This is a genomic window from Rhodobacter maris, from assembly GCF_900217815.1.
Taxonomy (GTDB): domain Bacteria; phylum Pseudomonadota; class Alphaproteobacteria; order Rhodobacterales; family Rhodobacteraceae; genus Rhodobacter; species Rhodobacter maris.
Genome location: NZ_OBMT01000006.1, coordinates 55,959 through 111,472, shown reverse-complemented (window position 1 = coordinate 111,472; position 55,514 = coordinate 55,959). Strand labels below are relative to the sequence as shown.

Sequence of the window (55,514 nt, the reverse complement as noted above, 5' to 3'; positions counted from 1 at the left end):
CGGATCAAGCACGCGGATCGTGGCCAGTGCGGTGGTCTGCTGCGCGGCGACCAGCGCGCCGGTGGTAGCCTGGGTGAGGCCGATCACGCCGCCGATAGGGGCACGGATCGTGGTGCGATCGAGCTCGATCGTGGCGCTCATCAGTTGCGCCTCGGCGGCTTGCAGTGCGGCATCGGCGGCTTCACGCGTCGCCACCGCGGAATCGCGGTTCTGCGCCGAGCCTGCATTCGAGCCGAAGAGTTCGATGGCGCGTTTTTCCTCAAGCGCGGCGAGGTCGCGGTTCGCCTTCGCCTGCGCCACCGCGGCGCGCGCGGCCGCCACCGCGGCGCGATAGGGCTCATCCTCGATCTGGTAGAGCGGCGCATCCTTCGCGACATCGGCGCCCTCGTCGAAGAGCCGTTCGCTCAGGATCCCCGAAACCTGCGGGCGCACTTCCGCCTCGGTCGAGGCCTTGATCCGGCCCGGCAGCCGCGCCGTCAGCACGATATCGTGCGCATGGGCGCTCATCACGGTGACGGGCGCAGGCCCGCCGGGGCCCTGCTGGGCCTCGGCGGAAAGCGGAACGAGAGGAATGAGCGACAGGCACAGAAGCCCGAGCGGGAGAGAAAGACGCATGGGAAGGGTCCGGAACTGGAAAGGATCGGAAGGGATCTGGAGAGCGGGAGCGCTCAGTTCAGGCCGCCGGCGGCGGCGCTCAGGGTGATGAAATCGTCGGCGCGCTGCGCCTGGGCCGCGGCAAGGCTCTGCTGGGCGGAGAGCGCCGAACGCTCGGCATCGAGAACCTCCATGAAATCGCCCTCGCCAAGGCTGTAATTGGCGCGCGCGAGTTCCACGGTCTCGGCGCTGGTCTCGACGAGATGCGTCTGCGCGGCGATATTGCGGGCATCACGGTTGTAGGCGGCCAGCGCGCTCTCGACCTCGTCGATCGCGACCAGCACCGCCGCCTCCCAGGCCAGTTTCGCTTGCACCGCCCGGGCTTCGGCACCGCGGAGGTTTGCACGATTCGCGCCCCCGGTAAAGATCGGCAGATCAAGCGCGGGGCCGACCGTCCAGGCGGTGATCGAGCCGCCACGGCGGATATGGGCGGGCGTGACCGTGCCCGAAAGACTGATCGAGGGATAAAAGGCCGCCTGTGCCACGCCGATCTCGAACACCGACGCGGCATAGCTGCGCTCTGCCAGCGCCACATCGGGGCGCGCACGCAGCACATCCGCGGGCACACCGACCGAGGCCCTGTAGCGGGGCGCGGGCTGGGGCGCACCGCGCTCGAGCCGCGGGCGCAACTCCGACACCCGCTGCGCGGTGAGCGTGGCGAGGCTGATCAACGCCTGATCGAAGCCGGTCTCAAAGCCCGGAAGCTGCGCCTCGCCCTCGGCCACGAGCTGCTCGGCCTGCAAAAGCTCCAGCCGCCCCGCGGTGCCGCTTTGCACCTGCACGCGGGTCAGCTCCAGGCTCTTGCGCCGGCTCTCAAGCGAGCGCCGCGTGAGCGCGATCGAGGCCTGCTGATAGCGCAGCTCGACATAGGCGCGCGCGATCGCCTCCTGCATCACCAGCCGCGCCGCTGCAACGGAGAGATCGGCCGCCTCAAGCCGCGCCGCCGCCGCCGCACGGGCATTGCGGTTCGCGCCGAAAAGATCGAAAAGCCAGGAGACTGAAAGCCCCGCCTGGCTCGTGGTGGTTACCCCCGCCCGCCCGGTGGAATCGCCCCGGATCAGTCCGGCAGAACCCGAAAGCTGCGGTTGATCGGCGGCGCCCGTGCTCATCAGCGTCGCGCGCGCCTCCTCGACGGCAGCCACGGCCTGCAACACATCAAGATTGCGCGCCTCGCCTGCGGCGATCAGCGCATCGAGCTGCGGCTCCTGGAACGCGCGCCACCAGCCCTCGCCCGCCCGGGCCCGCCGTGCCGGTGCCGCGCCCTCGAAGCGGCCGGGCGCATCCGCCGCGGGGGCGCGATAGTCGACCGCCGCGCAACCCGCCAGCGCCAATGCCGCCCCGGAGAGGGCAGAGCCCGCCAAGAAGGCGCGCCGCGATAGCGGCCGCCCCGTCTGCCCGTCCTGCATATGTGATTCCCGTCATGGAGCCTGTTGCGTTGCACCGGGTTTACTTACATTCATGTATGGATGTAAAGAGGGATCCGCGCCGCCCTGTCGCAGCAAGACCCGCTGCGGCCATGCAGCACCATGGCACCGGAGCGGAGCGGGCACGCCGGGCTTGACCCGGACGTGCCGGAGGAGACACTGGACACGTAGCCCCGGCGGTTCTCGCGGGGGGCATGCGGAACATGCGGGGGCGAAAGCGGGTGAGACGCAGCAAGGCGGAAGCCGAACAGACACGCGAGAAAATTCTCGATGCGGCGGCAAGGCTCTTTTGTGTGCGCGGAATCGCGCAAACGACGCTGGAGCAGATCGCCCGCGAAGCTGGCGCTACACGTGGTGCGTTCTACTGGTATTTCAAAGACAAGACTGATGTTCTGAACGCGATCTACGAGCGCTACAAGCCGCCGCCGCTCGACCAGATCGAAGCCGCCGCGGCCGCCGGTCCGATCGAGGATCCGTTCGGCATCATGGCGGCAACCGGCCTCGAATTTCTGGCCATGGTCGAGAATGACCCGATCCAGCAGCGGTTGCATCTGATCCTGATCAGCGGCCAGCCGGGCGACGAGACCGCACCCTGGCGGGAGCGCCACAACGGCCATGTTTACGGCGTTCTCGTGCAACTGATGACCCAGGCACGCACGGCGGGGCAACTTGCCCCGGATCTGACGCCGGAACAGGCGGCGGTCTCGCAGATGGCGATGATCAACGGGCTGATCGGCGAATGGCACCGCTCGGGCCAGGCGTTCGGGCTCGCCGCGGCGGGGGAAAAGCTTCTGCCGCGCTTTCTGGTCGCGCTGCGCTGCAGGGCGAGTTGACCCCTCTCCCGCCGGACCGCGAAAACTCTCTTTTCCGCTTTTAATAATAATTTGAAGCTGCATAATATTATGGAAGAGAGCCCTCCCAAAAAGATCCCCACAGCAATACGCCCAATTAAATTCTGCCCGTATTTACAGACACAGTGCCTTGAGAATTATAATCACGACCGGGCGAAAAATCATGGAAAGACTGACATATGCTGCACGAATTTTCATGCCAAGTCCTTGAAATCCGGCTGATCCGCCATTGGGCGGCGCAGAAACGGTGATCCCGAGAAATTGAAGGGGCGGAAGAGAGGGCAAACCCGCGACAAAATCACGGTGACTATCCGCAACAAATACAACCCAGGGGCGATTTCAACGCGGAACAAACCCGGAACACATTTCCCGGCACACCGAAATCCGACCAAGATTTACCCTCCAGCGAAGGAACTCCGACCTATTTTGACGGACTTTTTCCAAGATTGCAGGGGCCATGCTCTCGCTGGGCAAAGGGCCCGCGGGCAGGGCCGCGCTCTCGCCCCCGGCGCATCTGCCCTCCCCTGAGTCCGGCGCGCCGTTTGCCTCGGCTCGATGCGTCATCGCACCGCCCGGCTCCGCTTTGCTAAAATTTTCGCGGCTCATTTTATACCCTCCACGACCGGGGCATAATATGAAAATTTGCGCCGAATATTTTATTGCCAGATCAATACAAGGCGCGTAACCTTATTTCCAGAGACTGGCGCCACCGACAATCGGACGCCTTATTTTCTGTTTCCTCTCATCGTGTTCCGGCCTCCGCCGGGTGCCCTTCCTGAAGGCAGAACGCCTCTTGTCTTGTGCTCAGGAGACCGGCCATGCCTCTTCCGATCTACACTGCCGAGCAGGCAACCTGGCAGCTCACCCAGGGCTACTGGGGCGGGCATCGTGCCGCCTGGGAGATCACCGGCACGCACAGCGTGCGCTATTCGGTCGCCGCCAGCCTCAGCGCGGAGGAGAAGGCTTTGATCGCCGCCGCGTTTCATGAATGGAGCGAGGTCACCGGCATCACCTTCGTTGAGACCGCGGGGACCGGCCAGATCCGGTTCCAGAACACCGGATCGGGCGCCTATACCTCGGTCATCTGGAGCGGAGAGGTGCTGGCAGCGGCCACAGTGACCATCGGTGCCGCATGGACGACGAAATACGGCAGTTCCATCGGCAGTTACGGCTATCAGACCTATCTGCATGAAATCGGCCATGCGCTCGGGCTCGGCCATACCGGCGATTACGATGGCTCCGCCAGCTTCGCCCAGGACGCGCTTTACGCCAACGACAGCTGGCAGACTTCGGTGATGTCCTATTTCACGCAGGCGCAGAACCCGAACACCAACGCCTCCTATGCCTATGTGCTCACCCCCATGAGCTTCGACATCGCCGCGGTGCGCAGCCTCTACGGCACGCATGCCAGCCACGCAGGCGACACCACCTACGGCCTGGGCTCCACCGCGGGCGGCGCGCTCGACTACCTTGGCGCGACAACGATCAACCGCTCCGTCTCCTTCACCCTAGTCGACAGCTCCGGCACCGATACAGTCGATTTTGCCAACCGCACAGATGCCGCGCGCATCGACCTGACCCCGGGCGCGATCTCCGACGTTTTTGGGCGCATCGGCAACATGATCATTTCCGCCGATACGCTGATCGAAAATCTTCGCACCGGCGCGGGCAACGACACGCTCACCGGGAATGACGCGGCCAATGCGATCGATGCGGGCGCCGGCAATGACCATGTGTCGGGGGGTGCGGGCGACGACCGGCTCACCGGTGGCGCGGGCAATGACACGCTGACCGGGGGCACCGGGGCCGACACTTTCCTCTTCAGCGCCGGCTTCGGCACCGACGAGATTACCGATTTCAGCAGTGACGATCGTATCGACCTGTCACAGATCTCCGCGCTGACGAGCTGGAGCGCCGTCACCGCGCTGATGGCACAATCGAGCCTCGGTGTGACACTCGCGACGGCAGAGGGCGCGCTCCTGATCACTGGCGCCACCCTCGTGGGGCTCGAGGCGTCCCAGTTCGTGCTGGTCAGCGGGCCGGGCGCCGCCAAGGACGCCCCCGCGGCCCTCACCACACCCGCCGTCGGCCCGGGCAGCAACGACAACCGGAAGATCACCGGTAGCTCCGGCGCCGACAGCATCACGGGCGGCAGCGGGGATGACACGATATCTGCCGGCGCGGGGGATGACAGCGTCATCGGCGGCACCGGCACCGACAAGATCCGGCTTGGCGACGGCAACGATCATTTTATCGACAGCCCCGCGAACGAGGTTGATGTGGTGTGGGGCGGCGCGGGAGACGATGTGCTGGAGAGCCTTGGCGGCCGTGACCGGCTGAATGGCGGTGACGGCAACGACAGCCTCGTCGCAAGCGACGACGGTTCAAATCTGAATGGCGGGCGGGGCGACGACACGATGACCGGCGGCGCGGGCACCGATCTGGTGTTCGATGCGGGCGGGCACGATCTCGTCGCACTCGGCGCCGGAAACGACCGCTACAGAGGCACGGGCGATGCCATCGGCACGGGCGACACGGTGACTGGCGGCGCGGGCAATGACACGATCCAGACCTCGGCGGGCGATGATCTCGTTTATGGCGACGAAGGGAGCGACAAGATCTCGACCGGCGCGGGCGATGACACCGCAAGCGGTGGCGCGGGCGATGATGACATCACTCTGGGCGATGGCAACGACTGGTTCACCGATACGCTCGATGCGGGCAACGACCGGGTGCGCGGCGGCGCAGGCGACGAGGTGCTCACCAGCCTCGGCGGGCATGACACGCTCGACGGCGGCGCTGGCAACGACCGGCTGACCGCGTCGCATGCTGGCTGCAACCTCTATGCCGGGGCGGGCGACGACACGATCACCGGCGGCGACAGCGGCGATTACACCACCGATGGCGGCGGCAACGATCTGGTTTCGCTCGGCGCGGGCGACGACCGTTACATTGTCAGCGGGGACACAGCCGCGAATGCCGATACGGTCCACGGCGGCTCGGGCAATGACCGTGTGCTTGCGGGCAACGGCAACGATCAGATCTGGGGCGATGCAGGGGATGATTTCATCGCCGCGCGCGCGGGCGCCGACACGATCATCGGCGGCACCGGCAATGACACGCTCTGGGGCGGCGGTGGCGCAGATACTTTCGTCTTCCTTGCGGGCGACGGGGCTGACTTGATCCGCGACTTCCACGCAGGCTCCGATGTGATCGACCTGAGCGGCATCGCCGGACTTGCGAGCTGGGCCGATCTGGGGGGGCATCTGTCGCAGCAGGGCACGAATGCCGTGCTGAGCTTCGAGGATCTGACGATCACGCTCTTCCATGTCATGGCTGGCACGCTCGACAGTCAGGATTTCCTGTTCTGAACGCGCAAAAGCAACGCCGCCCGGCAAAACGGGCGGCGCAGGCTTGGCTGATGGCGCCTCAGGCGGGCGTCCCCGCCCCGTCGAACACGCCCTCGAACAGCGCCGAAGAAAGATAGCGCTCGCCCGAGTCGGGCAGGATCACCACGATCCGCTTGCCCGCGTTCTCGGTCCGGGCGGCGAGCCGCAGCGCCACCGCCACCGCCGCGCCGCAGGAGATGCCCGAGAGGATCCCCTCCTCGCGGGCGAGCCGCAGCGCGACCTCCATCGCTTCCTCGTTCGTCACGGTCTCGATCGCATCGATCAGCGCGAGGTCGAGCACGCCGGGCACGAAGCCCGCGCCGATCCCCTGGATCTTGTGCGGCCCGGGCTTGAGCACTTCGCCCGCCCGCGCCTGGCTGAGCACCGGGCTTGCCGCGGGCTCGACCGCAACCGAAGTGATGCGGCCGGGCGCCTTGGCCTTCAAAAAGCGCGTGGTGCCGGTAATCGTGCCGCCGGTGCCGACGCCCGCCACGAAAATGTCCAGCTCACCCTCGGTATCCTCCCAGATCTCCGGCCCCGTGGTGCGTTCGTGGATCGCCGGGTTCGCGGGGTTCTGGAATTGTTGAAGCAGCAGATATTTCGGGTCCGACGCCGCAATTTCCTCGGCCTTGGCGATCGCTCCCGCCATCCCCTTCGCCCCCTCGGTGAGCACGAGTTTTGCGCCATAGGCCAGAAGCAGCTTGCGCCGTTCAAGGCTCATCGTCTCGGGCATGGTCAGCGTGATCGGAATGCCGCGCGCCGCTGCCACCGCCGCAAGCGCGATCCCCGTGTTCCCCGAGGTGGGCTCGACGATCTCGCGCCCGGGCGTGAGCAGCCCCTTTTCCTCGGCATCCCAGATCATCGCCGAACCGATCCGGCATTTGACAGAATAGGCCGGGTTGCGGCCCTCGATCTTGGCCAGAACCGTTGCGCCGAGCCCCGCGCCGAGGCGCGAGAGCTTCACGAGCGGCGTGCGGCCGATGGAGAGCGAATTGTCGTCATAAATGCGTGTCATGGCATGTCTCCGGTCTGATCGGGGCCGGGAATCCCGACCTTTGCCCTGTGAGAGCACGAAGAAAATCGCTTGAAAAGCCTTGAAAAACCGCCGTCCCGCCTTTGGGTGAACTTCGGGAAGCCGTTGCGCCTGCAAGCGGCGGGGCAGCACGTTTTCCTGCGCGATCGCCCGTCACGGCAGAGCAAGGATCACATGGCTCGATTTGACGAGCGCGGTGACCCGCTCTCCTGGCGCAAGCGCCAGCCCCTCGGCGCTCTCGCGGGTGATGCTCGCAGTGAGCGTTTTGCCGCCCCCCAGATCGAGCACCGCTTCCGCGCCCAGATCGCCGTCGATCCGCTCCATCACCACGCCCGTCAGACGGTTGCGGATCGAGAGTCGCGGCGCCTCGTCGCGGGTGAGCATGACGAAATTCGATTTCACCAGCGCCAGAACCTCGCTGCCGGGCACAAGCCCCAACTCGGCGGCCGAGCGCGCGGTGATCACCGAGGTGAGCTGCTGCCCCTCGCCCAGTTCAAGCCGCACCGAGGCGCTCACGGCATCGGCGTTGAGCTCGGTCACCCGGCACGCCCAGAGATTGCGCGCCGAGGTGCGCAGGCTCAGCCCGCGCAGAACCTCGGTGGCGGGCAGGTCGAGCCGCGCCTCGAGCGAGGCCATGAGCTTGGCGAGCCCCTCCTCGATCGCGCCATAGGCGGCAATCACCTTCTCACCCGCCTCGGTCAGCACCGCGCCGCCCCCCGCACGCCCGCCCGGCGCCGCGCTCACCAAAGGGCTCGCAAACAGGTTGTTCATCGCCTGCACCCCGTCCCAGGCCGCCTTGTAGCTCAGCCCGACCTCGCGCGCGGCGCCCGAGATTGAGCCCGTGCGCCCGATCGCCGCGAGCAGCGCCACCCGTTCCGCCCCCATCCGCGCGCCCGTGCGCTCAAGGATCAATGCACTCTTCAACCCGTCGCTCATCTGCCGACCTCCGTTTTGCCCACCCTGCGCCAGAGCGCGACCGGATGCCACCCCGGATGCCACCCCGGACGCCACGACGACTCGCCGCAAACGCGCCCGCGGGCTTCTCAAGCTGCCCGTTTTCCGGGCAGTTTACGCAAATCCGCCCGCGTTCCGCACAGTGTTACCCTTCCGTCACCGCCAAGTGGTCGCAGCCCGGAGGCCCTTTCCGGGGCAGCGGTTGCCGGGTCGCTCTCGCCACCGCTATGAGGTTCGTATATATAGCGACTGCACCCGGGTTTTCCCGAAAAACGAAAGGACTGCCGATGACCTCCCTCCGCCTGACCCTCGCGCTTGCCGCCTCGGCCGCGCTCGCCACCCCCGCCGCCGCGGAGGAAGTGATTGCCGCGGTCGCCGCGAACTTCACCAAGCCCGCGCAGGAAATCGCCGCGCTCTTCACCGAGAAAACCGGCGATACGGTGACGCTCAGTTTCGGTCCCTCGGGCCAGTTCTACACCCAGATCACGCAGGGCGCGCCCTTTGAGGTGTTCCTCTCCGCCGATGCCAAACGCCCGACGAAAGCGGTCGAGGACGGGTTCGGGGTCGCGGGCACGAACTTCACCTATGCGCGCGGCAAGCTCGTGCTCTGGAGCGCCGATCCGAAGGCCATCGACGGCACTGACGCCGCGTTGAAGGCCGACCCGGAGCATGTGGCGATTGCCGATCCGGCCTCGGCGCCTTATGGCGCGGCGGCGATGGAAGTGATCGAAAAGCTCGGGCTGACCGATGCCCTTGCGCCGAAAATCATTACCGGCAAAAGTATTGCCCAGGCCTATCAGTTCACCGCCACCGGCAATGCGCCGATCGGCTTTGTGGCCTATTCGCAAGTGATCGACGACAAGACGGGGTCGGAATGGATGGTGCCGCAGGATCTTTATGCGCCGATCGCGCAGAACGCCGTCCTGCTCAAGCCGGGCGCGGAAGATCCGGCGGCGAAGGCATTTCTCGACTTCCTGAAATCTCCGGAAGCTGTCGCGATCATCCAGAAATATGGCTATGAAACCGAGGAATAACGGATGAGTCTTGCGAGCCTCCACGATCCGGCGATGCTCGAGACGCTGGTGCTGACGCTCAAGCTTGCGAGCGTGACCACCGTGGTCCTGCTGCTGATCGGCACGCCTCTCGCGTGGTGGCTCGCGCAGCCCGGCGGGCTGTGGAAGGAAGCGGTCGGCGCGATCATCTCGTTGCCGATCGTGCTGCCGCCCACGGTGCTGGGCTTTTATCTGCTGATCGCGATGGGGCCGGAGTCGCCTCTCACCGCACTTCTGGGCCACAAGCTCTCCTTCACCTTCGCCGGGCTCGTTCTGGGCTCGGTGATCTATTCCCTGCCCTTCGTGGTGAACCCGATCCGCAACAGTTTCGCGGCGATGGGCGCGCGACCGATGGAAGTCGCCGCAACGCTGCGCGCCTCGCCCTTCGATGCCTTCCGCTCTGTCGCCCTGCCGCTTGCCGCACCGGGGCTCTCGACCGGGGCGATTCTGGGCTTCGCGCATACAGTCGGCGAATTCGGCGTCGTGCTGATGATCGGCGGCGCGATCCCGGGCAAGACCAAGGTGCTTTCGGTGACGATCTTCGACTATGTCGAGAACCTCGAATGGGGCAAGGCGCATGTGCTGGCGGGCGGCATGCTGGTGCTTTCCTTCTCGGTCATCCTCGCGATGATGCTGATTGAGCGGCGCTTCGGAGAAGCGCGCGGAGATGCGCGGCGATGATCTCGGCACGCTTTGCCGGGCGTCTCGGCAGTTTCGATCTTGATGTCGCGTTCGAGGCGCCCGGCCGCGGCGTGACCGCGCTTTTCGGCCCGTCGGGCTGCGGCAAGACCTCAGTGCTGCGCTGCATGGCAGGGCTGACGCGGCTCCCCGGCGGGCGGCTCGAGGTGAACGGGCAGATCTGGCAGGAGGGGCGCAAGATCACTCCGCCGCATCGCCGCGCCGTGGGCTATGTGTTTCAGGAAGCAAGCCTTTTTGCGCATCTGAGCGTGCGCGAGAACCTCCGCTACGGGATGAAACGGGCGCGTGGCCCGCTGCGCATCGGCGAGGCGGAAGTGGTGGGTCTGCTGGGCATCGAGGCGCTCTTTTCCCGCCCTACCGCGGCGCTTTCAGGCGGCGAGCGGCAGCGTGTGGCGATCGGCCGGGCGCTCCTGTCGCAACCCGAACTGCTGCTGATGGACGAGCCCCTCTCCGCGCTCGACCGGATCTCGCGCGAGGAGATCCTGCCCTATCTGGAGCGGCTCCATGCCACGCTCGAAATGCCGATCCTCTTTGTCAGCCACGACATTTCCGAGGTCGAGCGGCTCGCCGACCGCCTCGTGCTGATGGAAGCGGGAAAAGTCCGCGCCGAGGGCCCCCTCGCCCAGTTGCTCGCCGACCCGTCGCTGCCGCTCATCCACCGCCCGGACCTCGCCGCGGTGATCGAGGGCGAGGTGATCGCGGTCGATCCGGCCTATGGGCTGAGCGAGATCGCCGTGCCCGGCGGCGTGATCACTGTGCCCGGTGCGCTCGGGCCAGCGGGCACGCGGCGGCGGCTGCGCATCCCGGCCTCGGATGTCAGCCTTGGGCGGCGCGCGCCGCTCGACACCACGATCCTGAACGCGCTTCCCGCCACCATCCTTGATGCCGCCCCCGACCCGGACGGCCATCTGACCACGGTGCGGCTCGCGCTTGGCCCCGCGGGCAATGGCGCCTTGCTGCTCTCGCGGGTGTCGCGTAAGTCCTGGGACAGGCTCGGTTTCGCCCCGGGCGACCGGATCGTCGCGCGGCTCAAGGCCACCGCGCTTGCCGGTCGTGGTCGCCCCGCGGAAACCGCCCCGGAAAGGAAGATGACGGATGTTCCTGATTGACGACCAGGCGCTCATGGCGCTGATCCGCGAAGATGTGCCGATGGGCGATCTGACCACCCGCGCGCTCGGCATCGGGCTCGAGGCGGGCGAGATCACGATGCGGGCGCGCGCGCCGATGACCGTCGCCTGCTCCGAGGAAGCGGTGCGGGTGCTGCAGCTGCTGGGCGCCGAGGCCTGGCTGGCCTGCCCCTCGGGCAAGACCGTCCCCGAAGGCGAGATGCTGCTTTTCGGCCGCGGTCAGGCAGAGGCCCTGCTCGCAGGCTGGAAAGTGGCGCAGGTGCTGATCGAATGGGCCTCGGGGATCGCCTCATCCGCCGCCGAAATCGTCGCCGCGGCCGAGGCCGTGGCGCCGTCCATTTCGGTCGCCTGCACCCGCAAGGCGGTGCCGGGCACGCGTGCGCTCTCGGCCAAGGCGGTCTGTGCGGGCGGCGCCACGGTCCACCGCGCCGGGCTTTCCGATACGGTGCTGCTCTTTTCCGAACATCGCGCCTTTGGCGGTGCAGAGGCATTGGCGCACCAGATCGCCCGGCTCCGCACCACCTGCCCCGAGCGGCGCGTGGTGGTGGAGGTGGGAAGCCGCGACGAGGCACTGGCCGCCGCCGAGGCCGGCGCCGAAGTGCTGCAGCTTGAGAAATTCCCCCCCGCCGAGGTGGCCGCCGTGGTCGAAGCCCTCGGCCCCCGCTGGCCCGGCAAGGTGGCGGCGGCAGGCGGGGTGAACGCAAAAAACGCCGCTGAATATGCTGCAACGGGCGCGCAGATCCTTGTTACCTCCGCGCCGTTCTGGGCGCCGCCCCGCGATGTGAAAGTGCATATCGCCCCGGCGTAACCCCTTGAATGCAAAATACGAAAGGGGCGCGATCCGGTAACGGCCGCGCCCCTTTCGTCCTGACATGTCGGGGATCTTTGGCTCCCCCTTTCGCAGCGCTGTCACACGCCGATGATCACGTCGCTGGCCTTGATGATCGCACTGGCCCGATCTCCTTCTTTCAGGCCCAGATCGGCGACGGCTTCGTTGGTGATCGCGGCGGTCACAATGGCCCCGCCGATGTCGATCTTCACATGAGAGGTGACATGACCGACCTCAACCGAGATCACGGTGCCCGTCAGAACATTTCTTGCGCTGAGCTTCATGCCTGCCTTTCCGGCCCCTCTTTGGGCCAAGCCATCGGGTCATTCCTGTCGACCTCTGCCGACACATCCATGCTCCGCCCGAAACCGCCGTTTTACAATTGCTCATCGTGCATGGCGGGGGCGCGCAATCGGCAATAGGTCAGCGGCTGCGCCTGAGTCCTTCAGCCTTCCGCCACCGTGAGCCGCTCGGTCACCGCTTCGAGCGGCAGATCGATGCGGATCATCTCCATCTCTTCGAGGAATTTCTCCTCCATCTTCGTCAGCGGCCCCGGCAGCACGGCAATATGGCCCCGGCCCGAGCGTTTGGTAATCTGGCGCGCGTAGATCCGCAAAAGCTGGTCATCGAAACGGCAGCCGAGGAACAGGAAGGGCCGCCCGGTGCGGCGGTTCTGCACCTCTTCCGGGATCGGGGTCTGGATGTCGATCTCGGTCAGCACTTCAACGTAATCGGCATCCGACATCAAAAACGAGCCCTCCGCCGTGGCAAGCCCGTGCGGTTTGTAAATGAGGCTCGGCCAGCTCGGATCGGCCGCGTCACGCTCGCCCCCGCCTGCGGTGAAGGCGCGGGTGAAATCTTCGGTCCAGCCGCCCGCACGGCTCACGCCCTGCACATAGCCCCAATCATCCCGCCCCGGCCCGAAGGCGCGCAGAAGCCCGTCGTCATACCAGCTGTCGACCACCATCGGGGGCCGGATCCGGGCAAGCCAGTCATGCACCGGGTTCACGCCACCGGGCGGCACGGCAAACGCCTCGCGCACCAGTTTATTGAGCGTGCCCCGGAACTTGCGGCTTTCGATATATTGCGCCACGGCCCACATATTGCCCGCGGCCCGGCGCGGTGCGCGGACCTTGGATTCGAGAATGGCCGAGAGCGCCGCGGGGGTCGCGGGGGCCGCGCTCCCCGAAAGCGCCGAGACCTCGGCGCCGAGGTAGGGCACGCGCTTGCCCTGCGCCACCTCGGCCATGGCCTTGTCGAGAAGGTCGAGATCGGACATCAATCCTCATCCCCGATCTTGCGCGCATCGACGGTCACGGGCAGCGCGGGCGGCGTGTCAAACTCCGGCATGGCGAAAACCCAGCCGTTCGAGAGCTTGGCCCAGCCGCCCCAGAGGCCCGGCTTTTCCTGCTCGACCACCATCTCTTCGAGGTCCTTCTTCGGCACATAGGCTTCAAGGCCCTTGGCGGTTTCGCGGATCATCACTTTCATCGGGCTTTCTCCTTGGGAATTCAGCGAAATAAGGGGGAAGTCAGGCTTTTTGCAGCATCTCGCGGGTGACGATATGCGATTGCAGCGCGGGGCGGTCATTGTCGCGGGGGCCGAGCGCCTCGGCGGGCACGATCTCGGCCTCGCGCATCCCCACGATCGCGCCGCGTTCAAGGTAATCAACGGCATAGATGTAAAACTGGCCGAGGAAGGTGCCGATGTCGCGCACATAGCCGACATCGCCCTTCTTCACGACGATCTCGCCGATCTCGCGGCCCGGCATGGTGCCATCGTTCTTCACCTGCTTGCGCGACATCACCTTGTCGCCGGGCAGGTAAAGCGGTTGGCGGTACACTTCGATCTCGCGGTCATCGGTCGACATCGGCAGATCCTTCCAGCTTGGCAAGCCGCGCGCGGGCGGTCTCGCGGATGATGTCCTCGGGGTCGTCAAGAAGGCGCGCCAGAACCTTTTCGCAGCCCTCTTCGGCAGCGGCATGACGCACGCGGATGTCCTCGTCCTCGACGAACAGCATGGGGCGGCGATGCGCGGCGGCGCGGCGCACGAGCGGATCGGGGTCGCGGCGGAACCGGTCGATCCAGTCGGGCGGGATGCGGTTCACGACGATGCGGCGCACGGAGGGGTCCGGGTCGTCGATCAGCCCCGGCAGCACGCCATCGGGCGCGCGCCGCGCCACCACAAGGCGCACCGAGGGTTCGACATCGTGCATCAGCGGGATCAGGCTTGCGGGCGGCAGACGATGCGCCACGGCAATGCGCACGGCGCGGTCCGGGTCATGGATCAGCTTTTCGGCAGCCGCCTGCGGCAGACGCAGGATCGCCATCGCGCGGACCGCGGGATCGGGGTCGTCCAGAAGCCGCGGGATGCGGAACACCGAGGCATGGCGCGCCGCATTCACCCGGGTTTCAAAATAGGGGTGGTTCAGGTTCTCGTCCGCCAGTTCCGGGTTGAGCAGGAAGAAGCGCTCGATCCGTTTGGCGTAACGGTCATTGAGGCAGGACCAGCCGAGCCCGCATTGCCCGAGGTCGAGCCGCATCCGGAACCGGCAGGAGGCGCAATCGAGCGCCCTGCCCTCCCAGTCCACGGGTGCCGGTCCCTCGGGCATGCTCTCTCCTCACGCGGTTTCGGCCTGCGCCGGGGCAAGGCCCATGCGCGCGCGGTAAACGGCGGAAACGGCGGTTTCGATGTAATCGTAGGCGTAATCCTGCAAGACCGTGATCCCGGCCTCGGCCAGCGTCTCGCGCGGGCAATCGCCGATTTTTGCGCAAAGCACGGTGTCGATGCCCTCAAGCGTCGCGATCACGCGGTCGAGCCGGCCCTCTTCGCCTGCGCCGTCAACGCAATAGTTGTCGCAACGACGATGGAAGGCGAAGCGCACGCCGGTGGTATCGACCTCGAACACCTGAAACTCGGAGGCATGGCCGAAGTGCTGGTTGATGCGCCCGCCGCCCTGGGTCGCCACGGCAACGAGCAGCTTCGGCGCGGTTTCCGCAACCGTGGCGCCGGTCTCGGCCTTGGCATCGGCGGCGGCGGCGCGGCGGTCTTCACGCTCCTTCGCCACCCAATCCTTGTAGCTCTCGCGGCCCGCGGGGTCGTATTCGAGCGCCTCGGGCAGCTTGTCGAGGCTGAATTCCTGCCCGCGATCCTCGCCCAGAAGGCCCACCGCATCGGCGCGGCACTGGCGGCAATGCTTCATCAGGTTTGCACCGCCCGAGCAGGCTTCCTGCACCTTTTGCAGCTCTGCCGCGGTCGGCCCGCGCTGCCCGGTCAGGCCAAAATGCGTGCCATGCGCCGGGTCGGAAATGAGCGGCATGATGTTGTGCAAGAACGCGCCGCGGCGTTTGACTTCCTTGTTCACCGCGAGAAGGTGTTCGTCGTTGATGCCGGGGATCAGCACCGAGTTCACCTTCACGAGGATGCCGCGCGCCACCAGCATGTCGAGCGCAAGCATCTGGCGCTCATGCAGAATTTGGCTCGCCTCAACACCGTAATAGCGTTTGCCGCCATGCCGGATCCAGGGGTAGATCTTCGCGCCGACTTCCGGGTCGATCATGTTGATGGTGATGGTGACGTGATCGACGTTCATGTCGACCAGTTCCTCGACATGTTCGGGCAGCGCGAGCCCGTTTGAGCTCAGGCACAGCCGCATGTCGGGGATGTCTTGGGTGACGCGGGAGAAGGTTTCCTTCGTCTTCTTCCAGTCGGCGCAGCTGTCGCCCGGGCCCGCGATGCCCAGAACGGAAAGCTGGGGCACTTCGTTGGCCACCGCAATCACCTTGCGCGCGGCCTCTGCGGGGGTGAGGCGTTCGGAGACAACACCGGGGCGGCTTTCATTGGCGCAGTCGTATTTGCGGTTGCAGTAGTTGCACTGGATGTTGCAGGCGGGGGCAACCGCCACATGCATGCGGGCAAAGTAGTGATGCGCCTCTTCCGAATAACAGGGGTGATCCTTCACCTTGGCCCAGGTCGCGGGGTCCATGTCATCGGGGGCCTGTTTCGAGCCGCAGCCGGTGGCGCCCGTGGTGGCGCAGCCCTCGGAGGCCATCGCCTTTTCCAGTGCGGCCTTCGAGCCGATGGTGAGGCCGCCGAGCGAGACGATATTGCCGGACATGGAGCTTCCCCTTCCTGAAGATCTGGTTCAAGGATTATCAAGCAAGGATCGTGCCAGGTGTTGCGGCGCGGTTTGGAGGGGTTTGGCACGAAGTTTGTCGTTTGTCTGACAATGATTGTGCCAAGCCGCGCGCCGGGGGAACCCGCGCCCTCCCGCCCGTCGAGGGCGGTCGGGCGCGGCCCGTGCGGTGGCACGGGCGGGCGCATCGCACGACGGGCTGAAAAGGTCAGATCCGGCGCAGTTCGATGTCGAATTTTTGCAGCGCATAGGCGATCTGGCGCGGCGTCATCCCGAGAAGCCGCGCCGCCTTGGCCTGCACCCAGCCCGCGCTTTCAAGCGCGCGGATCAGCTCGTCGCGGGTGATATTCGCCGTCTTGCGCCGCACCTGGTGCAATTCTTCCGGCTCGGCATGCGGCATCGGCGGATAGGGCGAGGGAATTTCAGGCTGATATTCAGAGTGAACCTGCGGCTCAGGCGGCGGGGCCGCCACGCGCGGCGACTGTGCGGCGGGCGGCGGTTCGGGATTGCGCGGACCGGGGTCGGACACCCGCACCGTGGGCGTGATCATCCGCCCCACCGCAAGCCCGCCGATCGGCGAGGCGCCCTCCTGCAACCGGAAGAGTTCCGCCGAGAGACAGGCGCCCTGCGAGCAGGCGAGCTCCTCGGCCAGAACGATCTCGCCATCGGAGAGCGAGGCGGCCCGGTTCACACAGTTTTCAAGCTCGCGCACGTTGCCGGGGAACTTGCAGCGGCAGATCTGGTCAAAGGCGTCGGAGGCGAATTTCACATTCGTGCCGTTCGACTTGTTGAACCGGTCGAGGAAGAGCTGCGCGAGCGGCTTGATATCCGCCTTGCGGTTGCGCAAGGGCGGCAGCACGATCGGCACCACGCAGATCCGGAAATAGAGATCGGCGCGAAAATCGCCGCGGGCGACCGCGTCTTCAAGGTCGCGGTTGGTGGCCGCGACGATGCGCACATCGACCTTGAGCGTGCGCTGCCCGCCGACCCGCTCGAACTCGCCCTCCTGCAGCACGCGCAGGAGTTTGGTCTGGAACGTGGGCGAAATCTCTCCGATCTCATCCAAGAAGAGCGTGCCCCCGTCGGCGAGCTCGAAGCGGCCCTTTTTCAGCGCATTGGCGCCGGTAAAGGCGCCTTTCTCATGGCCGAAGAGTTCCGATTCCAGAAGCGTTTCCGAGAGCGCAGCGCAGTTCACGCGGATGAACGGGCCTTTCGCGCGGGGGGATTGCGAATGCACGGCGCGGGCAAAAAGCTCCTTGCCGGTGCCGCTTTCGCCGCGCAAAAGCACCGGCGTTTTCGTGCCCGCCACCCGGCGCACCTGCGCCACCACCTCGGAGATCGCCGGGCTCGAGCCGATGATGCCGTCGATCGAGACGGGCGGCTGCGCCACGCCGCGTTGCTCGTTGACCGATTGCAGCATGCGCCGGGTATCTTCGAGCGCACGTTCGCGGTCGCGCGCGATCCGGGCACGAAAGCGCAGCGCTTGTTCAAGGAGCGAGGCGACCATGGTGAGCACCCGCACATCGGCATCGGAATAGCCGGCGCGGTTGTGATCATGACTGCGGTAGGCGGCCAAGACGCCCAGCACGAAATGGCTGCGCTCCGGGTCGCGCAAGGGCACGGCAATCAGGGTCTGGCCGCTGTCGCGCAGCCGCCGCGGCACCGCCTCGGCGCCGAATTCTTCCTCAAGGTCAAAGGCGACGAAGGGCACGCCCGAGCGGAACACGATCCGCGCCACCGCATCGGGGAGGACATCGGAGGCGGGCGCAGATTCGTCGCGGCGAAACGAGGTGGCGGCGATACGGTAGGGGTTCACCGCCTTCGTCTCGTTGCCCGGCTCGGACAGCACCGCAAGCACGCCATGGCGCAGATCGAGGAAAGAAGAGAGCACGTTGAAGATCTGCGGCACCACCGCAATCGGATCGGGCGCGCCGGAAAAAGTCTTGGCGATCTCGTAGATCGCATCCAGCGCCAGCCGGTCGGCAATCTGGCTCGCCGACCGCTTGCGCGGGCGAACCGGAATGCGGTCCTCCTCGGAGCGGGGCGTATGATCGGTCATGGCGTCAAATTCCCTTCCAGCGCAAGCGTCTGTGGCATGGTCTTCAACTTCCGGTCCTGCCCGAAGCGGACCCTGCCTGTCACTGCGCGAAAGAATCGCATCTGGCCGCGGCGCTTCGGGGGATGTCCCTTACATATAGGCGAGGATCCGGCCTTGCGAGGGATGGCGTGGGGAAGATGGGCGAATTTGTCGCTCAAATACATGATTTGTGAAGAGGCACCGCACAGTATTGCAGCGCCGACGCGCCTGTCGGCGCTAAAATCAGCATTTGAGGAGAGTCATTTCGACTCAGCCGGCCAGGGCGGCGCGGCGGCGCTCATAGGAAGACGCGAGCCCGAGGGTGGAGCGGTATTTTGCCACCGTGCGGCGCGCAAGGCGCAGCCCCGCGCGTTCGGCCAGAACCACGATCGCATCATCGCTGAGCGGATTGGCCGGGTCTTCCGCCCCGACCACGCGCTGCACGAAATCGAGCGCGGAATCGCGCGAGACCGCCTCGCCCCCTGCCCCGGTTGAGACCGCGCGGGAAAAGAAGGCCCGCAGCGGCAGCGCGCGCACCGGGGTCTGGATCATCCGGCCAGAAACGGCGCGGGAAATGGTCGAGGCATGCAGCCCCAGCTCGGAGGCAACATCCTCAAGCGTGAGCGGAACAAGATGCGCCGTCCCCTTTTCCAGAAAAGCGGATTGGCGCGCCACGAGCACCGCGGCGGTGCGCAAAAGCGTGTCGCCGCGCCGCTCCAACGCCAAAGCCAGCGCGCGCGCTTCGGCCAGCGCCTTGCGCCGCTCCGCGCGGGCCCCCTTGTCGGCCTTGCCATCGGGGAGCCGATCCTCCCGCACCGTGATGCGCGGGGAGGTGGCCCGGTTCAACTCCACCGTCCAGCCCTCGGGGCCGCGCAGGGCGATCAGGTCGGGCGGAAACACCGGGGTCGGCTGATGGTCGAAGGCCAGACCCGGTTTCGGGTTCAGATGCCGGATCAGCTTGACGATCTCGGGAATATCGGAGGGCTCGCAATCGCACAGATCGGCCAACTCGGCGAGCCGGTTTTCGGCCAGCAGGTTGATATGGCGGATCAGCGTCTCGACTTCCCAGGTCAGGATGTCTTCCTCCCGCGCCTGAATGATCAGGCAATCGGAGAGGTCGCGGGCAAAGAGCCCGGCAGGCTCGAACCCCTGCAATACCGAAAGCACCGCCTCGGCGCGCGGCATCGCCACACCGGCGCCGAGCGCGATCGTCTCGACCGGCTGACTGAGCCAGCCCGAAGGGTCGAGCGCCTCGGCAAAGCGCAGCGCAATCATCCGGTCGCCGGGGTTGGTGAAAGCCATCTCGATCTGGTCGACCACATGCGCCATCAGGCTCGGTTTGTGCGCGGCAACGGCCGCCACCGCATCGAAATCGGCGCCGCCGCGGGCGATGAAGGCCGAGGGGGCGCGATAGGCGAGATAGGGGTTCGAGGAGGCCTGTTCGACCAGATGATCGGAGAGATCTTGCGACGACATGCCGAGGATGGCGAGGGAGTGGAGCATCTGCCCCCCCATCTGCATCGACTGGCGTTGTGAAAGCGTCTGCACGAGGTCCATGATCTTACCCTATCTCATCGGGGCGCGCCCGGGGGGCGGCAGGGCGGGGCTGCGACACCAAGGCCGCGGCGCCCGGGGGGAATTGCGCAAATAAGCGGCGGATCTGTCTGGCGCGCGGAAATTCCGGGCGCCCCTCCGCTCAGCGCTGCACGATTTTCAGGCTGTCGAGCCCGACAAACTTGTTGGCCTGCCGCGCGGCCTGGGTTTCGAACACTTTGAACACCTTTTCCGCGAGCGGCGTGGAGGCGACAAAATCATCATGCGCCCGGGAAAGCGCCTCTCGGGTCAGCGCGAGCACCTCCTCTTCGGAATGGCCCGAGAAATCGGTCTCGCGCAGATAGGTGCCAAAGCGCTTCATGATGTGGAGCCGCGCCACATTGAGGATGTGGCGGTCGGGCTCAAGGCCCAGATGGGCGAACATGTCCTCGGCAGAGGAGAGGCGCGAAAGCGCCTCGAGCGTGGGGCTTTGGGGTTGCGGGGTCATCTCTCTCTCCTCAGGTCGTGGGCTGGCTGCGGGCGAGCCGCGCCACCATGCGGCGCAGATCTTCGGGGCTGGCGGGACGTTTGGTGCGAATGGCATGGGCGCGCAAAAGCGGCTTGAGCCGGGCGGCCATCTCGGGTGTGGCGGGCAGGCCCGCGGTCGCGAGCGCGGCGCAAAGGCCCGCGGCGCCCGAATGCTTGCCGATCACGATCTGGCGCTCGCGGCCAAAACGGGCCGGTGCGCAGCGCGGATCTTCATAGGTGTCGGCGCGCTTCAGGATCGCATCGACATGGATGCCGCTTTCATGTGCAAAGACCAGCGCGCCGGTGATCGGCTTTTGCACCGGAAGCGCGCGGCCCGAGGCTTTTGCGACAATGTCGGAAAGCGGCTGCAACGCGGTGAGGTCGATGCCGGTGCCGATGGCCCCCGCCTCCAGCGCGGCGCTCACCTCTTCGAGCGCGGCATTGCCCGCGCGCTCGCCAAGCCCGTTCACCGTGACCGAAAGATGCGTGGCCCCGGCATGGGCCGCCATGATCGTATTCGCCGTCGCCATGCCAAAATCGTTATGGGCATGCATCTCGATCGGCAGCGCGATCCGGGCCGCAAGGTGGCTGATCAGCCGATAGGCGCCGAGCGGGTCGAGAAGCCCGAGCGTATCGGCGACGCGAAAGCGGATCGCCCCCGCCGCCTTTGCCACCTCGGCGAGGCGGACAAGAAATTCCGGGTCGGTGCGGCTCGCATCCTCGGCGCCAACCGAAACCTCAAGCCCGCGTGTCGTCGCGCAATAGACCAGTTCTGCCGTTTCGCGCAGGATCCAGTCCCGGTCGACGCGGAGCTTGCCTTCGAGCTGCGCGGTCGAGGTGGGGGCGGCAAAATGCACCCGTTTTGTGCCAGTTTTCTGCGCCATGTCGAGATCGCCCATGCGCAGCCGGCACCAGACCACCGGCGCGGCGCGGGAAATTTCGGCCATCACGGCGCGGATCTCGGCCACTTCGGCCCAGCCCATCGCGGCGATACCTACCTCGATCTCGGCCACCCCGGCGCGGTCGAGCGCGCGCGCGATGGCGCGCTTTTCGGACAGCGAGAAGGCCACGCCCGCGGTCTGTTCGCCATCGCGCAAGGTGGTGTCACACAGCGCAAGCGTATGGGGCGTGAGGGGGCGCGCATGGAGCATTTCAGATCTCCTGGAGCGAGGCGGGCGCGAGGCCCGGCAGGTTGGGGCCGTTGTCCGACCAGAAGGGGGAGAGCGCGCGCAGATCGGCCACGATCGGCGGCAAGATCTCCAACACGCGGGCGATCTCGTCTTCAGTGGTGAGGCGCGAAAGCGAGAGCCGCACCGCCCCATGGGCGGCGGTGAAGGGCACGCCCATGGCACGGATCACATGGCTCGGCTCCACCGCGCCCGAGGCGCAGGCCGAGCCCGTCGAGGCGGCGATGCCCGCGCGGTCAAGCTTCATCACGATGCCTTCGCCCTCGACGAGATCAAAGGCGAGGCAGAGCGTATTGGCGAGCCGGTCGCGCCGGTCGCCGAGCACGCGAACATGCGGCACAGCCTCCAGAATGCCCGCCTCAAGCCGGTCACGCAGCCCGGCGATGCGCGCCACATCCGCGGCCATATGGGCGGCGGCAAGCTCGGCCGCCTTGCCCGCGCCGGTGATTCCGGGGGCGTTTTCCGTGCCCGCCCGGCGCCCGCGCTCTTGCTTGCCACCGCGCAGAAGCGGCTGAAACGGCGTGTTTTTCTTGAGGTAAAGCGCGCCCACGCCCTTTGGCCCATGAAACTTGTGGGCCGAAAGCGAGAGCATGTCGACGCCCGCGGCGCGCACATCGACGGGGGTCTTGCCGACCGCTTGCACCGCATCGGTATGAAAGAGCGCGCCAAAGTCATGCGCCAGCTCTGCCAGACCCTCGACGGGGAAGAGCACGCCGGTCTCGTTGTTCGCCCACATCAGGCTGACAACGGCCACCCGGTCCGAAAGCGCGGCGCGGTAGGCGTCGATCTCAAGCCGCCCTTCCCCGTCAACGGGGATGCGGTGCACCTTCACGCCCTCATATTTCTCAAGCGCGTCGCAAAGCTGCAAGATGGCGGGGTGTTCGACCATGGAGGTGACGATCTCGCGCCGCCCCTCCTGCACGGCGAGGGCCGCGCGGATCGCGGTGGTGTTCGCCTCGGTGCCGCCCGAAGTGAAGACAATCTCCGCCTCGCTCTCCGCCCCGATCAGCGCCGCCAGCGCCTTGCGTGCCGCCCGCAGGCCCGCCGCCGCCTCGGCGCCAAAGCCATGCGCCGAAGAGGCATTGCCGTAGCTCTCGGTGTAAAGCGGCCACATCGCCGCCAGCGCCTCATCCGCAACCCGGGTGGTGGCGTTGTTGTCAAGATAGATGCGGGGGGCGGCGGCGGGATGGGTCATTGCTCTCTCAGGCGCGGGCGGTGGAGGGGATCAGCCGGAACGGCCGACCGAGGGTTTCCATGATCCGTTTTTGCACCCCGGCAAGCGTCTGACTGGCCATCATGCAGCTTGCGCAGGTGCCCGAGAGCCGGACAAAGACCTGACGACCCTTGATGTCCAGCAGCTCGATATCGCCCTTGTCGCGCTGGAACACCGGGCGCATCTCGGTGATGATGCGGGAAATGGCCTCGGCATCGGTCTCGCTCACGGGCTCGACCGGGCCGGTCTCTTCCGCTTCTGCCATCGCGGCGAGCGGGTTGTTCTTGGCAATCAGCTCGCGCAGCGTCATTCCCGGCGCGGCGCCCGCTTGCCGCGCGGCCATGGCGGCGGCGGCAGGCGGCGCGGCGCGGCGCGGCTTTGGCGGCACGGCGATGGTCACAAGCGCGGGCTGCGCCGGGCGGCGTTCGGGCGCCACGGGCGTTTCGCCGCGGAAGGCGGCAATCGCCGCGGCCAGCGCCTTCGCGCCGCTTTCCGTGCAATGCATCTTCTCGGGCGGCAGCCCGTCGAGGAACTCGGCAATATCGGCCGGGGTCAGGCGCGAGGCCGCATCGACCGATTTGCCGCGCACCAGCTCCGTCAGCGCCGAGGAACAGGCGATCATCGAGCCGCCGCCATGGCTGAGGAACCGCGCCTCTTCGATCATTTCCGAAAGCGGGTTGATGCGCAGCATGAGCTTGAGCGCATCGCCACCGGCAAGCGAGCCCGCCTCCCCCACGGCATTGGCATCTTCGAGCACGCCCGCGTTGCGGGGCTGGAAGAAATATTCCTTCACCTTGTCGGAATAATCGAACATCGCGCGCTCCTCAGCAGAAGGATTTGCCGCAGCCGCAGCTGTTCTTGGCGTTGGGGTTGTCGAACACGAAGCCGGAGCCTTCGACATTGGTGACAAAGTCGATCTTGGCGCCGGTCAGATGCTCGCGGCTCGACGGGTCGATCAGCACGGTCACATCGCCAAAGCTCACCACCTCGTCGTCGGGCTGGGCTTCAAGCTCCAGCGCCATGCCGTATTTGAGCCCCGCGCAGCCCCCCGATTGCACCATCAGGCGCAGCCCCGCGACGGGCTGGCCCGCGCCGTCGATGGCGGCCTTGATCGCGGATTGGGCAGGTTCGGTGATATCAATCATGATGCTCTCCTGTGGTCCGGGCCCGTGTCTGGCCTGTGGGCCGGGGCTCATCAGAGATACAGCAAGAAGCGTGCCAAGTTTCGGCCCCTTCCCTGCGCGGTTTGATGCAAGTTTCGGGCCGACATTGTGGGGCTTGCGACAAAAATCGGGCCAAGTGGCCGACAGCGCGGGCTCAGAGGTCCGCGTCTTCGCCCGCCTCGAAGCGATCAAGCAGCCAGGCGCCGCCAAAACGGTCCGTCGGATCAAGCGCTCTGGCCTTTGTCAGCACGGCGCGGGCCAGATCGGCCTCGCCCATCCGCACCGCGCAATAGCCGATGCCGACAAGCGCTTGCAGATAGAGGCCAGGCGCAAAGTCATGGGCGGTAAAATCGGCGTCCGCAGCGCCCACCGCCTGCCAATCGGTGGCGATGTTGAGCCGCCGCGCGGCAAGGCGCAAGATCGCCTCGGCCTGCGGCAGCGCCGCCGTGTAATCATGACCGTAAAAATGGAAGCGATAGGCGGCGAGGCGGACCTCGACATCCTCGGGCGCGGCCTCGAGCGCGCGCGCAATCGCCTCGGCGCTCTCATAGGGGCGCGAGCGCGCGGAAGCGGCGCCCGCGAGCAAGGATTTCAGATCAATCGGGGGCAAAACAGGCGGCCCGTTCGTCGCATTCGTCGCAAGAGGGCGAGAGGCAGAGCGAGAAGGCCGCATCCGCGCAAATCTGCCGGTAGAAGAATTTTTTCCAGCGCATGTTCTGGTGGTTTGCCGCCGCAAGGCCCGGCAGCTCGCGCCGGATGAGCGCGCCCAGATGCGCGCGCGACGGCAGGCCCAGATCCTCCCACAGATGGCGCGTTTCCTGTGCGCGGCGCGCCAAAATCATCGCCAGCCAGCGCGCCTGCGGTGTCGCCACCCCCGCGCGCCACAGGATCAGGAGCGTGATCGCCTGTTCCTCGGCGCTTGCAACCGGCGCGGGCCGGTCCAGATCGGGAAGCTCAAGCCCCGGCACGAAGAGATCGCGCAAGGCCGCGAGATCGGCGCCCGAAAGCCCGAGCCGTTCGGTCAAGGGCCCCTGCCCCGCCGCGCGCTCGGCCATCGCATGACCGAGGATGCAGGCGTAATCGGCCTCCCCCGCCGCCAGAGGCGCGGGGGAAGCAGGGGCGCTGCAGGTCTCAGGACAGGGCCGCATGGGTCTGGCACTCCGAGGGGCAAACCCGCGCGCAGGCGCCGCAACCGATGCAATTGTCGGCTTCCGACATCTGCATCACTTTTTTCACGATCTCGTCCTCGACGTCATCCCATTCCTCGGTGCCCGGCTTGACGATGTCGCCATCCTCGGTCACGCCGTAAAGGCTCATCACATCGCGACCGCAAACCTTGAAGCAGCGCCCGCAGCCGATGCACTTTTCCGCATCGATCGACATGAGGTAAACGGGGGTATATTCCGCGCCCCCGCGCGTATAGGCAACAGTCGACATTCGGTTTTACTCCTTGGCTTGCTTGGCGATTTTGATCGCCTTGCGGGCTGCATCCAGATCTCGATAAATTTCAAAGGTTTGCTGCGCGACATCGGGGATCTTCTGCCAATCTGTCGGCAGCTCCTCCGACAGATCATGCAGCTCCATCTTCGCGTTGGTCGCGCGCATCGACAGCTTTTTGGCGTGGGCTTCCAGCTCTTCGAGGCTCATGTCTTGAAGGCTCATGTTCAGTCCTTGCTCTTGGGTTTGGGCGGGGCTTCGCGCAGCCAGCGCGAGAGCGCCGTGCGCCCGCGCGAGGGGTGCAGTTTGACGGGTTCGATCACACGCGGCTTGCGCTTGGGCTTGAGCGGCGGGATCTGGATCATGCGCGGGCCGCTTCGGGGAATTGCTCCACGAGTTTCACCGCCTCGTCGACGAGCTTGTCGCCCGCTTCAGCAAGCTTCGCCCAGGTTTCAAAGCCGAACCGGTGCACGTCGCGCAGATGCTTGGACACCACCACCAGCCGCCCCGCAATCAGCACCACCCGGCCAAAGCCCTCGTGGTGCATTTTCTGCATCTGCGTAGCCATGCAGCCGGTGCGCTTTTCCACCATCAGCCCGACCGCGTCATAAAACCGGGTGAGACGCCAGATCAGCTCGGGCTCCGGATCGCCGGTGATCGGCATCTCGCGGCGCTCTTCCTTGGTGACGATGAACTCTTCCAGGAGGTCAACGTCGCTCTTCATGTCCCATTGCCCGTGCGAATCCTCGGCGCGGATCACCGCGACGAGTTGGGTCAGGAACGGGCTTTCCACCATCTCACCCCCACGCGGGATCTCGGGCGGCGCTTCGGTCGCAGTGTCCATCAGGCGTTTTCCTCTTCGTCGAAATCGGCGGCGAAATCCGGCTTGTGATAGGTGCCGAGGATTTTGCGCAGGAAGGGCGGCGGGCTGCCCGAGAGCATTTCTTGCACCTGCGCGATCACCGCGGTGATCGGCTCGGGCTCCTTGCGCTTGATCGGATGGCAGCCAATCTTGACCACGCGCGCGGCCGAGGGCCCGCCGATGGCGAGCGCGAACACAAGCGCGCATCCGGTCAGCGCCTCGACCTTGGGCGCGATCCGGTCGTCGATATCGTCATGCTTGCCCGATTGCTCGGTCGCATTGGAAAACTCGTGCACTTCGACAAAGCGCGCGCCGGTGCGCCAGATATCGAACACGACAATCTTGCTCGCCGAGCCGAAATGGGCGTCGAGGGTTTCAAGGTCATTCGAGGCAATGGCCACGCGCAACGGCTTCTCGCCGGGCGCGGGGCCAGCCTCGGGCTCAACAAGACGCAGGGTGCGGGACATGTGAAAACTCCTCAGGCAGGGGGGTTGCGCCGAAATCTTCCGGACGGGGGGTGTGGTGAACCGATTGCACGGCATTGGCGATCTCAAAAAGGAACGCGCGGGTGCCGCGATAGCCGACGCGGCAGGCATCCTGCGCGCCGATCCGGTCAAAGACCGGAAAGCCCACGCGCACGAACGGCAGGTGCAGCGCATCCGCCGCCATCCGGCCATAGCTGTTGGTGAGCAGGATCTGCGCGCCCGCGGCCTTGGCCCCGCGCTCGAAATCGCCCAGATCGCCGAGGATCACCTCGTCGCAGGGCATCTTTTCGATCAGCGGGCTGTGCTGCGAGGTGGTGACGGCGGTGACGATCTCCGCGCCCATCTGGTTGAGCGTGGTGGAAAGCGCGAACATCAGATCCGGGTCGGCGCCGATCGCCACTTTGAGCCCGCCGGTAAAGAAATGCGCGTCCAGCATCGCATCGGCCAGCCGGGACCGGTCGCGCTCGACCGAGGGCGGCGGCGTCTGCGTGCCCGAAAGCTCCATCAAGACCCGCACGAAAGCATCGACCGCCTTGAGCCCGGTCAGCGAGGGAAAAACGCGGTAGGGCACCGAGGCCTTTTCTTCGATGATCTGCGCGGCGCCGCGCATCTGCTCGCCCACGGCCAGCGTAAAGGCGGAGCGGGTGACATCGGCGATCCGGTCGATGGGCGTGCCGCCCAGCGAACAGCCGGACCAGTCCTCCGCCAGATGGCCATCGAGCGAGGTAGAAATATCGGGCAGAACCAGCGGGTTGAGACCAAAGGCGCGGATGAGGCGCACCAGTTCGTCGATCTCTGCGGGGGTGAGATGGGATCCGGTGAGCAGCGTCACCTGCCGCAGATCCGGGTCAGGTGCGGGCGTCACCGGCACGAGCGCGCTCAAGATCGCCTCGACCGCCTTGGTCCAGCCGTCCTGCAGCCCGCCATCAAAATCGGGCGTCGCGGCATAAACCACCTTGGTCTCGGCAAAATCTTTGCGCCGCGCCAGCATCTCGCGCAATTCGCCCGCCACATCTTCGCCGCGGGTTTCCGTGAGCGCGGTGGAGGCGATGCCGATAAACTTCGGGCTCGCACGTTTGCGCAGGTTTTCAATCGCTTGCTCAAGCTGATCGGAGCCGCCGAGGATCGTGGTGATCTCGTTCATCGCGGTCGTCTGCAGCGGGATCGCCTCTTTGAAATGGCGCACCAGATGCACCATACCAAAGGCGGTGCAGCCCTGCGCGCCATGAAAGAGCGGCACCGCACGTTCGATGCCGAGATAGGCCAGTGCCGCACCGAGGGGGGCGGAGGATTTCAAAGGGTTGGTGGAAAGCGCACGGCGCGGATGGGTCAGGGCGGCCATCTCAGTCATCCTCGAAATCGGTGGGGGAATTGGCGAGCCCGTCCAGCAGGCCCGCTTCGGGCGCGGCAGCGGCGGCCAGCGGCGCGGCGGCAACTTGCGGCAGCAACGTCGGCGCGCGCTCGGCGCCCTTCATGTTGGTCACCGGGCAGGCGCCCTTGGGGGCGGGCAGCACCACGCCGCCGGTGAGCGGGGTCTCCCAGGGGGCGGGGTCGCGCAGCTCGGCCCAGATCGGGTTGTTCACCGAGCGGTCGATGGCGCGCACCAGATCGACCATGCCCACGTAACCCGCATAGGGCTCATGCTTTTCCTGGTTCACATCGACCCAGGGCATGCGCGCCTTGAGCGCCACGAACTGGCTGCGCCCGCCCGACAGCAGCACATCGGCCTTGGCGGCGGCAAGCGCGTCATACATCTCGCGCGGGGCCATGTTCTCATACATGTGGCTCGCATCGCCCATGATCTCGACAACGCGGGCGCGGTCGTTTTGCGTGGCCTTGCGCATCGAGGTGCCCACCACCTCCATGCCCAGCTCCTGCAGCGCCGCCACCACCGACCAGGTCTTGTGCCCGCCGGTGTAGAGCAGCACCCTTTTGCCCGCGACACGGGGGCGGTAGGGCTCCAGCGCCGCCCAGGTCTTTGCCTCTTCCTCGGCAATCAACGCCTCGCAGCGGCCCAAGAGCTCGATATCCGCGCCCTGCTCCACCAAAAGCCCGCAGATCTTGCGCAAAGCCTCGGAGGTGTCGGCGATGCCGTAGAACGACCCCTCGAAATAGGGCACGCCCCAGCGCTCCTGCATCTTGCGCGCGACATTCACGAGCGCCTGCGAACACACGAGCATCGTGGCCTTGGCGCGGTGCATCTGCGCGATCTGGCGGTAGCGCGCATCGCCCGAGATCGAACCAAGGATGCGGATGCCGAGCTTGTCGAGCAGCGGCTTCACCTGCCATTGCTCGCCCGACAGGTTGAAATCGCCGATGATGTTGATGTCATAAGGCGTTGTCGTTTCTGGCTCGATCGTGCCGATGACATGATCGAGCAGGGCCTCGCCGCCAAGCTTGTTGCCGAGGTTCTTGGAGCCCACGAAACCCGGCACATTGACCGGAATACAGGGCGTGCCCCATTTCGCCGTGGCGGCCTTGCACACCGCCTCGATATCGTCGCCCACCAGCGCGGTGACGCAGGTGGCGTAAACAAAAACCGCGGCGGGGGATTGCTCCTTGATCACCTCATGGATGGCGCGGAAGAGCTTTTTCTCGCCATGCCCCATGACGATGTCGAGCTCGCTCAGATCGGTGGTGAAGCCCTTGCGGTAGAGATCCGAGCCCGAAGAGGCGGAGGAGCGGTTGTCCCAGCCATTGCCCCAGCAGGCGAGCGGTGCATGAACGAGGTGGGCGACATCGGTGATCGGTTGCAGCGTGATCATCGCGCCGTCAAAGGCACAGCCGCCTGCCGCGGCGCCGGGGGTCAGCTGCTTGGTGCAGCCCTTCTTGCGCGCGCCGTCCGATTTCGCCGTATTGGTGGCGCAGCCCGGCTCGTTCAGGACTTCGGCAACTTTGGTCTTCAAGGCTTCGGACATGATGCGCTCCCCTGTTACGAACCATCAAGCAAGGAGCGTGCCAAGTTTTTCACACTGCAAAATGCCCGCCAAGCCACTGCCCTGTCGTGATTTTTCGACTTGGCCCGATTTTTGTCGTTTTGTCGGGTTCACGACATGCAGCCAAACTTCATAACGACATTGCGCAAAGCAAAGGGCCGGCGGATCTCCCGCCGGCCCCTGTTTTCGTACTGATCCCTTAGCGGGTCAGGTCGAAGCTCATGTCGGTCTCGCCGACCTTGCCCGCATCCTGATCGGCCTTGAGGAAGATCGCGTCGAGGATCTTCACGAGGACCGTCAGGCCGCCCTGGTAGCCCCAGGTCGGGAAGCGGTGGTGGTGGTGGCGGTCGAAGATCGGGAAGGTCAGGCGGATCAGCGGCACGCCGGTGTCACGCTCAAGGTATTTCCCGTAGGACGAGCCGATCAGGAAGTCGGTCGGTTCGGTGTTCAGGAAGGAGCGCATGTGCCACAGGTCTTTGCCAGCCCAGACTTGGGCTTTTTGACCAAACGGCGAGGCTTTCAGCACTTCGTCCATTTGCTTGGCCCATTTCTTGCCGCCGTTGGTGGCAAGGCAATGGATCGGCTCGCCGCCCATCTCCATGATGAACTTCGCCATGCCGAGCACGAAGTCCGGGTCGCCGAAGATCGCGAAGGTCTTGCCGTGGAGGTAGGCTTGGCTGTCGGCGATGGCGTCGACAAGGCGGCCGCGCTCCAGTTTCAGCGCATCCGGGATCGCCTTGCCGGTGAGGGCAGAGACTTTCATCAGGAAGTTGTCGGTCGCCGACACGCCCATCGGATAGTTGAACACGGCGGTTTCCTGGCCGGTTTTCTCAACATATTCGAGCGTTTTGGGCGAGCAGTATTCCTGCATCGAGAGCGTCGCCTTGGCGTTGACCGCGGCTTTGAGGTCTTCCAGCTTGGTGCCGCCGGCATACATCCGGTAGGTGCCGTCCGAGGGGGTGTCATAAACTTCCGACACATCGCCAAGGAAGGTGAAGCCCACGCCCATCAGGTCGAGCATGCGCTTGATTTCACGGTTGTTGGCAACCGCATAGCCGTCAAAGCCCGGGATGATGTTGAGGCTTTCGTCCGCTTGACGCTCGGCACCGTTCCAGAACAGTTCGAGGAAGCCTTTTTGCGCGTTGTCGTAGCCGTCGACATGCGAGCCGACAAAGGCCGGGGTATGCGCGAAGGGCACCGGGAAATCTTCCGGAACCGAGCCTTTTTCCTTCGACTGGATGATGAAGGAGTTGAGGTCGTCGCCGATCACTTCGGCCATGCAGGTGGTCGAAACGGCGATCATTTTCGGCTTGTAGAGCGCATAGGCGTTGGCGAGGCCCTCGACCATGTTGGTCAGACCGCCGAACACGGCCGCATCTTCGGTCATCGACGAGGACACCGCCGCCGACGGCTCTTTGAAGTGGCGCGAGAGGTGCGAGCGGTAGTAGGCCACGCAGCCTTGCGAACCATGCACGAAGGGCAGCGTGCCCTCATAGCCTTGCGCCGCGAACACCGCGCCGACGGGCTGGCAGGCTTTCGCCGGGTTGATCGTCACCGCTTCGCGGGCAAGGTTCTTTTCGCGATATTCCCAGGATTTGGTCCAGTCGCCAATCTGATGAACGGTTTCGGCGGTGTGGCCGCATTCGAAAACCGCTTTTTTGTTGGCGAGCATTTCCTTGTATTCGGGCTCAAAGAAGAGCTTCGAATGGTCGAGCACCTTATCTGCCGACTGGGGCATGGGTCTTTCCTTTCATGGGCCGTCCGCATTCCGGGACGTGGCCAACAGGAGGGAGGGATGGGGGGCGGGTCGCCCCCCGCAAGCTCAGGAGAGGATCACTCGGCCGCGACGGCCGGGGTGTCCCAGGGCGCGTTGAACAGGCCCCAGACGGGGTTGTTCACGGCCATGTCCATGTCGCGCGCGAAGATCGCGAACCCGTCGTAGCCGTGGTACGGGCCGGAGTAATCCCACGAGTGCATTTGACGGAACGGGATGCCCATCTTCTGCACCGGATATTTCTCCTTGATGCCCGAGCCGACGAGGTCGGGGCGGATCTTCTCGATGAACTTCTCGAGCTCGTAGCCGGTCACGTCGTCATAGATCAGCGTGCCTTCCTTGACGTAGTGACCGGTGCGTTTGTAGTCGTCGTTGTGGGCAAATTCGTAGCCCGTGCCGGCGATCACCATGCCGAGGTCGTCATAAGCGGTGACGACGTGGCGCGGACGCAGGCCGCCGACATAAAGCATGACCGACTTGCCTTCGAGGCGCGGCTTGTATTTCGCCAGAACCGCATCGACGAGCGGTTGGTATTTGGCGATCACGGCTTCCGCTTTTTCCTGGATCGAGGCGTCGAACTTCGCGGCGATGGCGCGGAGCGAGGCGGCGATCTGGGTCGGGCCGAAGAAGTTGTATTCCATCCAGCCGATCGAATACTTCTCTTCCATGTAGCGGCAGATGTAGTTCATCGAGCGGTAGCAGTGGATCAGGTTCAGACGCGCTTTCGGCGCGCGTTCCATTTCCGCCAGCGTCGCATCACCCGACCAGCAGCCGACCACGTTCAGGCCCATTTCCTCAAGCAGCATGCGCGAGGCCCAGGCGTCGCCACCGATGTTGTAGTCACCGATGATGTTGACGTCGTAGGGGCCGGGCTCGTAGCTCTTCTTCGCTTCGCTCTCGCCCGCTTCGATGACCCAGTCGCGGATCGCGTCGTTGGCAATGTGGTGGCCGAGCGATTGGCTCACACCGCGGAAGCCCTCGCAGCGCACCGGCACGATAGTTTTGCCGATGTCTTTGTTTTTCTTTTTCGAAACGGCTTCGATGTCGTCCCCGATCAGGCCGATCGGGCATTCCGACTGGATCGTCACGCCATTCGCCAGCGGGAACAGTTCGTTGATCTCGTCGATGGTTTTTTCCAGTTTCTTGTCACCGCCGAAAACGATGTCTTTTTCCTGGAAGTCGGTGGTGAACTGCATCGTCACGAAGCTGTCCACGCCGGTGGTGCCGGTGTAGAGGTTGCGGCGCTGGCTCCACGAATACTGGCCGCAGCCGACCGGGCCGTGCGAGATGTGGACCATGTCCTTGATCGGACCCCAGACCACGCCTTTCGAACCGGCGTAGGCGCAACCGCGGATCGTCATCACGCCCGGAACGGATTTGATGTTCGATTTGGTCGAGTCGCATTTCGAGGCGATGCCGGTGACCGCATCGGGCTCTTCGTCGGTCGCGGTCGTCACCGACAGGTGCTTGGCGCGTTTTTTCTGGGCTTTCGCGGGATAGGCTTCGAGCACTTCCTTGATCAGGTTCTCGAGGTCTTCCGGGCCGCTCACGTGATCTTTGGCCATCCTTTTGGCACTCCTCTCACTGGCGTTTCATTGGGCTTGTTGGGGAGGTCGGGCGGGCGCATCAGCGCCCGCCCCGTCAAGATCGGCCTCAGGCCTTCATCTTGGCTTCCATTTCGGCGATTTGCTTTTCGCGATCTTCTTCCGATTGCATGATGCCGAAGTCGAGCAGCATCTGCTCGAGTTCTTCCATGGTGATCGGGGTCGGGATCACGCCCTTGCCCGAGTTCTCGTGGATCTTGCGGGCCAGTTCGCGGTATTCTTGCGCTTGCTGGCAGGTCGGATCGTATTGGATCACGGTTTCACGACGCAGCTCTGCATGTTGCACCACGTTGTTGCGCGGCACGAAGTGGATCATCTTGCAGCCGAGTTTGGCGGCGAGAGCTTCCGCGAGTTCGAGTTCGCGGTCGGTCTTGCGTTCGTTGCAGATCAGCCCGCCAAGGCGCACACCGCCGGAGTTCGCATATTTCAGAATGCCCTTGGCGATGTTGTTGGCGGCGTAGAGCGCCATCATCTCGCCGGACATGACGATGTAGATCTCTTGGGCTTTGTTTTCCCGGATCGGCATCGCGAAGCCGCCGCAGACCACGTCGCCGAGCACGTCGTAGGAGACGTAGTCCACGTCGTCATAGGCGCCGTTTTCTTCGAGGAAGTTGATCGCGGTGATCACGCCGCGGCCGGCGCAGCCCACGCCCGGCTCCGGGCCACCGGCTTCGGTGCATTTGATGCCTTTGTAGCCGATTTTCACCACGTCTTCGACTTCGAGGTCTTCCACCGAGCCGGCTTCGGCGGCGAGGTGCAGCACGGTGTCTTGCAGCTTGGTGTTGAGGATCAGGCGGGTGGAGTCCGCCTTGGGGTCGCAGCCGACGATCAGGATCTTTTGACCCATCTCGACCAGCGCGGCGAGGGTGTTTTGCGAGGTGGTGGATTTACCGATACCACCTTTGCCGTAGAAGGCGATCTGACGGAGTTGGCTCATTGGTCTGGCTCCCTTGGGGTTGTGCATTCATCTGGGGTCGAGACGGTGCGCGACCGCGCTCACAGCCTATTCAGCAGGGAGTGTGCCAAGTCCCAAAAGTCAATATTATCATTTAAAATCATATCATTGATAGAATTGTAGGGTTTGGAGCAGACCCGACAATTTGTCGGCTCCGATGCGCAACGCCACATTTTGCACGCAACTTTCGCTTCGGCAGAGCCGAAGCGACCCGCTTGGGGGGAGGCCGGGGGCCGGGGGCTGTGCCCCCGGCCCCCGGCCTCCCCCCAAGCCCCCCCGGCGCGCAGCGCGAACGCGTGCCCTTCCCCCGATCCCGGAAGTCACAAAAAAATCGTGCCGAATTGCAGATTGCGTCAAAATGGGTCTTTTCATTCTCCGCGGGCTCCGCTAAATCCCCGCTCACCAAGTCAGAACGTGCGGTTGTGGCGGAATTGGTAGACGCGCAGCGTTGAGGTCGCTGTGGGGTAACTCCCGTGGAAGTTCGAGTCTTCTCAACCGCACCACTGACCGGATGGCCGCAAGCCCGGGGCGCCCTCAGCGCTCCGGGTTTCGTCTTTTTCGATCCGCCGATTGGTTCCGATCCTCGATGTCCTGCGCGGCTGGGGGGTCCGGGGGGCGAAGCCCCCCCGGCGGGTCGCCGCGCCTGCGCGGCGAAACCAGAAGCGGCTCCTGCCCGCTCCCAAGCAAAAGCCCCGCCGGAGCGGGGCCCTGCAGTCTTTCGGATCCAGCAGACCTGCTTTCAGGCCGCTTGCGCCTGGCTCAGATAGGCAAGCACATTTTCCGGGCTCGAGACGCCATAGGGATCCTCGGGGCAATTGTCCATCAGGCCAGGCTCCTCGAACCAGGCCTCGATCACCCCGTCCGTCACCACCGCCGCATAACGCCACGAGCGCAACCCGAAGCCCAGGTTGTCCTTGCGCACCAGCATCCCCATGCGGCGGGTGAACTCGCCCGAGCCATCCGGGATCACTTTCACATTCGAAAGCCCCTGGGCTTTCGCCCATTGGTTCATCACGAAGCTGTCGTTGACCGACAGGCAATAGATCGCGTCGATCCCCTTGGCGGCGAACTCGCCAAAGCCCTTTTCGAAGCCCGGCAGCTGATAGGTCGAGCAGGTCGGCGTGAAGGCGCCCGGCAGCGCGAACAGCACCACGCGCTTTCCGGCAAAATAATCCGCCGTGGTCATGTCCTGCCAGCGGTAGGGGTTCGGCCCGCCCACGCTCTCGTCGCGCACGCGGGTGTGGAAAATCACGTCGGGCAGTCGGGAATTGGTTTTCATCTTGGTCCTCGATCGGGGCGTTGGCCGGCGCGCCGGGGAGGCGGCGCGCCGGATCTTTTCAGGCAGAGCCGCCGGGCGTGCCGGTGAAGCTCACCAGCACATCCTCGTCACGCGGAATGAACTGGCAGGCGAGGCGGAACCGCGGCGGCGTGTCGTTCACTTCCGCCTGCTCAAGCTCCGCGGGAGAGATCATCTGCAACTCCTTGAGCCGCGCCTTTTCCTTTTCGGTCAGCGCCATGCCCATCAGCGGCTTGTCGCCCAGAGCAGTTACTTCGATCAGGCACGAACCGCAATCGCCGTCACCGCATTCAAACGGGATCGGGATGTCATGTTCTTTCGCCAGCGCAAGGATCGTCGAGGTATTGCCCGCGACGGCATAGATCGTCTTGTCCTTCTTCATAATCGGTGCGCTGAAGGTAATGTTCGGCATCGCTGTCTCCTTGTTGTCGTCACTCTCTCGTGATCGTCGGGGGCTGCCCCCCGCAAAGCGCCCCAGCAAGGGCCATGCCAGCGCCTTTTGTCAGCCGGACGCCTTCAATCGCAGCGCGGTGCGGAAACCGCGGGCAGATCAACAAGTCTGATCGGCGCCGGAAAATCATCCCCCACCGGGGTGAGTCGCGCCCGCATCGCGGGGGTGGCGACCATTTTCCCCTCCCCGGTGATCATCAGAACGTTCTCTACCCCCATCCCGGCGGCAATGCGCGGCCAGTCGGCGAGGCCCGCAACGCTGAGCGCGGTGGCGGCGGCATCGGCCAGCGCGCCGTTTTGCGCCAGCACCGAAACCGAGACGATATCGGTGACCGGCCGCCCCGTGCGCGGATCAAGGATATGGGAGAACCGCACCCCCCCGGCATCAAGGTAACGCTCATAATTTCCGGATGTATGCAGCGCCTCCCCGGGGCGCAGCTCGAGCGCCGCCACCACCCCCCAGGCAAAGGGATCGCGGATCGCCACGCGCCAGGGCCGTGCGCCGTGGCTTCCCATCACCTGCACCCCGCCGCCCGCATTGAGCACGGCATCGGTAATGCCCGCCGCGCGCAGATCTGCCTCGGCCAGATCGAGCGCCGCACCCTTGGCATAGGCCCCCAGATCAAGCTGCACCGCGGGATTGGTCGAGCGCACCTCCTGCCCGGCAATTTTGAGATCGGTCATCCGCGGATGAGCGGCCACGAGGCGTGCAATCTCCCCCCCGGACGGCGGATCCCCCTCGGGAAGCGTGTCGGCATGAAAGCCCCAGGCCTCGACCAGCGCGCCGATCGCGGGGTCGAAAAGCCCGTCCGAGGCGCAGGAAAGCGCCTTGCCCTGCGCCAACACTGCCGCCATCGGCGCATCGACGGTGAAGCTCTCGCCCGCGGCGATCGCCGCATTGAGGCTTTCCAGCTCCCCCGGTCGCCAAGCATGCCAGTCGTGATGCAGTTTTTCGAGATGCGCATCGACCGCGGCAATGGCGGCGCGCGCCTTTGCCGCCTCGGCCCCGTGGATCTCGATTTCGACCATCGTGCCAAAGAGATAGAGCGACTCGCTCACATCGGGCACGGGGCGCAGGGCACGCATCCCGCCCGCCAGCGCCAGCCCGGCGGCAAGTGCCAGCGCAGCGCGGGCGAGCGCGCCGCGCGGTCTCATTTGCAGCACGCGGGCGCTTCCGGCGCAAATACCGCCACCGCGCGCAGATCCGAGGCGCCGCGGCGACGGCGCTCGATCAGCGCGACCGGCACGAAACCGAGCCCGAGCGCGAAAAGCCCGGCGAGCCCCGCACCCAGATCGCCCAGCCCGAGCCCGGAGGCGAGCGACACCCCCGCCACGAGCGCGAGCGCGGGAAGCAGATAGGCAAGCCCCGCCGCGGCGAGAAACGCGTTCCCGCCCATCTCCACCTCGACCTCGTCTCCCGGGCGGATCTCGAGGCCCGCCGGCCGGTCGATTTCCAGAAGTTGCGGGCGCGAGAGTTGCGCCAGCGCGCCGGTGCCGCAGCCCTTGCGCGCGGCACAGGCGGCGCAGCCCGCGGCGCGATCGGCCAGAACGGTGAGCCGTTCCGGCCCGACCGCGACCACCCGCAGCCGCTCGACCAGAGCGCGGGGCACAATGTCCCCGGCCATCGGGTCAGGCCGTCCTGCGGGGGCGCAGCCGCTCATCTCAGGCCTCGATCGGCGTGATGCAACCGTCTTCCATGCAGGTCGCGATGCATTGCGGCAGGTCGTGCTCGCCTTCGCATTCGTTGCACAGATCGGGGTTGATGGCATAAACGCCCTTCTTCGGCGAGATCGCCTCGGTCGGGCATTGCGGCTCGCAATCGCCGCAGGAAGTGCAGAGGGTCGGGTCGATCTTCATGGCCATGGGAGTGTCCTTTCCTTGCCTGAATATGCAAGCGGCGCTTGCGGTGGGTGAGGGAGGGCCCGGGGTCAGCCCGGGCGGACCTTGACGTTGCCGCCAAGGATACGGCACTGGCAAGCGAGCCGATCGTCGCTGCCGGCAAGGTTTTCCGACAGCACCCGCATTTCGAGCGCAGACGGTTCGGAGAGATTCTCGGCGCCTTCGAGCACATGCGTCAGGCAGGTGCCGCATTCGCCTTCACGGCAGCCGTAGGTGATGCCCGAGCCGACCTTTTCCGACATCTCGATGATGCGCGTTCCGGGGGGCACATTGACGGTGATCGCAACATCGGTGAAGGTCAGTGTCGCCTTTTCCATGCTCTGTCCTCTGGGTTTTGCCTTTGGAATTCCTGGGGTTTCTGTTCAGCGGGCGGCGAGTTCTGCAAAGTCGATCTCGCGCGGGGGGGCGCGGCCGGTCAGTTGCTGGGCAAGGCGACGGCCAAAGGCGCGGCCCTCTTCCAGCTCCTCGTCCGAGGGATGCAGCTTCACCCGCAGCCCCGGTTCGGGCAGACGCATCTTGAGCCCTTGCAGCCGGGTTTCAACGAGGCGGACTGCCTCACCCGACCAGCCGTAAGAGCCGAAGGCCGCGCCCATCTTGCCCCGGGTCTCGATATCGACGAGGCGGGCGAGCAAGTCCCAGACCGTGCGCACGGCATCGCCGTTGATCGTGGGCGTGCCGATGGCGAGCCCGTCGGCCTCCTCGATCAGATCGAGGAAGGGGCCGATATCGGCGCCTTCGAGATCAAAGAGGGAGACCCGCACGCCCTCCTCTTCCTCGGCGCCGTCATGGATCGCCTGCGCAAGCTGGGCCGTCGCGCCATAAGCCGAGACATAGAAAATGAGCAGCACCTTTTCGGCGGTCTCCGCCTTCGTGCGCGGGGTGGCCAGCGCACGAGTGCGGGCGAGCCAGTCGCGCGGGGCGGCCCGCAAGATCGGGCCATGCGCGGGGGCGATCATGGCAAAATCCAAGGGCTCGATCAGATCGAGCGCCGAAATCACGAAGCTGCGGAACGGACGCATGATCCGGTCGAAGTAATTGTCGAAGGCATGGCGGAAATCGTCCACCCGGTCCTCGAACAGCCGCCCGTCGCAGAAATGGCTGCCAAAGAGGTCGCAGGTGAAGAGCACTCGCTCTTCCGGCAGCCAGGTGCATTGCGTATCGGGCCAGTGCACATAGGGGGTGTTGAAGAAGGCAAGGCTGCGATTGCCGAGCGAAACCGCATGTCCGGTGGTGACGGGCTTCACCTGCGCCGTGGCAAAGGCCTCGCCCAGCAGCGCGCGCAGCATCGGCAGGCCGCGCGGGGAGAGAAGGATTTCGGCCTGCGGCGCGCGGCGGATCAGTTCGGGCACCGCGCCGGTATGGTCGGGCTCAAGATGGTTGAGCACGATGTAACGGATCTCGTCATAGCGCGCGACCGCCTCAAGCCGCTCAAAAAAGGCGGGCGCAAACTCGGCCTTCACCGTGTCGATCACCGCCACGCCCTCGGTGCCCCGCACGAGGTAGGAATTGTAGGTGGTGCCATTCGCGGTTTTCAGGATCACGTCGAAGCTGCGCAGCCCCGGATCGAGCGCGCCGATCCAGTGCACGCCATGGGCCACGGGCACCGCCCCTTCGGGGCCGGTCGTGCGGGGCGCCGCGGGGCGCAGATGAAGGGCTTCGGAGGGCAACAGAGGCTCCTGAGGTAACGGCAGGCAGCCACGGCCGCCACCAGGGATCAAGCAAGAACCGTGCCAACCTCCGTCCGGACACCCGCACCTCCGGCCCGGAGAGCGCACCGCGACAGCGCACCACAGAGACCGCTGCGGCAAGGCGGGCCGCGCACGCCATGCCGCATGTTCCGCCCCGCATCCCGGTTTACCGATTTGTCGCAAAGCCGCGCTCCCGAAGCCGTGATGGAGCAGCCCCGACAAATTGTAGCAAAGCCTACAAGCAGGGGCGCGCGGCCTGCGCTCACGCGCGCGAGCGCGCCCGCGCCCGCGCGACCCGCCCCTGCGCGAGCGCGCGGAGGATTGATGAGTGCCCGCCCGACCCCGAAATTTCGACCCGAGGCGCTCCCGCCCCGGCCGCCATCACGGCAGCGTGAACCGGGACTTGCAGGGCGGCTTCCGGCGCAGCTGGCACGGTCCTTGCTTCATCAACCCCAGGCAGTCCCGCGATCCGGCGGGCCATCCCCGAGGCGGAGACCCAGATGCACGATTTCTTCCTGATCCTGCTCAGCACGGCGCTGGTGAACAACGTGGTTCTGGTGAAGTTCCTCGGCCTTTGCCCGTTCATGGGCGTGTCGCGCAAGACCGATGCCGCAATCGGCATGGGGCTCGCCACCACCTTCGTGCTGACGCTGGCCGCGGGCGCGAGCTGGATGGTCGAGACGCTGGTGCTTGAACCGCTCGACCTCGGCTATCTGCGCATCCTGAGCCTCATTCTCGTGATCGCCGCAATCGTGCAATTCATCGAGACGGTGCTGCGCAAGCTCTCGCCCGGGCTGCACCGCTCGCTTGGCATCTACCTGCCGCTGATCACCACGAACTGCGCCGTGCTCGGCGTGGCGCTTCTGAACATTCAGGAGGGCCACGGCCTCGCCTCGAGCCTGCTTTACGGCTTTGGCTCGGCGGCGGGCTTCACCATCGTTTTGGTGATCTTTGCGGGCATGCGCGAGCGCATGGCGCAACTTGCCGTGCCCGGCCCCTTCAAGGGCGCGCCGATCGCCTTCGTCTCGGCGGGGCTTCTGTCGATGGCCTTCATGGGCTTCGCCGGTCTCGTTCCGAACTGATCCCCTGCCCCGCAACCGCCGCCCCAGAGGAGAGAGAAAGATGATTGAAGCCGTCGGAGCGATGTCTGCCCTCGGGCTTGGGCTCGGGCTGATGCTGGGCTTCGCCGCGCGCCGCTTCCATGTGGAGGCGCCGCCGGTGGTCGATGCGATCGACGCGATCCTGCCGGGCACCAATTGCGGCGCCTGCGGCTACCCCGGCTGCCACGGCCTTGCCGAGGCGATGGCCGAGGGCTCCGCCCCCGTCACCGCCTGCACCCCCGGCGGGCGCGACGTGGCGCTGGCGCTCGCCGAAGTGGTGCAGGAGATCGATTGCGGCGGCGGCGGGGTCTCGCTTGCGGGCATGGCCGAAACCGAGCCGATGGTCGCCTTCATCTTCGAAGACCACTGCACCGGCTGCACCAAATGCTTCAAGCGCTGCCCGACCGACGCCATCATCGGCGCGAACCGGCAGATCCACACCGTCATCACCGATGCCTGCACCGGCTGCGACGCCTGCATCGAGGTCTGCCCGACCGAGGCGATCGTCAAGCGCGTCAAGCCGAAGTCGCTGCGGCAATGGTACTGGGACAAACCCGAACCGCGGCGTGACGCCGCCAGAACGGAGCAAGCAGCATGAGCGTTCTGCCCACTCTCGGCACTCTGTTTCGGCCCTCGCAACTCTTCTCCTTCAAGGGCGTGCACCCCGATCCGCGCAAATATCTGAGCTCGGAATCCGAGATCGAGACGATGCCGATCCCGACCCTGATCCGCCTGCCCCTGCAACAGCATATCGGCGCCGAGGCGGAGCCCGTGGTGCAGCGCGACGATTACGTGCTCAAGGGCCAGCTCATCGCCAAGGCGCGCGGGCCGGTTTCGGCCAATATCCATGCGCCCACCTCGGGCCGGGTGATCGCGGTGGGCCATTTCACCGCCCCCCACCCCTCCGGCCTGCCGGTGCCAACGATCACCATCCGCCCCGATGGCGAAGACACCTGGGGCCCGCACCTGCCCCGCATCCGCCCCGAGAATGCGACGCCCGAAGAAATCGCCGCGCAGGTGGCGGAAGCCGGCATCGTCGGCATGGGCGGCGCCACCTTCCCCTCGGCGGTGAAGCTCAATCTGCGCGCCAAATACGACCTGCACACGCTCGTCATCAACGGCGCGGAATGCGAGCCTTACCTCACCTGCGACGACCGGCTGATGCGTGAGCGCGCCGAAGAGATCGCCGACGGCATCGGCATCATGGGCCGCGCCTTGGGCGTGAAGCAGATCATCGTCGCGATCGAGTCGAACAAGCCGCAAGCCATTGATGCGATGAGCCGCTACAATCGCGCGCTCGACTATACTTTCCAGGTGAAGGTGGTGCCGACGCAATATCCGATGGGCTCGGAAAAGCACCTTGTGCGCCTGCTCACCGGCAAGGAAACGCCCGCCCGCGCCCTCACCGCCGATCTTGGCGTGGTGGTCCATAACGTCGCCACCGCGCATGCGGTGCACAACGCGGTGCGCTACGGCGAGCCGCTGATCACCCGCATCGTCACCGTTTCGGGGCGCGGCATCAAACGCCCCGCCAACGTCAAGGTGCTTCTGGGCACGCCGGTCTCCGAAGTGATCGCCCATTGCGGCGGCTTTGTCGAAGAGCCTGACCGGCTGCTTCTGGGCGGGCCGATGATGGGCCAGCCGATCGCCAACCGCCGCGTGCCGATTGTGAAGGGCTCGAACGGCATCCTCGCGCTGACCCGCGCCGAGACCCCCGGCAACGAGGTGATGCCCTGCATCCGCTGCGGGCGCTGTGTGCAAGGCTGCCCGGTGGGCCTGACGCCCTTCGAGATGAACGCGCGCATTCAGGCCGATGATCTCGACGGCGCCGCCAAGATCGGGCTGATGGATTGCCTGACCTGCGGCTGCTGCTCCTACAACTGCCCGGCCAATATCTCGCTCGTGCAGACCTTCCACTTTGCCAAGGGCAAGCTCGCCGAAAAGCAAAGCCGCAAGCATCAGGCCGAGGAAACCAAACGCCTCGCCGCCGCGCGGCAGGCCCGCGAAGAGGCGATTGCCGAGGCGAAGCGTCAGGCGATGGCCAAGCGCAAGGCCGAGATGGACGCCAAGAAAAAGGCCGATGCCGCCAAGGCGGCGGCCGCCGCCGCAACAGCCGCCACAGCCCAGGGGGAGGCCAATCCGTGACCGCGCAACCGCTTCTGGCCGCACCGCATACCCATACCGTCTTCACCGTGTCGCGCACGATGCTGGCGGTGGTGCTGGCCCTCGCTCCCGCCACGTTCTTTGGCCTTTACCAGTTCGGCTGGCCGGCGGTGTTTCTGTTCTGCGTCACCGTTTTGTCGGCCTATCTCTTTGAGCTTGCGTGCCTTTGGGTCGCGGGCAAGCCGCTCGGCCAATTTGCCCGCGATGGCTCGGCGCTCCTGTCGGGCTGGCTCGTCGCGATGACGCTGCCGCCCTATGCGCCCTGGTGGGTCGGCGTGATCGGCTCCGGCATCGCCATTGTCATCGCCAAACATCTCTTTGGCGGGCTCGGGCAAAACCTCTTCAACCCGGCGATGGTCGCCCGCGCCATGCTGCTGATCGCGCTTCCGGTGCAAATGACGACATGGGTGCCGCCCGTGGGCCTGTTTGACGGGCCGGGCTTTGTCCATTCGCTCGCCATCACCTTTGCCGGCTCGACCGAGTTTGACGCCGTCTCCTCCGCCTCGACGCTGAGCCATATCAAGAGCCAGCTTGGCGCGGGCGCCTCAATGGGCGCGATCACGCCCGATCTGGCCGACCTCAAGGCGCGGCTGATCGGGCTCGTGCCGGGCAGCATGGGTGAAACCTCGACCGTGCTGATCCTTTTGGGCGGCCTCGCGCTCGTCTTCATGCGCATCATCACGCTTGCCATCCCGCTCTCGGTTCTCGGCACGATCGCCGCGCTCTCCGCCATTGCCTCGAGCCTCGCGCCCGACCGCTTCGCACCGCCAATCCTGCATCTGACCTCCGGCTCGACGATGCTCTGCGCCTTCTTCATCGCCACCGATTACGTCACCTCGCCGGTCTCGGCGCTCGGCAAGATGCTTTACGGCATCGGCATCGGCGCGCTCATTTTCGTGATCCGCACCTGGGGCTCCTTCCCCGAGGGCGTGGCCTTTGCGGTGCTCTTGATGAACGCCTGCACGCCGCTCATTGAAACCTATGTCCGCCCGCGTGTGTTCGGGCGCACCCGGACCGGCAAACCGCTGCCGATCGCCAAGCCGAAACGTTCCGCCAAGGATACGGGAGCCAAGGCATGACCGAGCCCGCCGAAAAACCGCGCAAAAGCTGGATCAAATCCTCGCCCCTCGCGCATGGGCTGATGCTCGGGCTGTTCTCGCTCGTCACCGCCGGGCTGCTCGCCTGGGCCGATCAGGCGACCGAGGCGCCGATTGCCGCGCGCGGTGCCGATGACCTTGCTGCCTCGCTCGCGCAGGTGCTGCCCGCAAGCCTTTATGACAACAGCCCCGCCACCGACATGCGCACGGTGACGGACGCCGCCGAGGGCCCGGTCTCCGTCCATATCGCGGCGAAGGCGGGCACCGTCACCGGCACTGCCTTCGAGCTGACTGGCTACGGCTATTCCGGCGCGATCCGGGTGCTGATCGGGGTTGCCCCCGATGGCACGCTTCTGGGCGTGCGCGTGCTCTCGCATGCCGAAACCCCCGGCCTTGGCGACAAGATCGAACTGGCGAAGACCGACTGGATCGAGGGCTTCACCGGCCGGTCGCTCTCCGACCCGACGCCCGACGGCTGGAAGGTGAAGCGCGACGGCGGCATTTTCGACCAGTTCTCCGGCGCCACGATCACGCCGCGCGCCGTGGTGGGCACGATCCGCCGCGGGCTTGAATTCTTCGCCCGCAACCAGGCTGCGCTGACCGCGCCGCTCGCGAACTGAGGGAGCCAGCGATGTCGAACCAATATGCCAAAATCGCCCGCGACGGGTTTTGGGACAAGAACATTGTCTTTGGTCAGATGCTGGCGCTCTGCCCCGCGCTTGCCATCACCGGCACGGCCACGAACGGGCTCGGCATGGGGCTCGCCACCACCGCGGTGCTGATCGTCTCGAACGCGATGATCTCGGCGCTGCGCAAGGTGATCGCCCCCGAGATCCGCATTCCCGCCTTCGTGCTGATCATCGCCTGCATCGTCACCGTGGTCGACATGGCGCTCAACGCCTATGTGCATGACCTGCACAAGGTGCTCGGCCTCTTCATCCCGCTCATTGTGACCAACTGCGCCATCCTCGGCCGCGCCGAGGCCTTTGCCTCCAGAAACGGCATCCTGCCCTCCCTTTGGGACGGGCTGACGATGGGGCTCGGCTTCACCCTCGCCCTCGTCGTCGTCGGCGCGCTTCGCGAGATCTTCGGATCGGGCACGCTCTTTGCCAATGCCTCAGTGCTGCTCGGCGCGCATTTCGCCTTCATGGAAACCACGGTCTTTTCCAACTTCCCGGGCTTCCTGATCCTGATCCTGCCGCCCGGAGGCTTCATCATCGTCGGCGTGCTTCTGGCGCTCAAGTCGATCATCGAAGCGCGCGGCAAGAGCATCGACGAGGAAATCAAGGAGATGCGCGCGCCGCGCGTGTTCACCGCCGCAGGGGCGCTCGGCCCGGTGCCGCAAGTGGAGGATGACGAATGATCGTCGGTGTCGCCTATGCCAAACCGACCGTGCAGGTCTGGAAACATGTCGATGTGCCCGAGGGCGCCACGGCGCAAGATGCGATCGACCGCTCCGGTCTGCTCGACCAATTCCCCGAGATCAATCTCGAGGAGATGAAGATCGGTGTTTTTGGCCAGATCTGCAAACCCGAACGGGAACTGAAGGAAGGCGACCGGGTGGAGATCTACCGCCCGATCCATCCCGAAGCCGAACTTCTTGAAAAGAAACGCTGAACAAGCCCCCAACGCCTCGCGTCAAAGGAGACATGTGATGACCCGCCTGAGCCGCCGCAGCCTGACCCTCGGCCTTCTCTCCGGTGCCGCATTGGTGGCAACCGGCGCCAGCCTCCGCCTCGGCCGGAGCGAACGCGCCCTCGTGATCGGCGCGGGCCCCGCCGGCGCGCTCGCCGCCGCCACGCTTGCGCGTCAAACCCCCGGCGCCTCCGTGGTGCTGCTGGAGCGTGACCCCACCCGCCTTGGCCGCGACACCGCCGCGACCGCGTTCGAGCGCCCCGCCGCGGGGCTGAGCCTCGCCGCGCTCTCCGCCGCGGGGGTTTCCGTCAAGATCGACGAGGTGACGGGGGTCGATTGGCGCGCCGGGCGTGCAGCCCTTTTCTCGGGCCGCAGCCTCGCCTTTGACCGGCTCATTCTCGCGCCCGGCACCGCACCGCGCGCCGAAGACATCGCCGGGCTCGATGCGGTGGCGCGGCATGACTGGCCCGCCGCCTGGGGCTCGGAGCGCGAGGCGCGCCGGCTTGAGGCCCAGCTCGCGGCGCTCCCCGCCCGCGGCCATGTGGTGCTGCGCCTTCCCGCCGAGATCAGCGCGCCGCAGGTGGCGCTGAGCCGCGCGCTCACGCTCGCGCGCAAAGTGGCGCAAACCGAAGGCGCGCGCCTGACCGTGCTCGATGAAAGCGGCGATTCCGCGCTGGCAGGCGCCTTCGCCATGGCCGCAGGGCTGCAGGGGCTGAACCGGAATGTGCACTGGATTGGCGCGGATCAGGGCGCAAAGGTGCTGGCCGTCGACAGCCGCCGTGGCCGGATCGAAACCGCCGCGGGCCGGATCACCGCCGATGTCGTGAACTTCATCGCGCCGCAGGAGGCCGGGCGCCTCGCGCAGGCGGCGGGCCTCACCGATGCCTCCGGCTGGTGCCCCACCGATGCCGAGAGCCGCTCGACCCGGATCGAGGGCGCGGTGATCCTGGGCGATGCCCGCAAGGGCGCGATCCGCAGCTTTGAAAGCGCCCGCGCCTCGGCGCAAGCGCTCACCGCCTGATCAAAGGCGCCGCCCGCGCGGAGGTCCGGAGGGGCCCGCCGGCCCCGCCGGGCGGGGGGCTCGGGGGGCGGCAAGCCCCCCGACCTCCCCCTCGCAAGGCCCCTCCCCTAGCAAGGCCCCCCTCGCACGGCCCTCAGGCGCGCAGATCGAACCGATCCGCCTCCATCACCTTGACCCAGGCGGAGACGAAATCGCACACGAACTTTTCCGCCGCATCGTCTTGCGCATAAAGCTCGGCATAGGCGCGCAGGATCGCATTCGAGCCGACCACGAGATCCACCCGGCTGGCGGGCCATTTCAGCGCCCCCGTGGCGCGGTCGCGCACTTCATAGCCGCCCGCCCCTTTCGCCCAGGTGTTGCCCATATCGGTCAGGTTGACGAAGAAATCGGTGCTCAGCGCCCCCAGCCGGTCGGTAAACACCCCCTCGGGCGCGCCGCCCGCATTGGCGCCGATCACGCGCAGACCGCCGAGCAGAACCACCATTTCCGGGGCGGTCAGCCCCATCAACTGGGCGCGGTCCAAAAGCAGCTCCTCGGGCGCCACCGCATAGTCCTTCTTGAGCCAGTTGCGGAAGCCATCGTGAATCGGCTCAAGCACGTCAAAGCCCGCTTCATCGGTCATCTCGGGGCTGGCATCGCCGCGCCCCGGCGTGAAGGGCACCGCACAGGGCACGCCCGCTGCCTGCGCCGCCATCTCGACGCCCACACATCCGGCCAGCACGATCGTATCGGCGACCGAGGCGCCGAACCGCGCCGCGAGCGGTTCGAGCACCGCCAGCACCTTGGCAAGACGGTCGGGCTCGTTGCCCTCCCAGTCCTTTTGCGGCGCAAGCCGGATCCGCGCGCCATTCGCCCCGCCCCGCAGGTCAGAGTGCCGGAAGGTGCGCGCGCTGTCCCAGGCCGTCGCCACCATCTCGGCGGTCGTGAGCCCCGAGGCCGCAATCGCCGCCTTCAGCCCCGCCACATCGTAGCCCGTGGCGCCCGCGGGCACCGGATCTTGCCAGAGCAGATCCTCCTGCGGCACCCAGGGCCCGAGGTAGCGCGCCTTCGGCCCCATGTCGCGGTGCAAAAGCTTGAACCAGGCGCGGGCGAAAGCGTCATTGAAGGCGGCGGGGTCGGCCATGAACTTCTGGCAGATCGCGTTGTAGATCGGGTCCACCTTCATCGCCATGTCGGCGTCCGTCATCATCGGGTTGTGGCGCTGCGTCGGGTCGGAGGCATCGAGGGGCTTGTCTTCCTCAGCAATCGTCACCGGCTCCCACTGCCAGGCCCCGGCGGGCGATTTGCGCAGCTCCCAGTCATGGCCAAAGAGCATCTCGAAAAAGCCCATGTCCCATTGCGTCGGATGGGTGGTCCATGCCCCCTCGAGGCCCGAGGTGATGGCATTGGCCGCCTTGCCCCCCATGGTCGGGTTCGCCCAGCCAAGGCCCTGCGCGGTCACATCCGCCGCTTCCGGGTCGGCGCCGAGTTGACTGGCGTCGCCATTGCCGTGCGTTTTGCCCACGGTATGGCCGCCCGCGGTAAGCGCCACCGTCTCCTCGTCATCCATCCCCATCCGGGCAAAGGTTTCGCGCACATGAAGCGCGGTTTTCGCCGGATCGGGCTTGCCGTTCACGCCTTCGGGGTTGACGTAGATCAGCCCCATCTGCACGGCGGCGAGCGGGTTTTCCATCGTGTCGGGCTTCTCGACATCGCCGTAACGACCATCCGACGGGGCCAGCCATTCGGTCTCCGCACCCCAATAGACGTCTTTCTCCGGTGCCCAGATATCCTCGCGCCCAAAGCCGAACCCATAGGGTTTCAGCCCCATCGACTCGTAAGCCACCGTGCCCGCATAAAGAATGAGATCCGCCCAGGAGATCTTGTTGCCGTATTTCTTCTTGATCGGCCACAGCAGACGGCGCGCCTTGTCGAGGCTGACGTTGTCGGGCCAGGAATTGAGCGGCGCAAAGCGCTGGTTGCCGGTATTGCCGCCGCCGCGCCCGTCGGCCGAGCGATAGCTGCCCGCCGCATGCCAGGCCATGCGGATGAACAGCCCGCCATAATGGCCCCAATCCGCCGGCCACCACGGCTGGCTGTCCGTCATCAGCGCATGAAGATCTGCGCGCAGCGCCTCGAAATCGAGTTCCTGCACCGCCTCGCGGTAGCTGAACCCCTTGAGTGGGTTCACCTTTTCATCGTGCTGATGCAGAATGTCGAGATTGAGCGCATTGGGCCACCAGCGCATCGTATCCGCGCCGAGTGCCGTTGCCCCGCCATGCATCACCGGGCATTTGCCCGCGCCCTTGATATCGTTTCCGTCCATTGTCGATCCTCCTCTGATGTGAGTTTAGCATGTTTCCAACCGGATCACCCGGCGGTTGCAGCAAAGCTAGAGGCCAATTTTGATAAATTCCAATTGCATTATCCGAAGGCTTCAATAGGAATATCTTATGATCAACATCACCTTGAAACAGCTTCGTTATTTTGATGCGCTCGTGCGCGCGGGCCATTTCGGCCGTGCCTCGGCGGATTGCGCCATCTCCCAGCCCGCGCTTTCGGTGCAGATCCGCGAGATGGAGGCGGCGATCGGCGGCGCCCTTGTCGAACGCTCCGCGCGCCAGATCCACCTCACCGCGCTCGGCGCCGCCTTTGCGCCGCGCGTGCGCGAGATCCTGCGCGCGGTCGATGCGCTCGACCAGCTTTCCCGCGCCGCCCGCGGCCCGCTTTCCGGCCCCTTGCGGCTTGGCGTGATCCCGACCGTTGCCCCCTATCTGCTCCCCGCGATGGTGGGGGCGCTTTCTGACGCTTTTCCGGGGCTTGAGCTCTTTCCGCGCGAGGCGGTGACGGGCAAACTCGTCACCGATCTGATCGAGGCTCGGCTCGATGCGGCGGTGGTGGCGCTCCCGGTCTCCGAACCGGCGCTCACCGAGATGCCGCTTTTTGACGAGGCCTTCGTGCTGGTGCGCCCCGCCGCCGAGGCAGGCCTGCCCGTCCCCTCTGCCGAAACGCTCCCTGAGATGCGGCTCTTGCTCCTTGAAGAGGGGCATTGCTTTCGCGATCAGGCGCTCACCTTTTGCAAGCTCGGCCCGGCGGGCGCGCGCACGGTGATGGAAGGCTCCTCGCTCTCCACCCTCGTGCAGATGGTCGGCGCGGGCATCGGCGTCACGCTTCTGCCCGAGATCGCGCTGCCGGTGGAGACGCGCTCCGCACAGGTCGACCGGGTGCGGCTTCGCGCCCCCGCGCCGGGGCGGCGCATCGGCATGGTCTGGCGCCGCTCCACCCCGCTCGACGGGCCCCTGCGCGACGTTGCTGCCGTGCTCGCCCGGCTTGGCGCCGAAAGCCTTGCCCAGGCGCGTGCCCTGTTGCCCTGATCACGCTTGCAGGTGCTGCGATCTGCCGCCGCGCCACGCTCTTGCCAAGGGCCGCGGATGGGGGCACGAAGGAGCGACCTGCCCTCTCCGATGGAGCCGCCCATGTTCCCCGCCGCCCCCCGCCTGCTGCGTGAAGGCCACCGCCCGCTTTACCTTGCCGCCGCGGTTTTCACGGTGATCGCAATCGCGCTCTGGGGGCACTGGATCGGCGCCGGAATCGGCAGCCCGCTGTTGCCCACCCGCGCCATCGGCATGGACTGGCACGCCCATGAGCTGATCTTCGGCTATGGCGGCGCGGTGATGGCGGGGATCTTTCTGGCCAATGCACCGAAGGGGCTGGGCTGGATCTTCTTTCCGGCGCTGACCCTGCTCTGGATCGCCGGGCGCATCGCCATGGCGATGTCGGCCACGCTGCCCGCGCCGCTCGTGGCGTTGATCGACCTTGGCTTTGACCTTGTGGTGATGGCGCGGGTGGCGATGCCGCTCTTTGCCAGCAAGCTGACGCAGGAAAACTATGACACCAAGCTGAAAACGCTCGGCTATGTGTCTATTTTCCTTCTGCATTTCCTCTCCAACTTCGTCATGCACCTGGATTGGATGGGGGTCTGGCCGGGCATCGCCTCGACCGGGGCGATGGCGGGGCTGATGGCCTGCGCCACGATGAACGCGGCCTTTGGCGGCCAGCTCACCGCCGCGCTGACCCGCAATGCGATGGTCCATGCGGGCGAGACGGCGCTGCCGCGGCCGATGGAAAGCCTCGATCGCTGGGGCCCGATCTTCACCGCGCTGTGCGTGCCCGCGGCGTTCCTGCCGGTGCGCGCCTTTGGCGCCGTTCTGGTGCTGGCGGGCGCCACCAACCTCTTTCGCATCATGTTCTGGCGCTCGGGCTGGGCGTTCAAGAACAGCGCGCTGCTGACGGGCTTCCACCTCGGCTTCATGTGCCTCGGGCTCGGGCTTTACGCGATGGGCCTCTCGGCGGTGACGGCGATGCAGATCTTCCCCGGTGCCACGCATCTTCTGGCGATCGGCGCTGTCGCGGGCCTTTCGATGGCGGTGATGATGAAAACGAGCCTTGGCCGCGCCGGGCGCCCCGGTCACGCGACCGGCGCGCTCAAGCTTGCCGGGGCGGCGCTGATCCTCGCGCTGGTTCTGCGCGTCTCGGGCGAGAAGGAAGTGGTGCTGATGGCCTCAGCGATCTTCTTTGCCATCGCTTACGCTGCGCTCGCGGTGGGCCTTGCCCCCGCCCTCCTCGGCCCCAAAAAGCAACCGGGCGAGCCCGGCGGGCGCCCGCTCGGCCATGGCCACGGGCATGGCAAGGGCGAGGGAGACTGCGGCTGTGGCGGCCATGGCGAGGGCCAGGGCGGCATGCAAAGCTGCGGCCTGCACCAGATCCGGGGCCTTCAGGGCTCCTGCGACCACGATTGAGCCTGCGGCGGCCCGAGCCGCAACAGGTCCACCGCGCGCGCGCCGATCTGGCGCGCGATCTCGGCCACCCCCTGCGGCTTGAGGTAGAAGGCGGGCACCGGCGGCAGGATGATGCCGCCCATTTCCGTCACCGCGGTCATGTTGCGCAGATGTGCAAGCGTGAGCGGCGCCTCGCGCGCCAAAAGCACAAGCGGGCGCCGTTCCTTCAGCTGCACCGAGGCGGCGCGGACAAGCAAGTTATCGTCGAGCCCGTTCGCAATCGCGGCGAGCGAGCGCATCGAACAGGGCGCGACGATCATCCCCGCCGAAGGCGCGGAGCCCGAGGCGATGGCGGCCCCCACATTGCCAATGGCGTGGCTGCGCGTCGCCATGCCCTGCAGCCTCTCAAGAGCGCCCTCGTCGGCCTCGGTGGCGAATGTGAGCTTGGCGGCAGAGGACATCACAAGGTCGATCTCGACCTTGAGCGCGGTGAGCGCCTCGGCCACCGCCAAAGCCAGCACCGCGCCCGAGGCGCCCGAAACGCCCAGGATCACCCGCGCGCTCATTTCAGCCCTCCGGGGAACTGGCGTTTCAGCACGGCCTCCGCAAAGGCTTCATCCTCCGGGCGCATCCCCATCACCGTACCCCATTCGCGCGTGGTCTCGGTGCCGATCTTCGTTGTGGCATCAATCCCGAGCTTGCCCGCGAGCCCCTCAAGGGGCGAGGCGAAATCGAGGTAATCCATCGGCGTGCGGTCAAGCACCACCAGATCGCGGCCCGGGTCCATGCGCGTGGCGAGCGCCCAGGCAATGTCGTCCCAGTTCCTCGGGTCGATGTCGTCATCGACCACGATCACCATCTTGGTATAGCTGAACTGCGCCAGCATCCCCCAGAGCGCCATCATCACGCGGCGCGCCTGACCGGGGTAGCTTTTCTTGATCTGCACCACGGCGATCCGGTAGGAGCAGGCGGCGGGCGGCAGCCAGAGGTCTTTCACCTCCGGGATCTGCTGGCGAATGACCGGCAGCGCCAGATCGTTGAACACCTCGCCGATGATCGCGGGCTCATCGGGCGGGCGGCCCGTATAGGTGGACAGATAGATCGGGTCTTTGCGGTGCGTGAGCGCCGAGACCCGCATCACCGGGAAGGGCTCGACCGCGTTGTAATAGCCGGTGTGATCGCCAAACGGGCCCTCGGGCGCGGTGTCATTGGCGTGGATCCAGCCCTCGATCACCATTTCGGCATCGGCGGGCACCATCAGGGGCACGGTCTTGGCGGGCACGAGATGCGAGCGCTGGCCCCGCAGCACGCCCGAGAAGGTGAGTTCGGAGACGTTTTCAGGCAAGGGCAGCGCGGCGGAGAGAAGCGTTGCCGGATCGGCGCCGAGCACCATGGCGACGGGCATCGGTTTTCCGGCGGCAAGCCAGGTGCGGTGATGCTGCGCACCGCCGCGATGGGCGAGCCAGCGCATGATGATGCTCTCGGGCCCATGAAGCTGCGCGCGGTAAATGCCGAGGTTGTAGCCCATCACGGCATCCATGTCCGAGCCATAGGGCCGCGTCACCACCACCGGCCAGGTGAAGAGCCGCCCGCCATCGCCGGGCCAAAGCTGCTGCACCGGAAGATCCTCAAGGTTCAGCCCCTTGCCGGGTTCCAGCACCACCTCCTGCACCGGCCCTTTTTTCGAGGTGGTCACGCGGGTGGAGAGCGCCGCCTTCAGCATCGGCAGGCGCGAAAACGCATCGCGCATCCCCTCGACCGGGGCGGGCGCTTTCAGCGAGGCCAGAAATTCACCGAGCGCGGGCACCTGATCGAGCGCGAGCCCGAGCCCCGCCGCCACCCGCTCGGTGGTGCCGAAGAGATTCGTGACAACCGGGATCGGCGCTTGCGCGCCCGAGGGCAGCACGGGCTTGTCAAACCGCAGGATCGGGCCGCCCCGCTCCAAAACGGCGCGGTGCACCGCAGACATTTGCAGCTCCACCGCCACAGGCTCGGCGATGGTTTTGTAATCACTGCGACCCTTCGCCCAGTCGAGGAAGGACCGCAGATCGGAAAACACGGGCAGGCTGCGCATCATTCCTCCTAAGTCTTGTTGGCGTTAGCATCCCCGTATCGACCAGGGTTTGACATTGATCAAGTTGCCGCATTGTGACCGGCGTTAAAGGAGCCCATCTAGAAGGGGGGAGAAATCCCTGACGAAAGGAGCGCCATGTCCGACCATGATCAGATTCCCCGCCTGCCCAAGCTGATGGGCCGGGCGATGCGGCCCTTGCCGCTTGCGCCGCTGTCGGTGACGCTGACCCTTCTGGCGCGCCGCATTGCCAAACGCCATCCGGGCCTGTTCCAGCGCCTTGGCCAGTATCGCGAGGCGCGCTTCCTGCTTGAGGCGACCGACCTGCCGTTCCTTCTGCTGCTCGATCTGCGCGGCGGCAAGGTGAAGCTGACCGCGCACCGCCGCGCGCCCGAGGCCGAGGCGCGCATTGCCGGGCCGATTGCCGGGTTCCTTGGCATGATGCATGGCGCCTATGACGGAGACGCGCTATTTTTCTCGCGCGACCTGATCGTCGAGGGCGACACCTCTGCCGTTGTCGCGCTGCGCAATGCGATCGACGATGCCGAGCTTGACCTTGCGGCGGAACTGGCCGAGCTTGCCGGTCCGCTCAAACCCTTCGTGCAGCCCGCCGTGAACCTTGCCGAAAAAGGCTCCGGCATGGTGCTGCACCGCGTCGATACGCTGGCTGGAGGCTGGACATGATGGAACTCGTTTGCCCCGCGGGCACCCCTGCGGCGCTGCGCGCCGCGGTCGAAGCGGGCGCGCATGCCGTCTATTGCGGCTTTGCCGATGAGACCAATGCGCGGAACTTTCCGGGGCTGAACTTCTCGCCCGAGGAACTGGTGCCTGCCGTTGCGGGCGCGCACAAGCGCGGCGCGAAAGTGCTCGTCGCGCTCAACACCTTCCCGCGCGCGGGCGGCGAAAAGCTCTGGCATCAGCGCCTTGCCGATGCCGAGGCCGCGGGCGCCGATGCGGTGATCCTCGCCGATATCGGGCTTTTGGACTATGCCGCGACGCATCACCCGAAGCTGCGCCGGCACCTGAGCGTGCAGGCCGCAGCCGCGAACCCGGATGCGATCAACTTCTACGCCGAGACCTTTGACGTGAAACGGGTGGTCCTGCCGCGGGTGCTGACCGTGCAGGAGATCGCCGCGATCAACAAGGAGATCGATGTCGAGACCGAGGCGTTTGTGTTTGGCGGGCTTTGCGTGATGGCCGAGGGGCGCTGCGCGCTCTCCTCTTACGCAACCGGCCTCTCGCCCAACATGAACGGCGTGTGCTCGCCCGCCTCCCATGTGGTTTACGCCGAGGAAGGCCCGGATCTTGCGGCAAAGCTTGGCGGCTTCACCATCCACCGCACGCCGAAAGACCGCCCGGCGCCCTATCCGACGCTGTGCAAGGGCTGCTTCACCTCGGGCAGCCAGACCGGCCATGTGTTCGAAGACCCGGTGTCGCTCGATGCGCGCCACCTCATTCCGGCGCTCGCAAAAGCGGGCGTGACGGCGCTGAAAATCGAGGGGCGGCAACGTTCGCGCGCCTATGTGGCGGAAGTCGTGCGCGCCTTCCGCGCTGCCACCGATGCGCTCGCCGAAGGGCGTGACCTGCCGCTGGCGGAACTCGCGCGGCTCACTGAAGGCCAGTCCGCCACTGCCGGGGCCTATGCGAAAACCTGGAGATGACGATGGAACTGACGGTTGGCCCGAACCTGTTCTTCTGGAAAGCCGAAGACCTACGCGCCTTCTACAAGGCGCTCGAAGCGGCGCCCGTTGCGCGTGTGGCGGTGGGCGAGGTGGTCTGCTCGAAGCGGATGCCGTTCTGGGAAGCGGAGATCCCCAATATCGTCGCCGGGCTGCGCGCCGCGGGCAAGGAGGTTGCGCTCTCCACGCTCGGGCTCGTGACACTCGGGCGCGAGCGCAACAAGACGCATGATCTCTTTGACCTCGGCCTGCCGGTCGAGATCAACGACATTTCCGCGCTCAAGCACCTGCCGGAAAACACCCCCTTCTGGGTCGGCCCGCTGGTGAACGTCTATAACGAGGGCACGCTCGGCTATCTGGCCCGGCGCGGCGCCACGCGGATCTGCCTGCCGCCCGAACTGCCGCTCGCCTCGATTGCGACGCTCGCGAAAGCGGGCAAGGACGCGGGCGTCAAGGTTGAGGTCTGGGGCCATGGCCGCTTGCCGCTCGCGATCTCGGCGCGCTGCTATCATGCGCGGCTGCATGACCGGGCGAAGGACAATTGCCAGTTCATCTGCGGCGAGGATCTCGACGGCCGCGAGGTGGACACGCTCGACGGGCAGGCCTTCCTGTCGGTGAACGGGGTGCAGACCCTTTCCGCCGCGACCGGTTGCGCCGCCTATCACACCGAAGCGCTGAAGGATGCGGGGGTCGACAGCCTCCGCCTCTCGCCCCAGACCGGCGATTTCGTTGGCCTGTGCGCGGGCTATGCCGAC

The 55,514-nt window shown here is 66.0% G+C and carries 58 protein-coding genes and 1 tRNA gene (2 of these 59 cut by a window edge); 20 read left to right on the top strand and 39 right to left on the bottom strand.

Annotated features, from left to right (window positions below):
* Together CRO22_RS10380 and CRO22_RS10375 are read right to left on the bottom strand one after the other, a co-directional pair.
* On the bottom strand, positions 1-615 hold the 5' portion of the coding sequence (locus CRO22_RS10380; protein ID WP_097070075.1) for an efflux RND transporter periplasmic adaptor subunit. It extends 537 nt beyond the left edge of the window; the window shows 615 of its 1,152 coding nt (coding positions 1-615); it begins with the start codon at positions 613-615; the stop codon falls past the left edge of the window.
* Positions 616-668: 53 nt separating this feature from the next.
* Positions 669-2,015, bottom strand: a complete 1,347-nt coding sequence (locus tag CRO22_RS10375; protein WP_245860942.1) for an efflux transporter outer membrane subunit — start codon at positions 2,013-2,015, stop codon at positions 669-671.
* A 284-nt stretch (positions 2,016-2,299) separates the two neighbouring features.
* Here CRO22_RS10375 and CRO22_RS10370 point away from each other — a divergent pair, with 284 nt between their 5' ends.
* Both CRO22_RS10370 and CRO22_RS10365 read left to right on the top strand, forming a co-directional pair.
* Complete coding sequence (locus CRO22_RS10370) at positions 2,300-2,911, top strand: TetR family transcriptional regulator (RefSeq protein ID WP_217991890.1); 612 nt, start codon at positions 2,300-2,302, stop codon at positions 2,909-2,911.
* Between the two features lie 836 nt (positions 2,912-3,747).
* Positions 3,748-6,300, top strand: coding sequence for a M10 family metallopeptidase (locus tag CRO22_RS10365; RefSeq protein WP_097070072.1), 2,553 nt, complete (start codon positions 3,748-3,750; stop codon positions 6,298-6,300).
* A gap of 58 nt (positions 6,301-6,358) precedes the next feature.
* On the opposite strand, the gene cysK is transcribed toward CRO22_RS10365, so the two are convergent.
* Together cysK and CRO22_RS10355 are read right to left on the bottom strand one after the other, a co-directional pair.
* Positions 6,359-7,333 (bottom strand): cysteine synthase A, encoded by a 975-nt coding sequence (gene cysK / locus CRO22_RS10360; RefSeq protein WP_097070071.1) that lies wholly within the window; start codon positions 7,331-7,333, stop codon positions 6,359-6,361.
* A gap of 171 nt (positions 7,334-7,504) precedes the next feature.
* Complete coding sequence (locus CRO22_RS10355) at positions 7,505-8,287, bottom strand: TOBE domain-containing protein (protein WP_097070070.1); 783 nt, start codon at positions 8,285-8,287, stop codon at positions 7,505-7,507.
* A 305-nt stretch (positions 8,288-8,592) separates the two neighbouring features.
* On the opposite strand from CRO22_RS10355, the gene modA reads away from it, so the two are divergent.
* The 4 genes from modA to modD are packed head-to-tail and all read left to right on the top strand — an operon-like array spanning position 8,593 to position 11,991.
* Positions 8,593-9,339, top strand: a complete 747-nt coding sequence (gene modA, locus CRO22_RS10350; protein ID WP_097070069.1) for a molybdate ABC transporter substrate-binding protein — start codon at positions 8,593-8,595, stop codon at positions 9,337-9,339.
* Positions 9,340-9,342: 3 nt separating this feature from the next.
* Positions 9,343-10,038, top strand: coding sequence for a molybdate ABC transporter permease subunit (gene modB, locus CRO22_RS10345; protein ID WP_097070068.1), 696 nt, complete (start codon positions 9,343-9,345; stop codon positions 10,036-10,038).
* A complete protein-coding gene (modC, locus tag CRO22_RS10340) occupies positions 10,035-11,165 on the top strand; it encodes a molybdenum ABC transporter ATP-binding protein (protein ID WP_097070067.1) in 1,131 nt (376 codons plus the stop codon). Before modB ends, modC begins: the two co-directional genes overlap by 4 nt.
* Positions 11,152-11,991, top strand: a complete 840-nt coding sequence (gene modD, locus CRO22_RS10335; protein ID WP_097070066.1) for a ModD protein — start codon at positions 11,152-11,154, stop codon at positions 11,989-11,991. The genes modC and modD overlap by 14 nt, the downstream gene beginning before the upstream one ends.
* 101 nt (positions 11,992-12,092) lie before the next feature.
* On the opposite strand, the gene CRO22_RS10330 is transcribed toward modD, so the two are convergent.
* The 25 genes from CRO22_RS10330 to nifH form a co-directional block, all read right to left on the bottom strand.
* Entirely contained in the window at positions 12,093-12,296 is a 204-nt protein-coding gene (locus tag CRO22_RS10330) for a TOBE domain-containing protein (RefSeq protein WP_097070065.1), read from the bottom strand.
* A gap of 161 nt (positions 12,297-12,457) precedes the next feature.
* Complete coding sequence (locus tag CRO22_RS10325) at positions 12,458-13,291, bottom strand: SIR2 family NAD-dependent protein deacylase (RefSeq protein ID WP_097070064.1); 834 nt, start codon at positions 13,289-13,291, stop codon at positions 12,458-12,460.
* Positions 13,291-13,503, bottom strand: coding sequence for a putative nitrogen fixation protein NifT (nifT, locus tag CRO22_RS10320; RefSeq protein ID WP_097070063.1), 213 nt, complete (start codon positions 13,501-13,503; stop codon positions 13,291-13,293). The genes CRO22_RS10325 and nifT overlap by 1 nt, the downstream gene beginning before the upstream one ends.
* A gap of 40 nt (positions 13,504-13,543) precedes the next feature.
* Entirely contained in the window at positions 13,544-13,882 is a 339-nt protein-coding gene (locus CRO22_RS10315; RefSeq protein WP_097070062.1) for a nitrogen fixation protein NifZ, read from the bottom strand.
* Positions 13,869-14,624, bottom strand: a complete 756-nt coding sequence (locus CRO22_RS10310; RefSeq protein ID WP_097070061.1) for a 4Fe4S-binding leucine-rich repeat protein — start codon at positions 14,622-14,624, stop codon at positions 13,869-13,871. Before CRO22_RS10310 ends, CRO22_RS10315 begins: the two co-directional genes overlap by 14 nt.
* A 9-nt stretch (positions 14,625-14,633) precedes the next feature.
* On the bottom strand, positions 14,634-16,130 hold the full coding sequence (gene nifB, locus CRO22_RS10305) for a nitrogenase cofactor biosynthesis protein NifB (RefSeq protein ID WP_097070060.1): 1,497 nt from the start codon (positions 16,128-16,130) through the stop codon (positions 14,634-14,636).
* 226 nt (positions 16,131-16,356) lie between these two features.
* Positions 16,357-18,207: a nif-specific transcriptional activator NifA gene (gene nifA / locus CRO22_RS10300; RefSeq protein ID WP_097070059.1), complete on the bottom strand. Its 1,851-nt coding sequence runs from the start codon at positions 18,205-18,207 to the stop codon at positions 16,357-16,359.
* A gap of 288 nt (positions 18,208-18,495) precedes the next feature.
* Entirely contained in the window at positions 18,496-19,782 is a 1,287-nt protein-coding gene (gene rpoN, locus CRO22_RS10295; protein WP_097070058.1) for an RNA polymerase factor sigma-54, read from the bottom strand.
* A gap of 139 nt (positions 19,783-19,921) precedes the next feature.
* Positions 19,922-20,266, bottom strand: coding sequence for a nitrogenase stabilizing/protective protein NifW (nifW, locus tag CRO22_RS10290; RefSeq protein WP_097070057.1), 345 nt, complete (start codon positions 20,264-20,266; stop codon positions 19,922-19,924).
* 10 nt (positions 20,267-20,276) lie between these two features.
* Entirely contained in the window at positions 20,277-21,437 is a 1,161-nt protein-coding gene (nifV, locus tag CRO22_RS10285) for a homocitrate synthase (RefSeq protein ID WP_097070056.1), read from the bottom strand.
* A 1-nt stretch (position 21,438) separates the two neighbouring features.
* Positions 21,439-22,668: a cysteine desulfurase NifS gene (gene nifS / locus CRO22_RS10280; protein ID WP_097070055.1), complete on the bottom strand. Its 1,230-nt coding sequence runs from the start codon at positions 22,666-22,668 to the stop codon at positions 21,439-21,441.
* Between the two features lie 7 nt (positions 22,669-22,675).
* Positions 22,676-23,500 (bottom strand): iron-sulfur cluster assembly scaffold protein, encoded by an 825-nt coding sequence (locus tag CRO22_RS10275; RefSeq protein ID WP_097070054.1) that lies wholly within the window; start codon positions 23,498-23,500, stop codon positions 22,676-22,678.
* Between the two features lie 10 nt (positions 23,501-23,510).
* Positions 23,511-23,831, bottom strand: a complete 321-nt coding sequence (locus CRO22_RS10270; protein WP_097070053.1) for an iron-sulfur cluster assembly accessory protein — start codon at positions 23,829-23,831, stop codon at positions 23,511-23,513.
* A gap of 172 nt (positions 23,832-24,003) precedes the next feature.
* Positions 24,004-24,459 (bottom strand): hypothetical protein, encoded by a 456-nt coding sequence (locus tag CRO22_RS10265; protein ID WP_097070052.1) that lies wholly within the window; start codon positions 24,457-24,459, stop codon positions 24,004-24,006.
* On the bottom strand, positions 24,446-24,997 hold the full coding sequence (locus CRO22_RS10260) for a nitrogen fixation protein NifQ (RefSeq protein ID WP_097070051.1): 552 nt from the start codon (positions 24,995-24,997) through the stop codon (positions 24,446-24,448). The genes CRO22_RS10265 and CRO22_RS10260 overlap by 14 nt, the downstream gene beginning before the upstream one ends.
* Entirely contained in the window at positions 24,981-25,286 is a 306-nt protein-coding gene (fdxB, locus tag CRO22_RS10255) for a ferredoxin III, nif-specific (RefSeq protein ID WP_097070050.1), read from the bottom strand. Before fdxB ends, CRO22_RS10260 begins: the two co-directional genes overlap by 17 nt.
* A 6-nt stretch (positions 25,287-25,292) precedes the next feature.
* Positions 25,293-25,511: a CCE_0567 family metalloprotein gene (locus tag CRO22_RS10250; protein ID WP_245860941.1), complete on the bottom strand. Its 219-nt coding sequence runs from the start codon at positions 25,509-25,511 to the stop codon at positions 25,293-25,295.
* A gap of 2 nt (positions 25,512-25,513) precedes the next feature.
* Positions 25,514-25,651, bottom strand: coding sequence for a hypothetical protein (locus CRO22_RS18855; RefSeq protein WP_176518612.1), 138 nt, complete (start codon positions 25,649-25,651; stop codon positions 25,514-25,516).
* A complete protein-coding gene (locus CRO22_RS10245; RefSeq protein WP_097070049.1) occupies positions 25,648-26,130 on the bottom strand; it encodes a NifX-associated nitrogen fixation protein in 483 nt (160 codons plus the stop codon). Before CRO22_RS10245 ends, CRO22_RS18855 begins: the two co-directional genes overlap by 4 nt.
* On the bottom strand, positions 26,130-26,615 hold the full coding sequence (gene nifX / locus CRO22_RS10240; RefSeq protein WP_097070048.1) for a nitrogen fixation protein NifX: 486 nt from the start codon (positions 26,613-26,615) through the stop codon (positions 26,130-26,132). Before nifX ends, CRO22_RS10245 begins: the two co-directional genes overlap by 1 nt.
* On the bottom strand, positions 26,590-27,975 hold the full coding sequence (gene nifN, locus CRO22_RS10235) for a nitrogenase iron-molybdenum cofactor biosynthesis protein NifN (RefSeq protein WP_097070047.1): 1,386 nt from the start codon (positions 27,973-27,975) through the stop codon (positions 26,590-26,592). Before nifN ends, nifX begins: the two co-directional genes overlap by 26 nt.
* Position 27,976: 1 nt before the next feature.
* Positions 27,977-29,551 carry a nitrogenase iron-molybdenum cofactor biosynthesis protein NifE gene (nifE, locus tag CRO22_RS10230; protein WP_097070046.1) on the bottom strand — a complete coding sequence of 525 codons (1,575 nt, stop codon included), beginning with the start codon at positions 29,549-29,551 and terminating at the stop codon, positions 27,977-27,979.
* A gap of 217 nt (positions 29,552-29,768) precedes the next feature.
* Entirely contained in the window at positions 29,769-31,307 is a 1,539-nt protein-coding gene (nifK, locus tag CRO22_RS10225) for a nitrogenase molybdenum-iron protein subunit beta (protein ID WP_097070045.1), read from the bottom strand.
* A gap of 95 nt (positions 31,308-31,402) precedes the next feature.
* Positions 31,403-32,908, bottom strand: coding sequence for a nitrogenase molybdenum-iron protein alpha chain (nifD, locus tag CRO22_RS10220; RefSeq protein ID WP_097070044.1), 1,506 nt, complete (start codon positions 32,906-32,908; stop codon positions 31,403-31,405).
* 88 nt (positions 32,909-32,996) lie between these two features.
* Entirely contained in the window at positions 32,997-33,884 is an 888-nt protein-coding gene (gene nifH, locus CRO22_RS10215; RefSeq protein ID WP_076485403.1) for a nitrogenase iron protein, read from the bottom strand.
* 434 nt (positions 33,885-34,318) lie between these two features.
* Here nifH and CRO22_RS10210 point away from each other — a divergent pair.
* Positions 34,319-34,405, top strand: a tRNA-Leu gene (locus tag CRO22_RS10210).
* 236 nt (positions 34,406-34,641) lie between these two features.
* On the opposite strand, the gene CRO22_RS10205 is transcribed toward CRO22_RS10210, so the two are convergent.
* The 7 genes from CRO22_RS10205 to CRO22_RS10175 all read right to left on the bottom strand — a co-directional run bounded on the left by CRO22_RS10205 (position 34,642) and on the right by CRO22_RS10175 (position 39,194).
* Positions 34,642-35,181, bottom strand: coding sequence for a peroxiredoxin (locus CRO22_RS10205; protein ID WP_097070043.1), 540 nt, complete (start codon positions 35,179-35,181; stop codon positions 34,642-34,644).
* 58 nt (positions 35,182-35,239) lie between these two features.
* Complete coding sequence (fdxD, locus tag CRO22_RS10200) at positions 35,240-35,611, bottom strand: ferredoxin FdxD (protein ID WP_097070042.1); 372 nt, start codon at positions 35,609-35,611, stop codon at positions 35,240-35,242.
* Between the two features lie 104 nt (positions 35,612-35,715).
* Positions 35,716-36,804, bottom strand: coding sequence for an FAD:protein FMN transferase (locus CRO22_RS10195; RefSeq protein WP_245860946.1), 1,089 nt, complete (start codon positions 36,802-36,804; stop codon positions 35,716-35,718).
* Entirely contained in the window at positions 36,801-37,274 is a 474-nt protein-coding gene (locus tag CRO22_RS10190; RefSeq protein ID WP_176518611.1) for a SoxR reducing system RseC family protein, read from the bottom strand. Before CRO22_RS10190 ends, CRO22_RS10195 begins: the two co-directional genes overlap by 4 nt.
* 37 nt (positions 37,275-37,311) lie before the next feature.
* The gene (locus tag CRO22_RS10185; RefSeq protein WP_097070040.1) at positions 37,312-37,512 is read right to left on the bottom strand and encodes a 4Fe-4S binding protein; all 201 of its coding nucleotides are present in this window, start codon (positions 37,510-37,512) and stop codon (positions 37,312-37,314) included.
* A gap of 65 nt (positions 37,513-37,577) precedes the next feature.
* A complete protein-coding gene (gene fdxC, locus CRO22_RS10180) occupies positions 37,578-37,865 on the bottom strand; it encodes a ferredoxin FdxC (protein WP_097070039.1) in 288 nt (95 codons plus the stop codon).
* 45 nt (positions 37,866-37,910) lie between these two features.
* Entirely contained in the window at positions 37,911-39,194 is a 1,284-nt protein-coding gene (locus tag CRO22_RS10175) for an FprA family A-type flavoprotein (protein ID WP_097070136.1), read from the bottom strand.
* A gap of 542 nt (positions 39,195-39,736) precedes the next feature.
* Between CRO22_RS10175 and rsxA the strand changes: the two genes are divergently transcribed.
* The 8 genes from rsxA to CRO22_RS10135 are packed head-to-tail and all read left to right on the top strand — an operon-like array spanning position 39,737 to position 46,252.
* A complete protein-coding gene (rsxA, locus tag CRO22_RS10170) occupies positions 39,737-40,318 on the top strand; it encodes an electron transport complex subunit RsxA (RefSeq protein ID WP_097070038.1) in 582 nt (193 codons plus the stop codon).
* 40 nt (positions 40,319-40,358) lie between these two features.
* Entirely contained in the window at positions 40,359-40,934 is a 576-nt protein-coding gene (locus CRO22_RS10165; RefSeq protein WP_097070037.1) for an RnfABCDGE type electron transport complex subunit B, read from the top strand.
* Positions 40,931-42,481, top strand: a complete 1,551-nt coding sequence (gene rsxC, locus CRO22_RS10160; RefSeq protein WP_097070036.1) for an electron transport complex subunit RsxC — start codon at positions 40,931-40,933, stop codon at positions 42,479-42,481. The genes CRO22_RS10165 and rsxC overlap by 4 nt, the downstream gene beginning before the upstream one ends.
* Positions 42,478-43,578, top strand: a complete 1,101-nt coding sequence (locus tag CRO22_RS10155; protein ID WP_097070035.1) for an RnfABCDGE type electron transport complex subunit D — start codon at positions 42,478-42,480, stop codon at positions 43,576-43,578. Before rsxC ends, CRO22_RS10155 begins: the two co-directional genes overlap by 4 nt.
* Positions 43,575-44,216, top strand: coding sequence for an electron transport complex subunit RsxG (gene rsxG / locus CRO22_RS10150; protein WP_097070034.1), 642 nt, complete (start codon positions 43,575-43,577; stop codon positions 44,214-44,216). The genes CRO22_RS10155 and rsxG overlap by 4 nt, the downstream gene beginning before the upstream one ends.
* Before the next feature lie 11 nt (positions 44,217-44,227).
* A complete protein-coding gene (locus tag CRO22_RS10145; RefSeq protein ID WP_097070033.1) occupies positions 44,228-44,959 on the top strand; it encodes an electron transport complex subunit E in 732 nt (243 codons plus the stop codon).
* Positions 44,956-45,213, top strand: a complete 258-nt coding sequence (locus tag CRO22_RS10140; protein WP_097070032.1) for an RnfH family protein — start codon at positions 44,956-44,958, stop codon at positions 45,211-45,213. The genes CRO22_RS10145 and CRO22_RS10140 overlap by 4 nt, the downstream gene beginning before the upstream one ends.
* Positions 45,214-45,250: 37 nt before the next feature.
* Positions 45,251-46,252, top strand: a complete 1,002-nt coding sequence (locus CRO22_RS10135) for an FAD-dependent oxidoreductase (RefSeq protein WP_245860939.1) — start codon at positions 45,251-45,253, stop codon at positions 46,250-46,252.
* A gap of 133 nt (positions 46,253-46,385) precedes the next feature.
* Here the strand turns inward: CRO22_RS10135 and katG are convergent, their stop codons facing one another.
* On the bottom strand, positions 46,386-48,557 hold the full coding sequence (katG, locus tag CRO22_RS10130) for a catalase/peroxidase HPI (protein WP_097070030.1): 2,172 nt from the start codon (positions 48,555-48,557) through the stop codon (positions 46,386-46,388).
* Positions 48,558-48,684: 127 nt separating this feature from the next.
* On the opposite strand from katG, the gene CRO22_RS10125 reads away from it, so the two are divergent.
* Positions 48,685-49,605, top strand: a complete 921-nt coding sequence (locus tag CRO22_RS10125) for a hydrogen peroxide-inducible genes activator (protein WP_097070029.1) — start codon at positions 48,685-48,687, stop codon at positions 49,603-49,605.
* Between the two features lie 102 nt (positions 49,606-49,707).
* The gene (locus CRO22_RS10120) at positions 49,708-51,030 is read left to right on the top strand and encodes an NnrS family protein (RefSeq protein ID WP_176518610.1); all 1,323 of its coding nucleotides are present in this window, start codon (positions 49,708-49,710) and stop codon (positions 51,028-51,030) included.
* On the opposite strand, the gene CRO22_RS10115 is transcribed toward CRO22_RS10120, so the two are convergent.
* Positions 51,006-51,575, bottom strand: a complete 570-nt coding sequence (locus CRO22_RS10115; protein WP_097070027.1) for a UbiX family flavin prenyltransferase — start codon at positions 51,573-51,575, stop codon at positions 51,006-51,008. The genes CRO22_RS10120 and CRO22_RS10115 overlap by 25 nt on opposite strands.
* A complete protein-coding gene (locus CRO22_RS10110; protein WP_097070135.1) occupies positions 51,572-53,083 on the bottom strand; it encodes a UbiD family decarboxylase in 1,512 nt (503 codons plus the stop codon). The genes CRO22_RS10115 and CRO22_RS10110 overlap by 4 nt, the downstream gene beginning before the upstream one ends.
* Before the next feature lie 135 nt (positions 53,084-53,218).
* Between CRO22_RS10110 and ubiT the strand changes: the two genes are divergently transcribed.
* The 3 genes in view from ubiT to ubiV are tightly spaced (at most 2 nt apart) and all read left to right on the top strand, a layout consistent with a single transcriptional unit that may run on beyond the window.
* On the top strand, positions 53,219-53,764 hold the full coding sequence (gene ubiT / locus CRO22_RS10105) for a ubiquinone anaerobic biosynthesis accessory factor UbiT (protein ID WP_097070026.1): 546 nt from the start codon (positions 53,219-53,221) through the stop codon (positions 53,762-53,764).
* Positions 53,764-54,741, top strand: a complete 978-nt coding sequence (ubiU, locus tag CRO22_RS10100; protein ID WP_097070025.1) for a ubiquinone anaerobic biosynthesis protein UbiU — start codon at positions 53,764-53,766, stop codon at positions 54,739-54,741. Before ubiT ends, ubiU begins: the two co-directional genes overlap by 1 nt.
* Before the next feature lie 2 nt (positions 54,742-54,743).
* Positions 54,744-55,514, top strand: the 5' portion of a protein-coding gene (ubiV, locus tag CRO22_RS10095; RefSeq protein ID WP_097070134.1) for a ubiquinone anaerobic biosynthesis protein UbiV. It continues 138 nt past the right edge of the window; 771 of the gene's 909 nt are visible here — the first part of the coding sequence; its start codon is at positions 54,744-54,746; its stop codon lies beyond the right edge, outside the window.

Coding starts and splice junctions, on each gene's coding strand:
- CRO22_RS10185 (WP_097070040.1), bottom strand. CDS start 37,512: ATGGCCATGAAGATCGACCCGACCCTCTGCACTTCCTGCGGCGATTGC.
- CRO22_RS10195 (WP_245860946.1), bottom strand. CDS start 36,804: ATGAGACCGCGCGGCGCGCTCGCCCGCGCTGCGCTGGCACTTGCCGCC.
- ubiT (WP_097070026.1), top strand. CDS start 53,219: ATGTCCGACCATGATCAGATTCCCCGCCTGCCCAAGCTGATGGGCCGG.
- katG (WP_097070030.1), bottom strand. CDS start 48,557: ATGGACGGAAACGATATCAAGGGCGCGGGCAAATGCCCGGTGATGCAT.
- CRO22_RS10315 (WP_097070062.1), bottom strand. CDS start 13,882: ATGTCGACCGATGACCGCGAGATCGAAGTGTACCGCCAACCGCTTTAC.
- rsxA (WP_097070038.1), top strand. CDS start 39,737: ATGCACGATTTCTTCCTGATCCTGCTCAGCACGGCGCTGGTGAACAAC.
- nifV (WP_097070056.1), bottom strand. CDS start 21,437: ATGCTCCATGCGCGCCCCCTCACGCCCCATACGCTTGCGCTGTGTGAC.
- CRO22_RS10165 (WP_097070037.1), top strand. CDS start 40,359: ATGATTGAAGCCGTCGGAGCGATGTCTGCCCTCGGGCTTGGGCTCGGG.
- modD (WP_097070066.1), top strand. CDS start 11,152: ATGTTCCTGATTGACGACCAGGCGCTCATGGCGCTGATCCGCGAAGAT.
- CRO22_RS10205 (WP_097070043.1), bottom strand. CDS start 35,181: ATGAAAACCAATTCCCGACTGCCCGACGTGATTTTCCACACCCGCGTG.
- CRO22_RS10310 (WP_097070061.1), bottom strand. CDS start 14,624: ATGCCCGAGGGACCGGCACCCGTGGACTGGGAGGGCAGGGCGCTCGAT.
- CRO22_RS10325 (WP_097070064.1), bottom strand. CDS start 13,291: ATGTCCGATCTCGACCTTCTCGACAAGGCCATGGCCGAGGTGGCGCAG.
- CRO22_RS10250 (WP_245860941.1), bottom strand. CDS start 25,511: ATGAGCCTTCAAGACATGAGCCTCGAAGAGCTGGAAGCCCACGCCAAA.
- nifA (WP_097070059.1), bottom strand. CDS start 18,207: ATGACCGATCATACGCCCCGCTCCGAGGAGGACCGCATTCCGGTTCGC.
- CRO22_RS10140 (WP_097070032.1), top strand. CDS start 44,956: ATGATCGTCGGTGTCGCCTATGCCAAACCGACCGTGCAGGTCTGGAAA.
- CRO22_RS10110 (WP_097070135.1), bottom strand. CDS start 53,083: ATGCGCAGCCTGCCCGTGTTTTCCGATCTGCGGTCCTTCCTCGACTGG.
- rsxC (WP_097070036.1), top strand. CDS start 40,931: ATGAGCGTTCTGCCCACTCTCGGCACTCTGTTTCGGCCCTCGCAACTC.
- fdxD (WP_097070042.1), bottom strand. CDS start 35,611: ATGCCGAACATTACCTTCAGCGCACCGATTATGAAGAAGGACAAGACG.
- CRO22_RS18855 (WP_176518612.1), bottom strand. CDS start 25,651: ATGATCCAGATCCCGCCGCTCAAGCCCAAGCGCAAGCCGCGTGTGATC.
- nifH (WP_076485403.1), bottom strand. CDS start 33,884: ATGAGCCAACTCCGTCAGATCGCCTTCTACGGCAAAGGTGGTATCGGT.
- rpoN (WP_097070058.1), bottom strand. CDS start 19,782: ATGGACCTCGTGCAGACGCTTTCACAACGCCAGTCGATGCAGATGGGG.
- CRO22_RS10330 (WP_097070065.1), bottom strand. CDS start 12,296: ATGAAGCTCAGCGCAAGAAATGTTCTGACGGGCACCGTGATCTCGGTT.
- CRO22_RS10135 (WP_245860939.1), top strand. CDS start 45,251: ATGACCCGCCTGAGCCGCCGCAGCCTGACCCTCGGCCTTCTCTCCGGT.
- modC (WP_097070067.1), top strand. CDS start 10,035: ATGATCTCGGCACGCTTTGCCGGGCGTCTCGGCAGTTTCGATCTTGAT.
- CRO22_RS10270 (WP_097070053.1), bottom strand. CDS start 23,831: ATGATTGATATCACCGAACCTGCCCAATCCGCGATCAAGGCCGCCATC.
- CRO22_RS10145 (WP_097070033.1), top strand. CDS start 44,228: ATGTCGAACCAATATGCCAAAATCGCCCGCGACGGGTTTTGGGACAAG.
- nifS (WP_097070055.1), bottom strand. CDS start 22,668: ATGACCCATCCCGCCGCCGCCCCCCGCATCTATCTTGACAACAACGCC.
- CRO22_RS10115 (WP_097070027.1), bottom strand. CDS start 51,575: ATGAGCGCGCGGGTGATCCTGGGCGTTTCGGGCGCCTCGGGCGCGGTG.
- fdxC (WP_097070039.1), bottom strand. CDS start 37,865: ATGGAAAAGGCGACACTGACCTTCACCGATGTTGCGATCACCGTCAAT.
- CRO22_RS10190 (WP_176518611.1), bottom strand. CDS start 37,274: ATGGCCGGGGACATTGTGCCCCGCGCTCTGGTCGAGCGGCTGCGGGTG.
- nifD (WP_097070044.1), bottom strand. CDS start 32,908: ATGGCCAAAGATCACGTGAGCGGCCCGGAAGACCTCGAGAACCTGATC.
- CRO22_RS10125 (WP_097070029.1), top strand. CDS start 48,685: ATGATCAACATCACCTTGAAACAGCTTCGTTATTTTGATGCGCTCGTG.
- nifX (WP_097070048.1), bottom strand. CDS start 26,615: ATGTCCCGCACCCTGCGTCTTGTTGAGCCCGAGGCTGGCCCCGCGCCC.
- rsxG (WP_097070034.1), top strand. CDS start 43,575: ATGACCGAGCCCGCCGAAAAACCGCGCAAAAGCTGGATCAAATCCTCG.
- CRO22_RS10355 (WP_097070070.1), bottom strand. CDS start 8,287: ATGAGCGACGGGTTGAAGAGTGCATTGATCCTTGAGCGCACGGGCGCG.
- CRO22_RS10275 (WP_097070054.1), bottom strand. CDS start 23,500: ATGTTCGATTATTCCGACAAGGTGAAGGAATATTTCTTCCAGCCCCGC.
- modB (WP_097070068.1), top strand. CDS start 9,343: ATGAGTCTTGCGAGCCTCCACGATCCGGCGATGCTCGAGACGCTGGTG.
- nifW (WP_097070057.1), bottom strand. CDS start 20,266: ATGACCCCGCAACCCCAAAGCCCCACGCTCGAGGCGCTTTCGCGCCTC.
- nifE (WP_097070046.1), bottom strand. CDS start 29,551: ATGTCCGAAGCCTTGAAGACCAAAGTTGCCGAAGTCCTGAACGAGCCG.
- nifK (WP_097070045.1), bottom strand. CDS start 31,307: ATGCCCCAGTCGGCAGATAAGGTGCTCGACCATTCGAAGCTCTTCTTT.
- nifT (WP_097070063.1), bottom strand. CDS start 13,503: ATGAAAGTGATGATCCGCGAAACCGCCAAGGGCCTTGAAGCCTATGTG.
- CRO22_RS10260 (WP_097070051.1), bottom strand. CDS start 24,997: ATGCGGCCCTGTCCTGAGACCTGCAGCGCCCCTGCTTCCCCCGCGCCT.
- CRO22_RS10365 (WP_097070072.1), top strand. CDS start 3,748: ATGCCTCTTCCGATCTACACTGCCGAGCAGGCAACCTGGCAGCTCACC.
- fdxB (WP_097070050.1), bottom strand. CDS start 25,286: ATGTCGACTGTTGCCTATACGCGCGGGGGCGCGGAATATACCCCCGTT.
- CRO22_RS10120 (WP_176518610.1), top strand. CDS start 49,708: ATGTTCCCCGCCGCCCCCCGCCTGCTGCGTGAAGGCCACCGCCCGCTT.
- nifN (WP_097070047.1), bottom strand. CDS start 27,975: ATGGCCGCCCTGACCCATCCGCGCCGTGCGCTTTCCACCAACCCTTTG.
- cysK (WP_097070071.1), bottom strand. CDS start 7,333: ATGACACGCATTTATGACGACAATTCGCTCTCCATCGGCCGCACGCCG.
- ubiU (WP_097070025.1), top strand. CDS start 53,764: ATGGAACTCGTTTGCCCCGCGGGCACCCCTGCGGCGCTGCGCGCCGCG.
- nifB (WP_097070060.1), bottom strand. CDS start 16,130: ATGTCCGGCAATATCGTCTCGCTCGGCGGCCTCACCATCGGCTCGAAG.
- modA (WP_097070069.1), top strand. CDS start 8,593: ATGACCTCCCTCCGCCTGACCCTCGCGCTTGCCGCCTCGGCCGCGCTC.
- CRO22_RS10245 (WP_097070049.1), bottom strand. CDS start 26,130: ATGGACACTGCGACCGAAGCGCCGCCCGAGATCCCGCGTGGGGGTGAG.